Below are 57671 nucleotides of genomic sequence, written 5' to 3' on the forward strand. Positions count from 1 at the left end.
CATCCTGTTCGCGGTGATGATCCCGATTTTCCCGGTTTCGGGTGACAACACCTGGTATCACTTTGTGCTGCCCGCGATTGTTCTGGGGGCATCGTCGGTGCCTGCGGTGATGCGTCTGACCCGCACCGGCCTGATCGAGGTCATGGGCGCCGATTACATCCGCACCGCCCGCGCAAAGGGATTTCGCGGCAATGCCCTGTTGCGGCGCCATGCGCTGCGCAACGCCATCCTGCCGGTGATCTCTGTCCTCGCGGTGCAGCTGGGCCAGAAATTCGGCGGCTCTGTCATCACAGAAAGTATCTTTGCCATCAACGGGTTGGGCCGTCTGGCGCTGGAATCCATTCTTGGGGCCGACATTCCCACGGTCCAGATGCTGATTTTCGTCTTTGCCATCGTTTTTGTGGCAATGAACCTTTTGGCCGACATCCTGAACGCGGCCCTCGACCCAAGGATTAGAATTGGATGACCGACGTTCAAATCACACAGACCACCGCCGCGCCGCAGGCCGAAACCGAAGGCCTGTCACCGGGGCAGGAGCTGCGCCAGCGGATGCTGGGCCACACCGGGTTTCTGATCGGGGCGGGTCTGATCACGCTTGTTGTGTTGATCGCGATCTTTGCCCCGTTGCTGGCCCCACATGACCCTTATGCGCAAAGTCTGGCCAACCGGATGCTGCCCCCGATCTGGCAGGAGGGCGGTTCGGCGGATTATTTGCTGGGCACGGATCAAAACGGCCGCGACTACCTGAGCAGGCTGATCTATGGCACACGGATTTCCGTCACCATCGGTATCGGCGCGGCCACCATTGGCCTGTTGATTGGCGTCACCTTTGGCGTGCTGGCGGGCTATTTTGGCGGCTGGGTGGATCATGTCATCAGCTTCCTGCTGACGGCCCAGCTTGCGCTGCCGGGGCTGTTGCTGGCGATGGCGCTGGTATTCATCATCGGCCCGTCGATCTGGGTTGTGATCGGCATCGTTGGCGTGTTGCACTGGACCTATTACCTTGTGGTAACACGTTCGGCCACACAACGCCTGCGCAGTCTTGATTTTGTGGCGGCCTCTGCGGCCTCTGGTGCCAGCGCGCCACAGATCATCCTGCATGAGATCCTGCCAAACCTGATCCCGCAGATCATCGTGATTTTCACCTTTGAATTGGGCATCTCGATCCTTGCGGAATCGAGCCTGTCGTTTCTGGGTGTCGGGATTCAGCCGCCAACCCCGTCCTGGGGGTTGATGATCGCCGAAGGCAAACAGGCGATGTTCTTTCGGCCCTGGTTGGTGATCCTCCCCGGTATTTGCCTGTTTTTGCTGGTGATCGGCGCCAATCTGATGGGCGACGGGCTTCGTGACATCACATCCCCGGAGGGCCGCAACGGATGAGCGCGCTTTTGAACATTTCCAATCTCAACGTCAGTATCAAACTGCCGCATGGCACCCTGAGTGCGGTCCGCGACACGACAATCACGCTGCAAAAGGGCCGGTCTCTGGGCATCGTTGGCGAAAGCGGATCGGGCAAGTCGATGACGGCGCTGTCGCTGATGCGGCTGTTGCCCCGCAGCGGGGATTTTACCGCCGACGCCATCGAATTTGACGGCACCAATCTGCTGGCGCTGGATGACCGCCGCTTTGCCGAAACGATATCCGGCCCCGGGATCGGTATGATCTTTCAAGAGCCGATGACATCGCTCAATCCGGTCTACACAATTGGCCGCCAAATGACCGAAGCGGCGGTCTGGCGTGGCATGATGTCGGCCCCGGCCGCCCGGACCAAGGCCATCGCCCTGCTGGACCGGGTTGGCATTCCCGACCCCGAAGGGCGGATGTCGCAATATCCGCACCAGATGTCAGGCGGACAGCGCCAGCGGGTGATGATCGCCATGACGCTGATGCTTGATCCCAAGCTGCTGATTGCGGATGAACCGACCACCGCGCTGGATGTCACCGTGCAGGCGCAGATCCTTGATCTGCTCGACGATTTGCGGCGCGAGCGTGATATGGGCATGATCCTGATCTCGCATGATTTGGCCGTCGTGGCGCAACGCACCGATGCGGTGGCGGTGATGTATGGCGGCGAAATGATTGAACAGGGCCCGGCCGAGGCGGTGCTGCGCCGGCCTGCGCATCCCTATACCCAGTCGCTGCTCAATGCGATTCCGCAAATCTCCGGCGCGCCGGGGCGTCTTGGGGCCATTCCGGGGCTGGTGCCGTCGATCATGCAGGCCACCAACACCTGTATCTTTGCGCCCCGTTGCGCCCATGCCCATGCGGTCTGTACCGCGCAACGCCCCCCGTCGCGTGCCCAGGGGGGCGGGCATATGTGCCGCTGTGTTCTGGACACACCTCCAACGATTGTCACCTCGGTCACGCCCTTGCGGGCGTCCGCGCCGCAACCAGACACAGAGCCGGTGTTGTCTGCCCGCGATGTCACCCGCGTTTACACGTCGCGGCGGGGCATGTTCGGCCCGAAACGCGACATCAGGGCGCTAGACGGTGTGTCGCTTGACCTTCGCAAGGGGGAAACCCTGGCCCTGATCGGTGAAAGCGGCTCTGGCAAATCGACGCTGGCGCGCATCCTGTTGGGTCTGGATCACCCGACATCGGGCGCGGTGTTCATGGGCGGCCGTCCGGTGGCGGAGGTCGCGGTCAAGGACCGGGCGCATTTTGTCCAGCCGGTGTTTCAGGACCCCTATTCCTCGCTCAACCCGCGCCGGCGGCTGGCGGAAATCATTGCCCGGCCGCTGGAACTTTCCGGGCATGGCACTGCTGCGGAAAACGACGCGCTTGTGCGCAGCACGCTGGAATTGGTGCGCCTGCCGTTGCGGCTGTTGCATGCCTATCCTTCACAGCTGTCCGGGGGGCAACGCCAACGGGTGGCCATTGCCCGCGCGCTGGTCACCAAACCACAGGTGCTGGTCTGTGACGAACCCACTTCGGCTCTGGATGTGTCGATCCAGGCGCAGATCCTCAACCTTCTGGATGATCTGAAAGCCGAAATGGGGCTGACCTGTCTGTTCATCACCCATGACATGGCGGTGGTGCATCAAATCGCCGACCGGGTGGTGGTGATGTTGAAGGGTCAGGTGGTCGAAGAAGGTGCCGCGCGTCAGGTGCTGCGCCAGCCGAAAAATGACTATACGCGTCGGCTGGTCGCTGCTGCGCCGCGCTTTGAGGCCAAGACCGAAGAAATGGAGATCGTGCAGTGAACAGGTCAATGAATACCAAAGAAGGCGCGCTTGCCTGGACCGGTGGCGCGCTGACGCCGCAGACCCTGTTCAGCCGTGAATCCAAATGGCAATCCTGGTTGGATGTCGAGGCGGCCCTGGCCGAGGTTCAGGGCGAAATGGGCATCATTCCCGACTGGGCGGCCAAGGCGATCCGTCAGGCCGCCAAGCTTGAAAATATTGGTGCCGAAACAATGGCGGCCCATGCGCGCATGACCATGGCGCCGGTCCTGTCGCTGACCCGGTTGCTGGCCGAAGCAGCGGGCAAGGCGGGCGATTATGTGCATTGGGGCGCCACAACCCAGAACATCACCCAGACCGGGCGCATTCTGTTGATGCGCGAGGCCGACAAAGCCATTCGCATCAATCTGGAGGCCACGTTGCAGCATCTTGCGCTGCTGGCAGAGAACCATTCCGCCACGCTGATGGCGGGCCGGACCAACCGGCAACATGCCCTGCCGATCACCTTTGGCTTCAAGGTTGCCGGCTGGATCGAAGAGCTGGGCCGCGCCGTCCAGCGGCTGGATGGCGGAATACAGCGGCTGTCGTCGCTGCCCTTTGGCGGCGCGGTGGGGGCCTTTCATGCCTTTGGGGCTGAGGGAAAGGATCTTCAGCATCGTCTTGCGGCGCGCTTTGGTTTGCAGGACATGCTTGTGCCCGGCCGCGCCATCAATGACATCTTTGCCGATTATGTGGTGCAGCTCTGTCTGTTGGCGATGACGGTGGATCGGATTGCCAGCGAGATCTACGGTCTCATGACCCAGGAGATTGGCGAGCTGGCCGAGCGGCTTGACCAGGGCACAATCGGATCGTCGACCATGCCGCACAAGATCAATCCGAAATTCGTGGTTCAGGTGCTGGCCGAGGCATCGCAGCTGCGCAATCTGTCGGGCATGGCGCTGGAAACCGGGCGCACAAGCCACGAAGGCGACGCCGCCGTGAACCAATTGCTCAGCGCGTTGCTGGACGATGCGGTGCCATTGGCCTGGCGGATGACGGACAGTTTCAAAACGCTCTTGGAGCGGCTTTCGGTTGATGTCGACCGGATGGAAAGCAACGTGCACCTTACCGGCGGGGCCATTGCCACCGAACATCTGATGATGAAACTGGCCCCCAAGATCGGGCGCGCCCAGGCCCATGATGTGGTGCACCACGCGCTGGATGCACGCCCCTCGCCCACGTCAACCGTGGCCGAGATCATGCAGAACGACCCAGAGGTGTCGACCCATCTGACGGTTGATGAAATCCGACAAGCGCTTGATCCCGCAGAATATTGTGGCGACAGCGAACGTATCGCAACCGAGGCCGCAGCCATGGCCCGGTCGCTGGCCCGCCAGCTTGCGACGCCTAGATAAGGGTCATCAAATCGGCGACCTGAGCATGCGCCGCCCTTTGTTGTTCGACATGCGCGCCAAGCGCATTCAGGAACGGCTCTGTCAGGGCGGCGCGTGACCCTTTGGCAAAAACGGCGGCATAGGTGATCCAGGTGTTGCCCTCGATCGGGCGCAACACCTCGGTTTTCTGCGACACATCCGGCGCAAAGACAATATCGGCCAGGGTGATGCCGATGCCGTTGCGCACCATTTCCATGGTGACCAGCGACGACCCGGTTTGAAAGGCGATGTCGGGGCGATGCCCGGCCTTGCCCATCACCTCATCCAGTCGCAAGCGCCAGCGCTGACTGGCTGTCAGGGTCACGAATTTCTCACCCGCCAAACGATCGACCGGCACCTCGTCCAAAGAGGCAAAGGGATGGTCGGCAGGCGTCAACACACACAGCCGCGTGCGCAACAACGGCAGCACATCCAGCGGCACGATTTCGTTTTCCACCGGCAAGGAGATCAGGCCAATGTCATAGCCGCCGCCGCCAACCTTGCTTTCGATATCAAAGCGGCTTTCCACATGGATATTGACGTCATAACTGATGCCCTCGCCGTCCAGCCGCGCCAGTGGCGGCACGACAAGCCCGTTTGCAATCGGGGCGGCGGCCACAATTGACAGGGTGCGGTTGCTTCTGTTGGCCACCTCACGCGCGATATTGGGAATCTGCGTCAACCCGTCCAGCGTGTTCGAGATCTGGTGGTAAAAAAGGATGCCATGTTCGGTCAATTCCAACGCCCGCCGCGTGCGCGAAAAAAGCGTCAGCCCCAGCTGATATTCAAGCTGTGTCAGCAGCCGACTGGCAGCGGAATTTGACATATTGGCCCGGCTCGCGGCCTCGGCCAGGGTGCCGGTGACAACGATGTCCCGAAAGAGTTGCAAGCCGCGCAGATACATTGGTCCAACAGTTGTGATTTTTGCAACATAAGACAGCAAAACCGGGTTTCGGTCAAATGTTCAACCGGGGTCTGCCCCCCTTCATCGCGTGATGCGTTTTGCCCCGGCCGCCCGATTGTGATCGGTTCCTGAAATCCGATCTAATCACATGAATTTTGGTCCCAAATCACAGGATTGGCGCGCCCGCCACGGCACGCCGCCGCATCGCACGCGGCCAGTTTCACGCGCACCAGCCGCAGCCGCAGCCGACCGGGGGTCTGACCCCAAAGCCGGCCGCAAGATCACGGGCGTGAGGTCAATATCCGGTGCCGGGCTGATCCTGTGCCCCCGCCGCATCTTCTTCGTCAGACAATGCGGCAACCGCCGCCGCCACGCTGCGCGTCAGATGGGCAAAGTCATTGCCCGGTGTCACCAGCGCACAGCCCTGATCGCGGCGGGCGCGGGCGTCTTTGGCGTCCGAACAGAAGATGCCCACCGGGGTGCCATGCCGTTTTGCACTGGCCACGATCTTGGTTATCGCCGCCTCTGATTTCGGGCGCGGAAACCCCACATGGCCATCAACCGCAAAGGCCAGGTCATTGGGCCCAATATAGACCATGTCGACGCCCTCAACCGCGAGGATATCGTCAATCCGGTCAACGGCTTCGGCGGTTTCGATCATCGGGATGACCATCACGGTATCGTTGGCCTCAGCGACATAATCCTTGCCACCATAGAGCAAACCGCGCGACGGTCCGAAACTGCGGGTGCCAAAAGGCGGATAACGGCAGGCCGACACCAGCGCCTCGGCCTCTTCCGGGGTCGAGATCATCGGGCAGATGATGCCATAAGCGCCTGCGTCAAGCAGATGCATGATCTGGGCCGGATCCAGATCCGGCACCCGCACCAGCGGAATGGCCGGGGTAGAGGACAGCGCCTGCAACATGTGCAGCGCCTCCTGAAAGCTCAACATACCGTGTTGCAGATCGACGGTGACGGAATCGACGCCGGAATGGCCGACACCTTCGGCGGAATAGGTTGACCCGATGGAAAGCCACCCGTTCACCACGGTCTCACCTGCGGCCAACCGCGTCTTGATTGTATTGCTGCGCATTATCCTGCTCTCCTGTAATCTGGTAAAAGGGCCGCATTGGCCACATATCCGCCGGCGTCAAGCGCAAGACCCCCGGCACGCGCGGCCGCAATTATGTCGTCCGCAAAAACCGGGTGCTTGCGATGATCGCCAGACACAACAACCAACACCTCGGCCGGGGTGTCGCCAATTGCCATGATCGTGCGAACCGCATCCGCCGGAATGGAATAGGTGTCGCGCGCCGCCAGATCAACCGTCACATCGGCCTCTTCATTCAAGGTCAGCCGGATTTGACCGGAGCGAACGATGAGCACCATCTTTTCCGACAGGGTGAACGGGCTGACCTGTGCGCCCGTCGCAAGCCGCAGCCATTCCACCGAAAAGCCGTGCGGATTGGTGACCGGGGCGGCGTGATCGCGGTTCTGCGTCAGACCAAATCCGATCACCGGCGCGATCTCGGCCCCGCATCCGGGCAGCTGGGCGTCAACAAAGGCAGGCCGGAAATCCCGGTCGCCTTCGGTCACGACGCGGCGGCGCATCTCTTGGGGTGAAACGACCCGCAGTTGGGCAACGTCCTCGTCGGGCATGGGCGCAATGCGCGCGTCTTCGCCCGGCACCTTGTCACCGCGAGAGGTATCAATCAGCGTGTTGTCGTTCGAGATATAAAGCCCGTAAAACGCCGCCTCGTGGATAATGTCGGGGTGGAAAATCACGCCGCCGGTGTTGTCACCGCCCAAAGCGGTAAACAGCCAGCCGTCATCCGGCCCGGTGTTGGTAAAGCCACGAAAGATCCAGGTCGGCACCGAAAGAATGTCGCCCTCGCGGCCAATGAATTCATTCTCGCCTTGCGCGCCCCAACGGAAGGTCCATTCACCCTTTTGCACGATGAACACCTCGGCGGTGAAGTGCACATGCAGATTGTTGGTGATGCCGTTGGGCATGGCCGCCGCACCGATGTTGAACCCATGCGGTTCGGGCAGGTTGATCACCTGTTCGTCGGACGAGGTCACGCCGGGGCCGATGATGGAATAGTTTTCCTTCAGATGCGAGCCGGGCTTCTTGCAGTCGATGAAGGCGACCGTGCAGGAGACATAATCGTCACGTTTGACGTGGCGGGCGTCGGCCTCGGCCTGGGAAAGTCTGGGCATTTCAGTGTCCTTCTGGTTCGGTCACGCGTCGAGACGCTGGCCGGTTTGTTTGTCAAACAGGTGGATGCGCGCACCGGGCTTGGGGGCCAGGGTGCAGGGCGCGTCGATCGGGGCTTCGAAATCCGCCGGGGCGCGGGTACAGACCGATGTCCGGCCATTGCGCAGGGTGACCAAGGTGGAATCGCCGGTCAGCTCCAGCGCATAAAGATTGCCCGAAATCGGCGCCGCGCCGGGATCGGTCAGCTGCAGATCCTCGGGGCGAATGCCCAACACGACATCGCCGCGATCAGCCCCCGCCACCGGCAATGACACGCCGGGTGCCTCAAAACGGCCACCGGTGATCCGGCCTTCGACAAGATTCATCGAAGGCGAGCCGATAAAGCCCGCAACAAACAGGTCGGCGGGTTCGGAATAGATCTTCTTGGGCGTATCCAGCTGCACGATCCGGCCTTCGCGCATGATGGCGACGCGGGATGCCAGCGTCATCGCCTCCATCTGGTCGTGGGTGACATAGACGGTGGTGACCCCCAATTCATGATGCAGGTGCTTCAGCTCGGCCCGCATGGTCACCCGCAATTTGGCATCAAGGTTCGACAGCGGCTCGTCCATCAAAAAGATCTTGGGCGTGCGCACGATGGCCCGGGCCAGCGCAACCCGCTGGCGCTGGCCACCGGACAATTCCGAAGGGCGGCGTTTCAGCAAGGCTTGCAGCTCGACCTTCTCGGCGGTTTCCTGCACCCGCGCCTCACGCGCCTTGCGGTCCATGCCGCGCAGCTTCAGCGGATAGCCGATGTTTTCGGCCACGGTCATATGCGGATAAAGCCCGTAGTTCTGGAACACCATGGCGATGTCGCGGTCCTTGGGCGGTTTGTCGTTGGCACGTTCGCCCGCAATCATCAGATCGCCCGCGGTAATATCCTCCAGCCCGGCAATCATCCGCATGGTTGTGGTCTTGCCACAACCCGATGGACCCAGCAGAACAAGGAATTCACCTTCTTCGATGGTCAGGCTCTGTTTTGGCACAGCGAGGAAGGAACCATAGCGTTTTTCCACGTCGACGAGTTGTACTTCGGCCATATCCCGGGCCCCCTATTTGACTGCGCCAGCGGTCATGCCGCGCGTGAAATGTTTCTGGATAAGGAGCGCCATGATGAAGATCGGCACCGTGATCATGACCCCGGCGGCGCTCATCAGCTCCCACAGGTCGCCGCGTTCGGTGCGGAAACTGACCAGCCCCACCGGCAGCGTGACAGCATCGCGGCGCGTCAGGATCAGCGCAAAGAGGAACTCGTTCCAGGTCAGGATGAAACAGAAGATCGACGAGGTGAGGATGCCCGGCGCCGCCATTGGCAGCACGATGTCCTTGATCACCCTGAGGCGCGAGGCCCCGTCGATCATCGCCGCTTCCTCACTGTCGGTCGGGATCGCGTCGATGAACCCCTTGATCATCCAGATCACGAAGGGCGTCACAATGGCCAGGTTGACCACGATCAGCGCAAGTCGCGTATCAAGCAAGCCCAGCGACCGGAACATCAGGAAGAAGGGCAGCACGATCACCACCGCCGGAATGAACTGGGTCGACAGGATCAGAAAGAACAGGAACTTGCGCCCCCGCACCCGGAACCGCGAAAACGAATAAGCCGCGAGCGCGGCACAGGGCACCGCGATCAGCACCGTCACCGATGCCACAATCACCGAATTCAACACCATATCGCCGAGGTTCCAGGGATCGGAGAACACGGTGACAAAGTTCGACAGCGTCGGGCTGAAATCCAACGACAGGGAATAGGCATCGCGCGGCCGTTTGAACGCGGTCAGGAACATCCAGGCGATGGGGAAGAGGACGATGGTGGAAATCAGCAGCAGCAATCCGCGCTCGACCCACCAGAAAACGGATTTTCTCATGCCGTGGCCATCTTTCTTTCGCTGAGCAGCATCCGGACATACCAGACAGAGATCAGCATCATGATTGCGGTGAGGATCCAGGCCAATGCCGAGGCATAGCCCATGTCGTACCATTTGAAGCCGACGTTGAAGATGAAGAAGGCCAGCGTCTCGGTCGAGGTGCCGGGGCCGCCGCCGGTCAAGGTCACCACCTGATCGAACATTTTCAGCGCAAAGATCGTCTTCAGCACCGCCACCACCAGCAACACACCCTTCATCTGCGGCAGCACGATGCCGAATATGATCCGCAGGTTGGAGGCCCCGTCGATCCGGGCGGCCTCTTCTGTCTCTCGCGGGACCGAAGCCAACCCGCCAAGGCACATGAAGGTCATGTAAGGCGCCCAATGCCAGACATCGGTCAGCACCAGAATGGCCATCGCAAGGTCAGGACTGGCCAGCCAGGGCACGCCGTCCAGCGCCGGAAAGACCGCGCCGAGGCCCTTGGCGATGACGCCGAATTCCGGGTTGAACATGAAACGATAGCTGACCCCGATCAGCGCCGGGCTCATCGCAAACGGCAGGATCAGGATCACCCGAGTAAAGGTATGCATCCGCCCCTTGCGCCGCAAGAGCAGCGCCAGCGACATGGCGATCACCAGGGTCAGGATCACACTTGAGATCACAAAGATCGAGGTCACCCAGAGCGAGTTCTGAAAACCCGGTTCGGAAAAGGCGTATCCGAAATTATCGACCCCGACGAAATCACCGGGGCGGCGTTGCTTGGTCAGATCCCATTCGCGAAAGGCCGTGACCAGCGAATAGGCAAGCGGATAAAGCGTTGTCGCCAGCACGATCAGGAATGCCGGGACCAGCAGTAGGTAAGACAGGGACCTGTCCTGCATGGCGCACCTCTGTTGATAGGGAAACGTGGCGCGCCCCGCGATACGGGGCGCACCGAACACCGGGGATCAGCGAATGCGCCGGATTTCCTCGGCCGCGTGGTTCAGCGCCGTGGCGGTGTCGGTCTCTTCGCCGCTGGCAAGGCTGGAAATCGCGGTTTCGATGATTTCGGAAATCCGCGGCCAGTTGTCACCGAAATCCATACCCGCCGCCGTGGCCAGAGCATCGGCAGCGGCGGAATGCATCCCGCCCCAACGCGCGTTGACCTCTTCGTCGCGCAGGTTGGAAAAATGCACCGCGACAACCTCGCTCAGGTTTTCGTCAAGCAGAACCTCGCGTTCCAGCGCCGGATCTGTCAGCCAGCCAAGGTATTCCGCCGCGGCATCCTTGCTGTCGGCACCTTGGGTCACAGCAAAGATCCAAGTGTTGGTAAAGGTTGTCTTGTCCGCATCCCCCACCGACGGCAGCGAGGTAAACCCGATCTGATCGGCGGTCAGCTTGGATTGCTCGGGGTCGGAAAGCTGCGAGCGCACCCACCACCACACGGGCAGCATGGCTGAATTGCCCTGTTTGAAGCTGTTGACCGCATCCTGTTCGACAAAGGTGGCCGATCCCGCCGGGGCAATCTTTTCGTCCCGCAGCAGGCTGACATATTGCTCCGTCGCGGCGATACCCGCATCAGAGATGAAAGCCGGGTCGCCGTTTTCATCAAACAGATCGCCACCGTGACCCCAAAGCAGGTTGATCCAGACCATCAGATTCTGGCCGTTCAACTTGCCATAGGGCAACGCGATCCCGGAGGCGTCGGTCGCCCCCTGCACCGCTTTGGCGGCACTCACTACATCGTCCCATGTCGAGGGCGCTTCGACCCCGGCCTGTGCCAGCAGATCCTTGCGATAGAACAGCAGCTGCACGTGGCCGCGCACCGGCAGACCCACCAGCGCGCCGTTCACCCGTCCATGACGCAAATGCGCGGCGGGAAAATCCCCAAGGTCAACACCCTGCGCCGCGATCTCATCTTCGATTGGCTGCACCAGCATCTGCAACGAAGGCACCCATTGGTCCATGATCGACACCACGTCGTAATCACCACCGGCAACCATCTCTGTGGTCAGCGCCTCTTTCATGTTGGGAAAGGGCACATAGTCATAGACCACATCAATTCCGGTCGCCTCTTCAAAGGCGGCGAGCCGCGCTTCATGCGCTTCGAACTGGCTGGACTTCACCGCCAACACATGAACCGTTTTGCCGTCATGGGGTTTGCCTGGGCTGGCCTCCCAGGCGCTGGCGCCTGATGCAAGTAGCGCCGCGGCGATGGCAATCGCGCTGGTAAATCGTTTCATGTGAACCTCCCGAGTTGAAACAAATGTGACCATACAAATGGGTAATAATTTGGTCAATAAGATTATCAATAAGATTATTGTTGATGAAAATTGCCACACAGCCTAGGATCGTGCGGACCATTACGAGGCCAGATACAATGCCGACATCCCTTCAGGCGGACTTGGAAAACGATATTATCTTTGGGGTTTACCCCCCCGGAACGCGGATCACCGAAGACAGCGTCATGGAACATTACGACGCCAAACGGCATGCCGTGCGTCACGCCTTTGCCGAGCTGGAAAATCAGGGCCTGCTCGTGCACCGCCCCCGCCGTGGGGTCGAGGTTGTCGACTTTACACCGGATGAGGTGGACACGCTTTATGATCTGCGGATCGCGCTGGAATGCGCGGCGGCGCGGCGCACGCCCCTGCCCGCCCCGCCCGAGGTCACAAGCCAGCTTGACGACCTTACACAGCGGCACAGTGCAGCGGTGGAGCGCGGCGCATTCCGCGAGGTTTATGACCTGAACCAGCAGTTCCACGAGCTTCAATACAGCTGCTGCACAAACCCGAGACTGGCGGAACTGATCGCAAAACACGCCCGCATGGCCCAGCCGATCCGGGTGGTGAAATACGATGACAAACAGCATATGCGGGTCATCGTGGAGCAGCATCTCGCCATCATCGAGGCGCTGCGCGGCACATCCTCGGACATCTACGAAGCCAGCGTTCGGGCGCATCTTCCGGCCTCGGCCGAAGCCTATCGCAGCCTGTATGAACGCCGCTTTGCCGGCCGCAGAGTCAACGACGGGCAAAGCTGAAAACACGAATCCCGCATCGCGCGCGCCGCGCCCGGATCAGAAACCCGGTTCAGACCACCGGAATCAGAACGCCGGGCTCAAAAAACTGCGGCCCCGTTAACCGGGGGCAAGAATATCAAGCATCACGCGCATGGCATGGGTCCGATGGCGATCGGGATGGGTCAGAACCGCAAAAGGCCGGCTGGGATGCGGCACCGGGCGGGTTATGATCCAGCCCGCCGCCTCTGATGCGACCACGGCGCGCTGTGACAACACGCTGAAATACCGCCCCGACGCAACAGCGGCGATCACGGCCTCATTAGACGGCAGTTCCAATGCGATCGACAAATTCTGCACCCCAAGCGCATGCGCCTCCAGCACCGCTTCGAACTCTGATCGCGTGCCGGAGCCTTGTTCGCGCAAGATCCAGTCTTCGGTCATGTATTCTGCCGGATCGAGCGTCGCCTGTTTCGCCCGCGGATGATCCGGCGCCATGATCAGACAGAGCGAATCCCTGACCACGACCTGACGACGCAAGGCCATATGCGTGACCTCGCCTTCGATCAACCCAAGGTCGGCGCGCCCATCCTGGACCGCATCCGCCACCTGCGCCGTGTTGCCAATCGACATCTCCACCGCGATCTTGGGGTATTTGTCGTGCAACGCCACAAGCCGTGATGGCAGCCAATAACTCGCCACGGTCTGGCTGGCATGAATGCGCAACCGCCCGCGCGGGGTGGAGGAAAAATCCTCGAGCATCAATTCGGCGGTTTCCGCCTGGGCCAGCACCGCCTGCGCTTCGCGCAGGAAGGCATTGCCGACCTCTGTCAGCACGATACGCCGCCCCACCCGGTCAAACAATTGCACCGCATGGCGCGTCTCAAGCGCCGCGATGGCGGCGCTCACGGCGGATTGGCTCAGGCCCAACCGCTTGGCCGCGCGGGTAACATGCTGCCCTTCGGCGACGGCCAGAAAAATCCGAAGTTGTTCAAGTGTCATGCGATCAATCTATTTTGTCGATGAATACAATCAATATAATTCGATGGAATGGTCAAGCGGAACATGGAACCCTGAAGGAAATTACTGAACCTGGACGTCCCCCGCACATGACTGACACGATTTCCCACACGAAAATTGCCATTCGCCCGCGTTTCAGCGGCCTGTTGCCCGCAGCATTTGCCATTCTGCCCGGATTGGCGCTGTGCATAGGGATCGCGCTTGCGGCCATGGCCGTGCAGGGGCTGACCGGCCTCAAGGCGCTCAGCCCGCTTATGTTGGCCATGGTGTTTGGCATTGCGATCCGGAACAGCCTGGGGATGAACGTCCGGCTCGTTGATGGCGTCAAATTCTCGCTGCGCCGCATCCTGCGCTGCGCGATTGTGCTGCTTGGCTTTCAACTTTCACTCGATCAGCTTGCCGCCATCGGGCTTACCGGGTTCGGGGCGGTTGCGGTGACGCTGATTGCGTCCTTTGTCGCGATCAAACTGGTGGGCCGGCTGCTTGGGGTCGACGACGGGCTGACGGCATTGATTGCGGTCGGGACCTCTGTTTGTGGGGCTTCTGCTGTTGTGGCCGCGAATACCGTTGTGCGCGGAACCGATGAAGATGCGGCCTATGCCATTGCCTGTGTGACGGTGTTCGGATCGCTTTCAATGGTGCTGTTTCCCCATCTGGCGCAATGGCTTGCGATGAGTGACGCACATTACGGGCTCTGGGTTGGGGCCTCGGTTCACGAGGTTGCCCAGGTGACCGGCGCCGCGTTTCAAAACGGGCAAGAGTCCGGCCAGCTCGGAACCGTGGCCAAACTCACACGGGTTGCCCTGCTGGCGCCGCTGATCCTGGTGCTTGGTGCGCTTGCTGCGCGCCACGGTGGCCAAGACGAAAAAGCCGCAGCACCCCTTCCCTGGTTTGTCTTTGGATTTATCGCCGTGATTGTGATCAACACCTTTGCGCCCCTGCCCGCACCGATCCGTGAGGTGACGGTTTCCGGCACAACAATCATGCTCACAATCGCGTTGGCCGCTATGGGCCTGGAGACAGATTTCCGTAAACTGAAGGAAAAGGGCCTCCGCCCGCTTCTCCTCGGCGCGTTTGGCTGGCTGTTTATTTCGGTTTTGGCTTGGGTTCTTTTGACTTGATGGGAAATGAGTTGCCTTAATTATTAAAGAGCATCTCTCAATTTAATTTTCTGGTCCATTAATTATTATTGCAACTTCATCGAATTAATTTGCCGACCGTCAATTTCATGACCGACAGCAGGCTCAGTCCCAATTGGAGACAAGGCCATATCAAATAACTTCATCCAGACATTAATAACTGCCCACCGACATAACGCGCGTGACTTTTGCCTCTCCGCATAGGACAGCCTTTAAATAGATCAACATGTCTTTCCAGGCACAGGTCAGATGTGGCGCCGCACGCCTCATCCCCATTTATAAATCAAAATTACTAATTACGCAGACCCGCTCAGGTGAGCCGGCGGGGCACTTGCACGACTTCCAGGCCACTCCCGGAACGCTACGCGACCTGTCGCGGGCCATGGCGACCCCGCCGCAACTGGCAATTACGACCCCCCCATACAGCCAAATTTTGATCTGTTAGCGTATAAAACGGCGCTGAGCGCCCATCTTTGGGGGAACAGCGGGCGAAAATGTGATTCGAATCACAGGTTTCCGCACAAATCGCTTTGCCGAATACAATTTATGGTTGCCGGACAAACCATCAGAGATTGCAGCGCAATGACAGACGAGCGTCAAAAAGATCGGCGTTTCCATCTTTTTCCGCCTAATTTGTAACCATTTCATGAAAATGCACCTATCTTCCAATTCATTCTTCTGCGGCGCAGCGGGCTAATGTTTTAAAGTCTAATTGTCATACTTTGTATCTGAACAGGCCAATTACAGGCCACGTCAGGCATAAAGACTTTTGCACTCTCTATTGCCACACCGACAAAGGAAACGAAAAATGGACAAGGCGGTTCTCGTCCCCACAGAAGGATTAAGTGCCCCGCTGGGGCTCACCTTGATGATAGGCACCGGCTTGGTGTTTCTCGCAATTGCGTATTTCATCAAGACATATCTTGTACGCAACACCAATGACTACATCATTGCCAACCGGCAGATCGGTTTGGGCTTCGGCATCGGCTCGGTCGTGTCGGTCTGGACCTGGGCGATGGCCGTGATGATGAGCTCTGCCATGACCTATCAATGGGGATTGTCGGGGCTGTTCTGGTTCGTCGTTCCCAACGGGTTGGCGGTGCTGGCGATGGTGCCCCTCGCCAAGACCCTCAAGAAGCGGATGCCAGAGGGCTTCACCATCTCCGAATTCATCTTCAAACGATTTTCGGAGTCGAAAATTGCCGCCGGCGTGGTCACGACAACCATGATCTTCGGCATCCTGCTGGAAATTCTCATCAACCTGAAAGGCACATCTGTCGTCATGTCGATCGTCTTTCCGATTGATTGGAAGGTCGCGACGCTTCTGACCGTGGCTGTTGTGCTGGGCTACTCCTACTTTGGGGGCCTCTGGACCAGCGTCATGACCGGCACGATCAACACCTGGATGATCACTGTGCCTTCGGCCATCGTGGTGGTCGCGGTGTTCGGCATGATCGACGGCGGTGCCGACAGCGTCTTTTCCGCCATCGAAGCCAACAATGCAGCCGATCTGTCAATTTTTGAACCCGGTGCCGCAGCAGGGTTCGGGATCACGCTGGCCTTTGGTCTTTTGGCGGCCACGGTCGCGGACCAGACGTTCTGGCAAAAGGTCTGGGCGATCCGCCCGAACCAGGTCGGACGCACGTTCATGTGGTCCGGGCTGTTGTTCTACCCGATCCCGATCTGCCTTGGCATGCTGGGTCTGGTTGCGCTGGCCTATGGCGTCGTGCCCGAGGATTTCGGCGGCGACATCATCGCGGTCGGCCCCTACATCGTCAGCCACATCGGTCTGCCCATGGTCCTGATCATTGCCTATGTGCTGGCCATTCTGGCGGCATGTTACTCCACCGTTGATGGTGCCAGCTCGGCCTTGTCATCGATCGTCGCGGTCGACATCATCCGCCGGTTCCGCCCGCAAACCACCGAGAAGGTGCTGTTCTACATCACCAAGCTGTCCATGCTGTCGGGCGGGCTCATTGCGGCGATGATCGTGTTGTCCGGGGTTGATTTCACCTCGCTGGTGCTGACGACCTATGCGCTCAAGACCTCGATCCTGTTGCCGCTGGTGCTGGCGATCCTGTGGAAACCGACCAACACCGTCGGGTTTGTCGGCGGCATCGTTCTGGCCATCGCAATCGGCATGCCGCTGCGCTCTGTCTATGGCGAGCTTGTCGGAACCTTGTCCATCCTGGCGGTCAGCGGCGGTGTTGTCCTGCTTGCCGGTGTCCTGCTGGGACGCTCCGGCGAAGAGACCCCCGATATCGAGCTGAACCAAGCCTGAGAAATGCACCATCGGCCGCCCGCGACGGATCGGGCGGCCGCCCCACCCACATCACCCGAATGCCCAACAAGGAGCCCATTCCATGTCCAGCCTACTGATATTCTTCATTGTTTGCGGGATCGTCGCGACGGTCCTGTTTGTGGCCGGCTACACGCGCGGTGTGCGCGGCGCGCTCAAGACCTTTGATGATGACACAATCGACACCGAAACATCCGGCGACCTGAATGCAAAATGGTGGATGTTCGGCATTGCCGTTGTCGCCGCCAGCGTGGTCATCGCGCTGATCGGCGTGGCGCCGGTCTTTATCTACCTTGGGCCGCTTCTGGCCATCGGCAGTGCCGCGGCCAATGGCGTGGCATTTTTCCTCGACACCCCGATGCGCGAGGCCCAATGACACCCGCATCCCATCAAAACCCGGTCAGGCGCGGAACATCCGCGCCTGACACGGCCCCCGGCACGGCCCCGGACTCTGCGGCCCCGCAGATCGGGATATGGCTGCCGGTCTATGGCGGGTGGCTGCGCACGTTGGATATTTCGCCGACGGCCAGCATGTCCGCCTGTCTGCAAACCGCGCGGCTGGCGGACTCCTGTGGCTACGACTTTCTTTATTGCTCTGAAAACCTGCTGAACCCGGTGCACGGCGCAAACGCCCCGGTCATTGACGCCTGGACCCTGCTGTCGGCCATCGCCGCCACCACGACCCGCATTGACCTGTGCGGCGCGGTCAAACCGGGGTTCCGATCCCCGATACAGGTCGCGCGGATGGTCGATACCGTCTCGGCGCTGGCCAAACGACCCATTGCGCTCAGCATTGTCTGCGGCTGGTGGCAATCCGAATTTGAACGTGCCGGTGTGGACTGGCTTGACCATACTGGGCGTTACGACCGGGCCGAGGCCTTTTTGACCGCGCTTCACACCCTGTTCGACAGCGGCGCGTGCGGGCTTGACCCGGCGCACCGACCCGAGGCCTGGATTGCGGGCCATTCGACCCGCGCCGTTCAATTGGCGGCTGAGGCCGGGGAATGTCTGTTCCTCAATGGCATGGATGACGCCGCCCTGGCACATCAGATCGCAACCCTGCGCAAGGCCGAGGCTGCCACCGGGCGCAAGGCGACCATCGCCATCAATGCCCATGTGATCGCCGAACCGACCAACAGCGCGGCACAGGCGCGGGTGGAGCGCCTGATCGCGCGCCGCGATACCCGGTCCATCGCAGAGTTCCGCACCATCATGCAGCAATCCGGCGCGACAAGCTGGGCCAACCTCAGCGATGCCGAAATGGTCGATTCCAATGCCGGTTTCGCCGCCGGTCTGGTGGGCGATTACGCAACGCTACAGGCGCGGCTGCGCCAGCTTCGATCCCTGGGCGTGGATCGTGTGCTGTGCCAGTTCGACAACCCCGCCGCCGATATCCCTGTTTTCATGTCCCGGGTCGTCGACCCAATCCGCGACACATCGCCGGAACCCGTCGCCGCCCTTCCCTGACCCTCTTCGATGCAACCCAACGGTCCGGCCCCCGCCGGGCCCCAACACTCCAAGAATGAAAGAGACTACCTTGTCCAAGAAAAAAGCTCACCTCCTCGGTTTCGTGCAACATGGTGTCAACAGCCACGCCACCGGCATGTGGCGCAACCCGACCGACAAGATCGGCTATCACTTCTCGCGCCCGGATTATTGGCAACAGATGGGCCGCACGATGGAGCGCGGCCTGTTTGACGCCATGTTCATTGCCGACGAACTGGCGCCTTATAACACCTATGATGGCAGCTCTGATGCGACCATCAAATATGCGGTGCAATGCCCGACACATGAACCTTCGACCATCGTGCCAATTGTTGCCGCTGCGACCAAGAATCTGGGCATTGGCGTGACCCTGTCGACCATGTTCACCCATCCCTATGCGATGTGCCGCCTGCTTTCGAGCCTCGACCACCTGTCTGCCGGGCGCGTCGCGTGGAACATCGTCAGCTCTTATTCCAAAAGCGAATGGGACGCCTACGGGCATGAGGACATGACCCCGCGCAACGAACGTTATGACCGGATGGACGAATACGTGAAGCTCTGCTGCGAGCTGTGGGATTCCTGGGAACCGGATGCGGTGATCGCGGACAAGGAAAGCGGGGTTTATGCCGACCCGGACAAGGTCAAGGTGATCGACCACGACGGCAAATACTTCAAATGCAAGGGCCGCCATTTCTGCTCGCCCTCACCGCAGGGCCGCCCGGTGTTCTGGCAGGCCGGCTCGTCACCGCGCGGGCGCGATTTTGCCGCTGAAACCGCCGAGGCCGTCTTTGCCGTGCATCCCAGCGTCGAGCGCATGCGCGAATATGCCGACGATCTTCAGGCACGCGCCCGCAAGTTCAACCGCCCCGACGGCAGCATGAAGCTGATCTATGGGGTCCAGACGGTTGTGGCCGCCACCCGCGAAGAGGCACAGGCGAAATATGAACGCATCGTGTCCTGCATCCCGCTGGAGGGCGCGCTGGCCTGGATGTCGGGGCACTTCGGGCTCGATTTTTCAAAAATGGATCTGGATGAAAACGTGCGGAATCTGGAGGTTCCGGGAATTCAGGGTCTGTTTGAATCGATCATCTACGCCAAGGATCCCAAGGGCGAACTGCCGGTCACCGTGCGCGAAGCCGCGCTGATCTATGCCCAGGGCATGGGCATGCCGGTGCTGATCGGTACGGCGTCCGACATCGCCGACCAGATGGAAATCTACATGGACGAAGGCGGCGCCGACGGCTTCATGCTGGCTGCGACCTATACCCCGGGTTGTTTCGAAGAATTCGTGGATCACGTGGTGCCCGAACTGCAACGCCGTGGGCGCTATCGGACGTCCTATGCCGGGCCGACCCTGCGCGAAAACCTGTTACAGGACTAATGCCAATGGCCATTTCAATGACAAAACAGAAAATAGACACATTCCCCGCGGTCACCAAGGATCAGTTTCGCGCGGGCATGGCCCGATTTGCCGGCGCGGTCAATGTCATCACCACCGATGGCAGCGCCGGGCGCGCGGGGTTCACGGCAACGGCGGTGTGCAGCGTCTGCGACACACCACCGACGCTTCTGGTCTGTGTCAACAACACCAGCTCGGTTGGTCAATCCTTTCGTGAAAACGGGCGACTCTGCGTCAATACGCTGGGGCCGCGCCATGAAGATCTGGCCATGCTCTTTGGCGGCAAGACCCCGACGGAAGAGCGGTTCGCCGCTGCGGATTGGTCGGTTGGTGTGACCGGCGCCCCCATGCTTGTGGATGCGCTGGTGGCCTTTGATTGCGATGTCGTCGACACCAAGGTCGTCGGCTCGCACAGCATCCTGCTTGGCGTGATCCGGCAAATTTCCATGTCAGAAGATGACAAGGCGAGCATCTATGCCGCCCGTCAATTCCATCAAATCGAGATCAACACATGCCTGTGACATCGCTTTTGCCAGACCGGTTCCCGTCGACCTATGTCGCCGGGCCGAATGCCACCCTGCTGCCGCATCTGAAATCCGGGGGGCTGGCCATTTTCCTTGATCCAGCCACGGATCAGGCTCTGATGTTCTGTGCGGCCCGCAATGTCAGTGCAAGCGCCATCAACGATATGGCCACGCACGCCAGAGGCCTTGTCAGCCTTGTGCTCAGCGCAGAGGCGATTGATCGTCTGGGCATTCCCATGCAGCCGGTGCGCCACCGAAATATCGGCTGGGGTCAGGCGGTTTCTATCGAGGCGCGGGACGGGATCACAACCGGCATTTCCGCAGCCGAGCGGGCCCACACAATCCGCACCGCGACCGCACCAAACGCGGGGCCGGACGACATCGTATCACCGGGGCATATCTTTCCGATTGCCATCGGGGCCGATGATGACACCGCGCGTTCATCAAACAACGTGTTGTCGCATCTTGGATCTGTTCTGCAACTTGTTCGGATTGCGGGCGGTGGCGGCGCTGTCATCTCGCAAATTCTGGGCGCAGGCGGCGAGGTCGCCACAGTCGAAGAAGCCATGGCCCTGGCCGCAAGAACCAGCCTGCCAACGATCGACGAAATCGGCATGCGCAAATGCACCAAATTGCACTGTGTAACGCCGGCGCGCGACATCTGAACCCGGAATTACGGGTGATTGACGTCACATGTTCCCGCGCAGGGGTCTGACACGGCACGATGATCACAACGACACCAAAGGGCGCGGCCAATGATTGGCGCGCCCTTGATTGACGCCGCCATGCGACAATGACGGTGCGGGCGGGGCTGGTTGCGAAAAGGTTCCGGCAATAGGCAAAATTAACACTAAAATCCCCGCAGGTTCTGTCGCAAGACGGGCCTGAGGTTAGACTTTATTTAGCGAATGTCCTGCATCCCTGCATGAGTATTTTGTCTGGGAGTAGTGAAATATGGTGAGTGAACACGACAATACATTTGTTGGTACGACTAACAACGATGCAATTACAGACGGGTTTTCGAACGGCGGTTCCAATTCCCTTTCAGAAAACCTGGCAGAGGTCGACAGGGCCAACGGCCATGCCGGTGACGACACGATCAGCACCGGGCAAGGCAACGATCTGGCCGCCGGGGACATGGTCGGCAATGAATGGAACTATGTGAACGGGGAATGGGTCTATAACCCGGATGCGGTGGTTGTCAGCGACCTTGGCGACATCCGGTCGTTCAACGACCTGATCAGGACCGGGGCCGGCAACGATGTGCTGCTTGGGAACGGCGGTGAAGACACCCTGCTTGCCGGGGCAGGAGACGACACTGTCAACGCAGGCCGGGGGAACGATCGCGCCTTTGGTGACGATGGTCACGACCTTCTGAACCTTGAACGCGGCGACGATTATGCCGAAGGGGGTCAGGGCAATGATACGGTAAACGCCGGAGGCGGCGATGACGTCATTTTTGGCGACGCAGCGGGCAACAATCTGCTTGGCGGCGCGCTCGACGGTCTGCAGACCATGTCGCAATTGGCCGAAAAGGGCGGATGGACCATGACCGACGACGTCGATGGCACGTCGGCGATCTCTCAGTCAGCGGGAACAGAGGCGGGTCAGGAATACACGGTTTCCTTTGAGGTCGCGGCCAACCTTGCCGCTGGTCACACAACCGGCGAGATCGAGGTGCTGTGGAACGGCGAGGTCGTCGATACCGTTTCGGTCGACTCCGGCGTCTATCAAACCCATGAGGTCCAGGTGACCGGCACGGGCGAAAACGGTGAATTGACCTTCCGCACGGTCGACCCGGAGCCTGCGGAAAATCCGGGTACGATCCTCAGCTATGACAAGGAAATGATCATTGGCGGCGAACCTGTTGCGGTGGATGCCTTTGTTGCCGGTCAGGCCAAACTGTATCAGGTGGTCGATGGTCAGCTAAAGGTTTTTGACACCGCCGCCAGCGAATATACCAATGTCGGCGACGATCCCGGGTTCAAGATCAATTCCATCGGTTTCAATCAGGAAGACGACCTGATCTATGGCGTCGCCAAGAGCGGCGGCACGGATGCCTTGGGCAACGCGGTCAGTGCCCAGGATCTGGTGATGATCGATGCCTCTGGGTCGACCTATCGCATCGGCGAGGCCGGAACCGGCAGCTATACCGGCGATTTCGACGACAGCGGCAACCTCTGGGCCTTCAACGCAAGCCTGAATGAGGTCAAGGTGATCGACGTCGACAATCTTGATGCCAATGGCAATCCGGTGGTCACCCATATCGACCTGCCGGATGGCATGTTTCATGGCAACATGTGCGACATTTCCTATAACGCGACTGATGGCATGTTTTATTCCGTGATGTCGCCGTCGACAAACGGCGGCGCGGGCAAGGTTTACCAGATCGACATCAGCGATGTTGCAAACGGCGGCGACCCGGTGGTGAATTCGGTCGAAATCACCGGCACGCTGTACGGCGACACGATGGAAAGCGGCATGGCCAAAGGCGCCTATGGCGCGGTTTTCCTCGATGGCGACGGTAACCTTTATTACGGGTTGAACCGTGGCGACCATGACCTTGATGCATCAACCGGAGCCCAAGGCGGCATTTACAAGGTCAATGTGGATTGGCAAACTGGTCAGGCCTATACCGAATTCATGGCCGAAGCCGAGGCAACCGGATCAAACGACGGGGCGGTCGATCCCCGGTCGATGGATGCGTTTTCAGAGGTCGATGCCAGTGCCGCGGTTTTGATCCGCAGTCCCGAACTTGCCGCGGATACCGGCGGCAACGACAAACTGCGGGGCGGCGACGGCGACGATCAGATGTTCGGCAATGCGGGCAACGATACGCTGCACGGTGGTTCCGGCGACGACGAAATGTCCGGCGACAGCGGCGATGACAAATTGAGAGGCGGCACCGGCGACGACCAGATGTCCGGCGGCATCGGCAACGACAGCCTGATAGGGCAGGACGGTGATGACGACCTGTCCGGCAACGCGGGCCGCGATTACCTAAATGCGGGCTCCGGCAATGACAAGATCGACGGCGGCGCGGGGAACGACAAGATTGTCGGCGGCATCGGGTCTGACACGATCACCGGCGGCGAAGGCAATGACCACATGTGGGGCGGCAATTGGTCGAAAGACGGGTCTTCCGACACCTTTGTCGTCTCGGGGGGCAGTGGCCGGGACATGATCCACGATTTCGAGGCCGGCCACGATCAGATCGACCTGTCGGCCTATGGGCTGGAATATTCCGACCTGGAAACCGTGATGGTGGACAAGGGCTGGGCCACCGAGATCGACCTCAGCGGGCTGAGCGGCGGCAAAGAGGGTGACACGCTTCTGATCAAATCCGTCAAGGCCGACGACCTTGACGAAAGCAACTTCATCCTGTGACCACGCAAGCGGAGACGACACAAATGCAAGGAAACGACTTTCCCCTGGTCAGCCGTGTCGTTCCGCCATTGCTGTGCCTGAGCCTGATCAGCAATCTGGCAATTCTGATCAGCCCGTTGTTCATGATGCAGCTTCTGGATCGTGTGATCCCCAGCGGCAACATGGCAACCTTGCTTCTGATCGGCGGGCTTGCGCTCGCCGCTCTTGGACTACAGGCCCTGGTCGAAGCGGCCAGGGACCTGTCGCTTGCGCGGCTGTCGCGGTGGTGCGAACAATTGGGCACTGCGCTGGTTCTCCGTCAGGACGGGAAAACGGACGGACCGGACCAGCAACAACTTGTCGAACAAACCGCAGGGTTTTCCAAATTTCTGGGCAGCCCAAGCGCCGTGGCGGCGCTCAGCCTGCCATGGTTGCCGATTTTCCTGCTGGCGCTTTGGCTGTTGCATCCTGCCTTCCTGATCTTGCTGACGGTTATGGCAACTGTCTTCATGGTCAGCACCTCTCTTGCCCAGACGCTCAGCCAGCCTTCGGAAACTCAGGCCGCGGCCTGTGCCCGAATGGAAACCAAAACCCTGAGCCGCGCCGAACAGCTTCGCGCCAGCCTGGGCATGGCGATTGTCGCCCAGAACCTGCGGCATCGGTTTGCTGAAATTCAAAAACTGCGGCACGCGCATCTGGACCGGGTCGAACTGACACGCACCTCGGGCAGCGCATTGACCGGCCTGGTGCGCAACTCTGGTCAGATTGCGGCGCTTGCGCTGGGGGCCTGGTTGGTGACGATGGAACTGATGAGCGCGGGCGGAATGATCGCCGGGTCGATCATCACCTCCAAGGCCTATATGTCGATAGAGCAAAGCCTGACGCATTTCCCCCGGATCCGGTCCGCCCTTGCGGATTATTTTGCCCTGACAAAGATCGAGGCGGGCCAAAACGCAGCCCAGACCCAACCACAGACCCCTTCCGGCGCGTTGCGGGCAGAGGGTCTGATCGTCCCGAGGGGCGGCGGCGCACGCCCCCGGCTGGACCGCGTCAGCCTGGCATTGAAACCGGGGGAATGTCTGGCGATTGTCGGCAATTCAGGGTCGGGGAAATCGACATTGTTGCGAGCGCTGGCGGGGATCGAACCGTCGCCAATCGGCTCCGTGTTTCTGGACGAAAGCGAAATTCGCGGCCTGAGCGCAGAAGCCCTGCACCAGATGGTGGGGTATCTTCCGCAATTGGGTCGCGTCACCCAAGGCACAATCGCGGAAAACATCAGCTACTTTGATGTGCACAGAGAATCCGACCGCATCATCAACGCGGCCAAGACCGCAGGCGTGCACGGCCTGATTTCCGCACTGCCGAACAGTTTCGAAACGGATCTAGAGGCCCAGCCGCATCTTCTGTCGGCGGGCCAGGCCCAGCGGGTCGCGCTTGCGCGGGCGATCTATACGGCGCCGCGATACCTGTTTCTGGATGAACCCAACGCCCTGCTGGATGCCGACGGGGAACGGGCGCTTGGCCAGACGCTGCACCGCCTGAAACAACAGGGAACGACAATCGTGATGGTCGTGCACCGATCCGGCATCCTGCAACTGGCGGACAAGATCCTGCACCTCGACAACGGTCGCATGTCCGACTTTGGCAACCGGCGCGATGTGATGCATCGGCTGGGGATCGGTGGGCGTCAGATTGATATTCCGTTGCTGGCCACATCGGCCCCCGATGCGCGCGATTGGGTCGCCTCCCATTTCACCCGCGCAACGGATCAGGAATTTTCGCAAAAAGCACAGATCCTGTGCAGCGAGCTGTTGCAGATCGGCTGTGATCACACGCCGCCGGACACGCTGCTCTATGCGAAATTTGCGTTCAGATTCATGAACGACACCAGCTGTCAGATCGTCATGACCCAACCCGTCGCAACGGATTTGGACGAAAAGGTCAAGATCCTGACCGCGGCACGGGATCGGGGGAAAACCGGCCTTTCTGCGGACATGGCGCGGATCACCAGGGTCATGGACATAAGTGACAGGGTCGAGGTTGCCTGTGATGATGCGGCCACGCGGTTTCAGGTCGTCCTGTCGGTCGAGGGGTGCGATCAGACCCCGGCAATCAAAAGAAAAGTATCATGAGCCGCTCTTCAAATGCGCTCCCGTCTACGGTTCGTCGCCCGCTGGTCATTGCAACGCTGGGTGTCGGCGGGTTTCTGATCCTGTTTGTGATCTGGGCTGTGACCGCCCCGCTCGCCACCACGATTTCCCTGCATGGGACGATCGGGTCGTCCGAGCCGACATTGGCGCTGCAGCATCCCTATGGCGGGTTGGTTGACGAAGTCTTGGTCGAACATCACGCAACGGTCGAGGCCGGTCAATTGCTTGTCCGGCTCGACACCTCGCTTGAGCAGGCAACCCATGCCACCCGCCTGTCTGAGCGCCGCCGTATTCAGGATGAGAATGCGGCCATTGACGAACTGCTCGCGCGACGCGAGGGCACACAGCCCCGCGTTGACGGGCCCAAAATGGCATCCCCCTTTGGACTTCGGAAACAACAGTTGGAGCTGAAGGCCCGCACCCAGCGGGAAACTGCCGCGATTTTGGGACGACAGATTGATACGTTGAACACCAAGGTCGCCTTGACCGAGGCCCAATTGGCCCTGATGGTCGCCCGATACGCGCGGCACACCGAATTGCGGCAAAAGGGGCTGCTTGCGCAGAACGAAAACGAGCGTTTGCAGGAACAGATCCTGATTGTCAAAGGCGAGATCGAAACCGACAAGGCCTCAATTCTCGAGCTGGAGAACAAGGCCGCCCAGACGTTGAAACAGATCGACGAAGAGGCGCTTGCCCTCGACTATGAACTTGCCGCCACCCGGCAACGCAATTTGACGCGGTTGGATGAGCTTGAGCGGGCCATTCTTGACGCGGGCGAAAGGATCAGACGATCCGAAGTGCGAGCTCCGATTTCGGGTGTGGTGTCCAGCATTCCGATCGAAGCCAAAGGCATGTTTGCCGCGCGCGGCGACACGCTTCTGACATTGTCGCGCCCGTTGAAAAACGCGCGGCTGTCGTTTGGGATACCGGTTGATTACATTGACCAGGTGCGCCCGGGAATGCAGGCCCGATTGGTCATCTCCAGCCTGCCGCAACGCAAGATGCCGCGCATTGATGTGCAAATCACCGCCATTTCACCACGGGCAAAATCCGACGACCAGGGAAACCCGGTAGAGTTCGAGGGCCTTGCCGTGGCGGCAGATCATTCGCTTGAAGACTTTGAAAAGAACTTTGGCATCGGCGCCCTGTCGGAAGACATGCCAATTGTCCTGATGGTTGCCGTGCGCGAAACCACCTTTGCCAATTACCTCGTCGCGCCGCTGGTGGATTCCTTTTCTCAGGCGCTACAGGACTGACGCCGACGCCCGGCGGGCGGGATGTGTCGGTCATTCCACGCAGGCAGCTGCCCGATCCAAGCGGTCGCAACCGCCAATCCCGACAAAACAAATGGTTTTGGCGCTTCCGCGCACATGGCTATGTTGCAACGGTCTTGCCCTCTTTGTAATGTGTTCACATTAGAGTAAAATGTTCAAGAATGAAGGGCTGATTATGGCTCCTGAGGGTTCGGGCGACGACAAGAAGACGGAATATTCCGTTCCGCCAGTGGTGCGTGCCATTGCGGTGATGCGGTATATTGCGGCTGGCAATCGCTGCCGTAACATCACCAAGGCCGCAAAATCCTTGGGGATCAACCGGACCACATTGATACGCCTTCTGGCCACGCTTGAATCCGAAGCCATGATTGAACTTGTCGACGAAGATGCCGGCTATCGGCTGGGCACGGGGTTGATTTCTTTGGCGTCAGAGGCGTTGAATGATCGATCCATCATGCAGGTGGCCAGACCGTTTTTGCGCCGATTGGTGGACGAACTTCAGCTCTCGGCCCATCTGGGCATTCTGGACGGACGCGAAATCGTCTACCTGCTGCGCGAAACCCCGAATTCGCATTTGGCCAGCAATGTCCGGGAAGGCACGCGGCTGCCCGCCCATGCCACGACAATTGGTAGAATATTGCTGGCACAGCAGCCCAGGGTGATCCTGCGGCAATTGTACGGTGGCAAGACACTGGATTCCTTTACGGAAAAAACCCAGACCACATTAGAGGCGCTTGAAGCGCAAATAGAGCGTGACCGCGACAATGGCATCGCCTGGAGCGAAGCCAATTTCGAGCCGGGTATCGGATCAGCGGCTGTGGTGGTGTATGATCACCTTGGATCTCCGGCCGGGGCGATCAATGTGACCGGCCACGCCAGCGAATTCAGCCCCGAAAGCGGCAAGCTGGACCAAATCGAAGTTGTTCTGAAATCCACGGCGCGGGATCTGTCCGAGGCGCTTGGGTATCGTGGCTGGGCGTCGGATCAGATGTAGGCCCCTGCCCCCGGTTGCGGGCAGGTTCAGCAATTTGGTGGGTGGCCCGCCGCAGAAACCGCAACGGGCCGCCGGGCGTCAGGCCGCCTGATAGACCACACCATCATCTTCGGCTGTGCCCATCACATGCCAGACCGTCGCTGGCGCGGCGGAATTGTTGCGAATCCAATGGGCTGTACCGGCCGGGGTCTTGACCAGATCGCGCGGGCCAAGTTCGACTTCGCTGGTTTCGCCGTCCTTTTCCCAACCCACGATCAGCGATCCTTCCAGCACCATAAAGGCATCTTCGACGCTGCGCGAAAATGGCTTCAACGCCACGCCCGATGGCACGCCCCACATCTCTTTGCGGCATGTGTCGTGATTGATACCGCCTTCGCCGACATAGACCTTGCGGGTGAACCCGGCATCTTCCCAGATCGTCGGCAATTCGGTGTGGCGCACGACATATTGCGCCATCAGTTTTTGCAGCGGGTGATCGCCCTCTGGATCAAATTTCAGCGTCTTGCCCGGCGCGGCACCAAAACTACGGGCCAGTTCGGGCGCATGTTCCTTGGGGTGATAGTGATAGACCGGCGGCAGCGGTTTGCCCACATCGACCGAGATCGACATCATCACCGGCTCTACCCCATCGACACGAAAACCATGCCCGATTTCACGGGCGTTCAGGATCATGTCCTTGGGGCCTAGGTTGACCTCCACCACTTCACCATCTTTTTCCCAACCCACAATCAATGCGCCATCAATGATCAGGAAGCTTTCCTCGATCTCATGGCTATGACAGGCGGCGTATTTGCCGGGTTCCTTGTAGATCAGCGAAACCGTGAAATTGTCGGGTTTCAGCGTCGAGGTATCGCCAGCCTTGGGTGACCCGCCAGAACCGATATAGCGCATCTGGGCACGGGCCAGATCGGCAAAACCACGGTTGGAGGGGAAGGCATCCCAATCAAACGTCTTGTCGGTAAAGCGGCCAGTATACGACTTGAGCTCTTCGGCCAGGGTTGCGGTTTTGGTCGGTGTGGGGGGCGTTTGTACGTTCATGTTGTCCTCATGCGGCTGAAAGTGATGCCACGAAACTAGCAAACCGGGGGCATCCGCAGTATTGATCGTTTTACTGGCAAAACGCTGTGCGGGGCATCATGGCCGAATCGGATGACAGATATCTTGTTCCGGGTCTGATCCGGGGGTTGGATGTGTTGCAGGCATTTACACCTGAACAGCCAAGCCTGTCGCTGTCGGATATTGCCCGCCATCTGGGGGTCAGCCGATCCGCCGCTTTTCGGTCGGTCTATACCCTGGCCAGTCTTGGATTTCTGCTTCAGGACCAGCGGGAAGAGCGTTACGCCCTTGGCCCGGCGGTCTTGCGGCTGGGTCACGGGTATCTGGCCACCCGCGAATTGGTCGAAATCGCCCTGCCGGTTTTGGAAAAGCTGCGCGACGACAGTGGCTGGTCCGCGCATCTGGCGGTGCGCGAAGGCAGCAGCGTGCTGTATATGCTGCGCCTGCCGGCGTTAAGCGGATTGAACAGTATCGTGCATGTCGGCAGCCGGTTGCCCGCGGCGGCAACAACCATGGGCCGTGCCCTGTTGGCGGATCTGAGCGAGGAGGCTTTGATCAAACTCTACCGAGACGAAGATTTCAGCCGCGCGCCGGGGCGCAGCCCGCGCAGTCAGGCGGCCTTGCTGAAACAATGGCAGGGCGATCGCGGCCGCGACACCATCATTCAGGTCGGCGAGTTCGAGGCCGGCATGGCCTCGATCGCGGCACCGGTCCGCGATATGACAAACGCGGTGGTTGCCGCCATCAACCTGACCCGAATGACGTCCGCCCCGCCCTCAACCCAGGTATCTGACGCCCTTCGGACCGAGGTGGTGCAAGCCGCCGAGCGCCTGTCGCATTTGCTGGGGTGGCGGGACGGGTAATGGCGGTTATGCGGCTGCGGCTTTCACCGCTCCCCACGCATCATACCCATAGACCCAATCGGCATTGCCACCTTTTTTGAGCCAGTCATTGGCAAGCGAGCCTTCCTGAACCCGCGTTGTGCGGGGCCGTCGGATGTCGGCAAATCGTTCCAGCGCGGCGGGCAATCCGGCAGGGTCCACACCGTCCAACGCGCAGCCCAGAACCACGGCATCCTCTGATGCCATACATGCGCCTTGCGCCATGAACGGCACCATCGGATGTGCCGCATCCCCAAGCAGAACCACCCGCCCCTCGGACCAGCGCGGCATCGGCGCCCGCACATGCAGGGCGGATCGGGTCACGTCGCGACAGGCCATCAGCAGGGCGCGGGCCTCTGGGTGGAAATCCTTGTAAATGTCGCGCAGCGCGTCGATGTCGCCCGGCAGGGTCCAACCCTCTTCTGTCCAATCCTTTTGACCTGTGGTGGCAAAAACAAAGATCTCCTTGCCGCGATTGAGCGGGAAGGTCACGATCTGCAAATCCGATGTCGGTCCCCACCATTTGGTAAAACTGTCGAGATTGGGCAGATCCGGCGCATCCTCGCGCGCGAAGACCCCGCGATACGACACAAGGCCAGTGAATTGCGGATCATCCGCACCGTATAACGCATAGCGGATTGCCGAATGGATGCCGTCCGCCCCGATGACAAGATCGAAATCTTCGCGGCTGTCATCGGCAAAGATCAGCGTCGCACCATCGTCAGACTGGCAAACATCCGCGACGCGGCGGCCAAAGATCAAGGTATCCGGCAAAAGCGCGCTTTCCAGCGCAGCCAGAAGATCGGCGCGATGAATGGTCAATTGCGGCGCGCCGTATTTTTCTTCTGCGGCGGCGCTCATCGGCAGGCGCGAGGTTTCCTCGCCGCTGTCCCAGGTGCGGGAAATGCGAAATTCCGGCCGTGCGGCGGTGGCGCGCAGCCGGTCGCCAATGCCCAAGCCATCCAATGCGTGAACGGCATTGGGCGTCAGGTTGACGTCAGCACCGATTCGTCCAAAGGCCCGCGCCTGTTCGAAAACCGTGACCGCATGGCCCTGATTCTGAAGAGCAATGGCAGCCGCCATTCCCCCAACGCCGCCTCCGGCAACAGCAATTTTCAACGGCATCTCAGACTCTCCTATGTGTTCATAAATGAACTTCATGTTCAAAATCTATTCTGATGAGCCGGTTGCGCCCTGTCAAGTCCGGCGCCCGCCACGCCCGAGCGATCAAAAGATGGGCGTTCAAACGCCCGTGAATTCCGCTCTCGGCGATACGGCTTGACAGCTGCGGTCGCAATCGGCAATCTATTATGTGAACACTACGTTCAATATAGAACTATTGCACGTTTGAACATTCAAACACCCCTTGGGCGACCTCGCCCGGCCCCTGATCGGCCACATGAAGGAGACCTGGCATGGCACTTGAATTTCGCAACGTCACAAAAGAGTTCGTGTCAGCGGACCGCACGCTGACCGCCATTCGTGATGTCAGCTTTCAGGTCCAGGAGGGAGAGTTCGTGTCCGTCGTCGGGCCGTCGGGCTGTGGCAAATCCACCCTGCTCAGCATGACAGCGGGCCTCTATCAACCGACCGAGGGCGAGGTGCGGGTCAGCAACCGCACCGTGACCGGCCCCAACGCCGAAGTCGGGTTCATGCTGCAAAAAGACCTGCTGCTGCCCTGGAGGTCGATCCTGGCGAACATCGAATTCGGTCTTGAGGCGCGGGGCGTTTCGCGCGCGGATCGTCGCAAACGCGCCATTCAGGAGCTGAAACATTGCCAGCTTGACGGATTTGGCGACCATTACCCCTATCAGCTGTCCGGCGGCATGCGCCAACGCGCGGCCCTGGCCCGCACGCTGGCCATCGACCCCGAAATCATCCTGCTCGACGAGCCTTTTTCGGCGCTGGATGCGCAGACCAAGCTGATCATTCAGGACAGCTTTGGCGCCACCATCAAAGAGACCGGCAAGACCACCCTGCTGATCACCCATGATCTGTCCGAAGCGGTGTTGATGTCGGATCGGGTGCTGGTGCTGTCCGAACGTCCCGGCACCATCGTCGCAGAGATCAAAGTGGATCTGCCGCATCGTGAATCGCCGCTCAAACGACGGGTCATGCCCGAAGTGGCCGATTATTCCGCCCAAATCTTCAAACATCTGAAACTGGAAAGCCAAGCCGCATGAGACGGCACAACCAACAGGAAACCCACATGAAACACGTCCTTAAAACAACCCTCACCGCCGCTGTCATCGCCGTTTCCGGCGTCGCCGCACAGGCCGCCGAAGAAATCACCTATCTCTTTCCTGCGCCCGACTTTCTGCCCGCCTTTGCCCCGTTTCAGCTGGCAAAATCCAAAGGTTATTTCGAAGATGCGGGCCTGGACGTGACATTTCGCGTCGGCAAGGGCGGTGCGGATGTGGCAACCCAGGTTGCGGTCGGCAACGCCGAATTGGGCGGCGGCATTGGGGACACGCCCATCGTCGTGCGCGCCAACGGCCTTGAAATTCGCGGCGTTGCCTTGCTTGGCGGGCGCGGTTTGACCCAGATCGCATGGCGCACGGACAGCGGTATCACCGGGCCAGAGGATCTGAAAGGCAAATCAATCGGCGTTCTGTCGTTTCAGGATACAACCTATTACAACCTGTTGGGTGTGCTGGCCTCTGTCGGGCTGAACAAATCCGACGTGGATATTCAGGCCGTCGGATCGGGTGGCATCATTCAACTGTCGATTGCCGGAAACCTGGATGCGATTTCCGGTGTGCCGGAATGGATTGCCGCCATCGAAGGCGCCGGTGTCGATATGGATCAAATGCCCGTGGACACCGTATTTCCGGCCATGGCCCAGGCGATCTTTGCCTCGGACGAAACCATCGCAGAGCGCCCGGAAATGATCGCGGGCTTTGTCGGCGCGATCTTGCAGGCGGTCAAGGACATTCAGGCCGACCCCAAAACCGCCGCCGCCGATTATGTCGCAACCATGTCGCAACACACCGGCAAGGAGGCCATGATCGAAGGCATCCTGCGGTCCTATTCCGAACTGGTCTATCCGGCGGCACCCGGCCAACCATTGGGCAGCTTTGATCCGGTCCGCATCAAGGAGGTTCAGTCGTTCTATGTCGACAACGGCATCGTGCGCACCGCCGTACCGGTCGAAGATCTCTACACCAATGACTTCGTCAAGTGACCGACAGCACACACGCAGTCGGAGGTGCCGCAGTGGCACCTCCAGGCCCCGCAACCGCAAAGCCGAGGATTTCTCCGATGCGCTCTCTCAATCCCGCGATGCTCGCGAGCTTTGCCATTCTGGCGCTGTTTCTGCTGGCATGGGAGTATCTTCCGACGGCACTTGATGTCCCGAAATTCATCATTCCGACCCTGACCGATTGTCTGATCGAAGCCAAGCGGATGTGGGCACAAGAGGGGCTGCTCCAGCATACGCTGTCGACTGCGCTCTATACGGTTTTGGGCTTTGCCATCGGCAGCGCCCTCGGGGCCGCCATCGGCTATTTGCTGGGCATGTCGGAATTCTGGGAAAAGGTTCTGTCGCCTTATATTCTGGCGTTGCAGATCGCGCCCAAGGTTGCTTTTGCGCCGCTTTTCATCATGTGGTTCGGTTATAATTCGATCCCGAAATTGCTGGTCACGGTTCTGATCGTGTTCTTCCCGGTGCTGGTCAATGTGCTTCAGGCCATGCGCACCGTGGACCGCGATCTGGTCAATCTGGCACGGGCCTACAACCTGTCGCGTTGGGGCGTGTTCATGAAGGTCGAGATGCCTTCGACACTCCCGAATTTGATGGCCGGTCTGCGCATCGCCTCGACCCTTGCCGTGATCGGCGTGACGGTTGGCGAACTGGTTGGCGGCAACACCGGGTTGGGCTTTCTGATTTCTTATGGCGGCGGACAGGCCAATGCGGCCATGGTGTTTATCTCCATCGTCCTGCTCACTGTGATCGGCTTTCTGCTCTATTCCGTTTTGGTGCGGGTCGAAAACCGGGTGCTGCACTATCTTCCAAAGGCGGAACACTGATGTTGACCGGTCGTACCATCGTCATCACCGGTGCCGCCCGCGGGCTTGGGGCCGAAATCGCAACCACGCTGGCGGCGCATGGGGCCCGTCTTATCCTTGGCGATATCCTTGCAGACGAGGGCCGCGCCACAGCCGACAGATTGCAGGCCGACTTCCTTCCGGTCGACCTGGCAGAACCGCAATCCATTGCCGACTTTGGCGCAGCGGTTCAGGATCTGGCGGGCGGCACCGTGCATGGGCTGGTCAACAACGGCGCAATCGCCACCGGGATCGGCGGCATCCCCTTTGAACAGATCGAAATTGACAGCTGGGATCTGGTGCAGCGCGTCAATGTGCGCGGCACGTGGTTGATGATCCGGGCGATGGCGCCATTGCTGCGCGCCTCCGGCTCTGGGCGGATTGTCAATCTGGCCTCGGACACCGCGATCTGGGGCGCGCCGAACCTGATGTCCTATGTCGCATCCAAAGGGGCGGTGATTTCCATGACCCGGTCGCTGGCGCGGGAGCTGGGCCCCGATCAGATCGGGGTGACCGCCGTCGCGCCCGGCATCCTGACCACGGAATCGACAGAATATGTGCCCGCGGCACGGCATGTGCTCTATGCCGATGGCAGCGCCGTTCCCGGCCCGCAAGCGCCCGGAAATGTGACCGAAACCGTGGCCTTTCTGACCAGCCCCGGCGCATTGACGCTGACCGGGCAGGTGCTGCCGGTCAACAACGGCTTTGTGTTCGCGTGATGGGCGAATTGCAGACATATCTCTCTGACGGTGTTGAATATGCCGAGCGCAGCGGTGACGGACCGGTCGTGGTACTGCTGCATGGCATCGGCTCGAACGCCGCGTCCTTTGCGCCGCTCCTGCCCCAGTTGCCCGCCGACTGGCGTGTGGTGATCTGGAATGCGCCGGGCTATGGCCGATCTGAGCCTTTGCCCGACAACTGGCCGGTTGCATCCGACTATGCCGAAGCCTTGGCAGGTCTGTTTGACCGGCTGAATTTGCAGGATGTCCTGCTTGCCGGGCATTCGCTGGGCACGCTTGTGGCTGCCGCATTTGCCACAACCTACCGCGAGCGGGTGTCGCGGCTGCTTCTGGCCTCGCCCGCACTGGGACATGGCATGGCACGCGGTGGCGCGCTCAGCCCCGCGGCACAAGCCCGGATCGACGATCTGACCACCATGGGCGCCAAGGATTTCGCAGCCGCCCGCGCCGATCGGTTGGTGTTTGAACCGGGTGCAAACCCCGATCTGGTGGCGGGTGTGCGCCGCAGCATGGAACAGGTTCAGATGCCCGGCTATGGCCAGGCAGCGCGGATGCTGGCCTCGGGTCGTTTGCTGGACGATGCCCAGCGGTTGTGCCTGCGGACCGATGTGATTGTCGGCGAAGGTGACCGCATTACCCCGCCGGACGGCGCGGCCCGCGTGCATGCGGCGCTTCGCCCGGACTGGCGCGGCCGTTACACGCAGCTGCCCGCCGCCGGGCACGCACTTTATCAACAGGATCCCAAAGGTTTTGCCACCGCAATGGCGCACCTGATCGAGGACGCCCGCAATCCGGGCAAATGGAGGCCATGAAATGACGGATACCATTCGCGTAGGCAGTTTGCGGGGCATCGTGATGCGCGGCCCCGGGCTGACCGCCACCCTGCCGTTCTATGAAGACATGTGGGGATTGACCCTTGCGCATAATTCCGATGGCGAAGCCTATCTTCGCGGCACCGGATCCGAGGCATTTTTGTATGGTCTGAAGGACGGTCCTGTCTTTGGCATCGAATATGTGCATTTTGCCATGCCCGACCGCGCCAGCATGCAGGCATTGCATGATCAGGTCGTGACCAAAGGCGCAGAGGTGGTTCGCCCGCTGGGTGAATTCGATGATTTCGCCGGCGGATACGGTTTCGAAATCCTCGACCCGGATGATCGCCGCCTGCGGTTCCGCTGCGATGCGCTGCAACAGGACGAGGCCCAGGAATGGGCCAAACCGCGCAAGGTAAGCCATGTGGTGTTGAACACACCCGATATTGATGCCCGGCAAACCTGGTACGAAGAGGTGCTTGGGTTTCGGGTGTCGGATTATTCCGCCGATCAAATGGTCTTCTTGCGCTGCAATTCCGACCATCATTCGATTGCCCTGGTGCGTGGAAATTACGCCAGCGTCAATCATGTGGCCTTTGAAATGCCGACGCTCGACGAATTCATGCGTGGCATTGGCCGGATGAAGCAAAAGGGCCATGTCGCGACCTGGGGGCCGGGACGTCACGGACCGGGCGACAATCCTTTTGCCTATTTTGTGTCGCCCTCGGGGTTCGTGATCGAATTCACCTCTGAACTGCAACAGATCGACGAAGCCACCCACGAGGCCCAGGTCTGGTCGCGCGACAACCCCGAAAACATGGATCGCTGGATGACAGCAGGCCCACCCACACCGGCGCAGCGCGCCGTAATGCAAGGCCGACCCGATCCGGGATTCCCGGAATTGCGCAGCAATGGGAAGTTGGACTGATGGATTACAAATACAACGACAGCGTGGCGGTGATCACGGGGGGGTCTTCGGGTATCGGATTGGCCACTGTGCGGACTCTGCTGAACGAGGGTGCAAAAGTTGCGCTTTGCGCCCGGACCGAAGGCCGGTTGATGGACGTGGCCGCAGTGCTGAAACGCGACTACGGCGAAGACCGGGTTCTGGCGCGGGCCCTGTCGGTTCTGGACCGCGATGCCGTCCATGATTTCGCCGCCGAGGTTCGGGATACTTTCGGGCGCTGTGATCTGCTGGTCAACAATGCGGGCCAGGGGCGTGTGTCCACCTTTGCCGATACCACCGATGAAGACTGGAAAGCGGAATACGAGCTGAAGCTGTTCAGCCAGATCCACCCGCTTCGGGCGTTTCTGCCAATGCTGAAAGAGGCGCAGGGCGCGGTTGTGGCGGTGAACTCGCTTCTCGCGCTTCAGCCCGAGCCGCATATGGTCTGCACCGCGTCGGCCCGTGCCGGGGTGCAGAACCTGCTGAAATCGCTATCAAAAGAAGTCGCCCCAGATGTGCGGGTCAATTCGATCCTTATCGGATTGGTGGAATCCGGCCAATGGACCCGGCGATTTGCAGACCGCAAGGAACAAAACCAGAGCCGCGCAGAATGGTACGGCAATCTGGCGCAATCAAAGGGCATTCCGCTTGGTCGCCTGGGCGCCCCGGAAGAAGCCGCCGCCGCAATCGCCTTTCTGGGGTCGCGTGCGGCCAGCTACATCACCGGGGCACAGCTGGAAGTCTCCGGCGGCCTGTCACGATCCATCTGAGGAAGAAGAGATGAAAATGGAACCGATTGCAAAGACCGGCACCGTCGGCGATTTTGTCGCCCGCTATTTGGCCGATATCGGCGTGACCACCATTTTTGGTGTCATCTCGATCCACAACATGCCGATCCTGGACGCCGTCGCCCGCCAGGGCCGGATCAGATTTGTTCCCGCAAGGGGCGAAGCCGGGGCCATGAACATGGCGGATGCCTATGCCCGTGTCACCGGACAGCTGGGCGTGTGCATGACCTCGACCGGGACGGCAGCGGGCAATGCCGCGGGCGCCCAGGCCGAAGCGTTGACCGCCGGATCGCCGGTGCTGCACCTGACCACCCAGGTCGACCGGGAATTTGCCGACCGCGACCGTGCGGCGATCCATGACGTGCCGCGCCAGCCAGAGATGCTGCGCGGGGTGTCCAAGGCCGTTTATCGGATGTGGGATGCCAATGGCGCCATTGGCACGCTGACGGCGGCGGTCTCGGCGGCGGTATCCGCCCCCACCGGCCCTGTCAGTCTTGAAATCCCGGTCGATGTCCAACGCTCGCCCGCGCATCCCGCCGCGCGCGTACATGCACCGCTGCCACAAACGCCACGTGCAACCGACAGCGCCGTCGAAGAGATCGCCGAATTGGTAAAACAGGCCAAACGCCCCATGCTTTGGCTGGGGGGCGGTGCGCGCGGCGCGCGTGAACAGGCCACCGAGCTGATGCGCCGGGGTTTTGGTGTTGTCACATCGACCAATGGCCGCGCTGTGGTGTCCGAAGAAGAAAGCGGCTCGCTGGGTGCTTTCAACATGACGCCCGAAGCGGCAGAGCTTTATGCCACTTGCGATCTGATGATTGTGGTGGGATCGCGGTTGCGGGGCAATGAAACCCGCAACAACAAGCTGCCCCTGCCCCGCCCGCTGATCCAGATCGACGCCGAGGCCAGCCAGGGCGGACGCAATTACGGGGTGGAAATCTTTGCCCATGGTGACGCGGCCGACACCCTGACCCGCCTTTTGGATCTGCTGCCCGCAAAACTGGACACCGATCCGGATCTGCCGTTTGACATCGCCCGCAGCAAGGCCCTGTCAGAGGGGCGGATGCGCGATCTGCTGGGCCCGTACAGCGTTGTCGCCGACGCGCTGGCCGAACGGGTCAGCCGGGATGGGCATGTCTGGGTGCGCGATGTGACAATCTCGAACTCGACCTTTGGCAACCGCTATGTGCGGATTGCCGATCCGCGCCACGGGGTGCATGCACTTGGCGGTGGCATTGGTCAGGGGGTGTCGATGGGCATCGGGGCTGCGCTGGCGTCAACCGGACCAAAGGCGATCACACTTCTCGGCGATGGCGGCACCATGCTGGGTCTGGCCGAAATGATCACCGCCGTCGATGAACGCGCGCCGCTGGTCTATGTGCTGATGAACGATCAGGCCTATGGCGTGATCCAGAACATCCAGGATGCGCAATACGACAGCCGCCGGCATTATTCGCAGGTCGCGGTGCCCGAGTTCGAAACATTCTGCCGATCCATCAACATGCCGCACCACAAGGTCACTGATGTCGAAGCCTTTGGCGCGGTGCTGGACACGGCACTGGCGGCGGATGGCCCACAGGTGATCGAAGTCGACATGTGCGTCATTGGCCCCTTCGCCGAGGCCTTTTCCGGCCCGCCCGCCGGTGCCGCCGGGAACAAGGACTGAACCATGAGACTGGCGCTGATCGGATTTGGCAATATTGCCACCACCCTGCTGACGCAGCTGGCGGCAGAACTGGACGCCCCGCTGGACGCGATAAGCGTTCTGGTTCTGCCTGAAAAAGCCCCGGCGGCACAGGCCAGGATGGATGACCTGTTTCGCGATCTCGCGCCGATGCGCAGAATATGCACCGATCTGCCGGCGCTGTTGCAGTGCAAGCCGGATCTGGTGGTGGAATGTGCCGGCCATGCGGCGGTGCGGGCCTTTGCGCCCGATCTGCTGCGCAATGGGATCGACGTCGTGCAGGTTTCAATCGGCGCTTTGGTCGACACTGTGCTGCATGACAGCCTGCTTGCCGCCGCCCGCGAGGGTGGTGCCCGGCTGATCCTGCCCGCGGGGGCGGTGGGCGGCATTGATCTTTTGGCGGCGCTTGGCCCTGCGGGTGAGTTGGAAGTGCACTATCGCGGCACAAAACCCCCGGCGGCCTGGGTCGGCACGCCGGCAGAAGACACGCTGGCGTTGGACACGCTCACCGAAGCGACGGTATTCTTTACCGGAACGGCGCGACAGGCGGCGACGCAATTTCCCAAGAACGCCAATGTTGCAGCGACCCTTGCCCTGGCCGGGGCCGGTTTCGAGGCCACCAAAGTGGACCTTGTTGCCGATCCAAAGGCCCCCGGCAACGTGCATGAATATCAGGTCAAATCGCCATTGGCCCAATATTCCATGCGGATCGAAAATCTGCCGTCGACCAGCAATGCCAAGACGTCGGTTTCGACTGTCTATTCCGTGCTGCGCGAAATCCGCAACCGGATCGGGCCGATGGCAATCTAAGGAAAAGAACCGATGTATGATGCAAGCAATATCGCGCTGCCCGACGGCAAGCTTTTTGTAGGTGGGCAATGGGAAACCGGCACCGGGGCCGAGATCACATCGGTGTTTCCGGCCGATGGCTCGGTAAACCGTGTGTTGCGCGGCGCGTCCCGTGCCGATGGAGAACGCGCGATTGCGCGGGCCAAGGCCGCCCAGGCCGATCCGGCATGGCGCGGGTTGAAACCGCATGAACGGGCCCGCCATCTCTATGCCATTGCCGATGGGATCGAGGCGAACATCGAACGGATCGCCGTGATCCAAAGCCGCGACACCGGCAAATCCCTGAACGAAACCCGCGCCTTGGCCGGGTCCGCCGCCGGCACATTCCGTTACTTCGGTGCCGTGCTTGAAACCACGGATGAGGATCTGACCGCGCAGCGCGGCACTGCGCTCACCCTATCGGTTTATGAGCCGCTGGGGCTGGTTGCGGCAATCACGCCCTGGAATTCGCCCATTGCATCGGATGCGCAAAAGATCGCCCCGGCGTTGGCGGCGGGCAATGCTGTGCTGTTGAAACCCGCGTCCTGGTCGCCGCTGGTCAGCCTGGAACTGGCCCGGATCATCGAAGAGGCCGGTCTGCCCAAAGGGTTGTTTTCGGTCCTGCCCGGCGCGGGCCGTGAAATCGGCAACCTGTTGGTCGAACATCCCGATATCGCACGGGTCAGCTTTACCGGCGGCACATCCACCGGGCGCATGCTGGCCCGGCAGGCGGCAGAAAAGTTGATGCCGGTGTCGCTGGAACTGGGCGGGAAATCCCCGACCATCGTATTTGACGACGCCGATATTGATCAGGCCATTGCGGGTGTGATGTTCGGCGTGTTTTCTTCGACCGGGCAAAGCTGTATCGCGGGCGCGCGGTTGTTTGTGCAACGCAGGATCCACGATGAATTTGTCACCCGTCTTGTGGCCGCAACCAAACGGTTGAAGGTCGGCCACCCCTTTGATCCCACGACCCAGGTGGCCCCGATGGTCCATGCCGATCATCGCGACAGCGTGGCGCAATATGTGGAAATGGCACGTGCGGACGGGGCCGAGGTTCTGTGCGGCGGCACAGCCCCCGAAGGGCCCGACTACGAAAACGGCGCTTATTTTTTTCCGACCATCCTTGCCGGGGTCGACAACACCGCCCGGATTTGCCGCGAAGAGGTGTTTGGCCCGGTTCTGGTCGTGCTGCCGTTTGAGGACGAGGCCGACGTCATCGCGCAATCCAATGACAATGATTATGGGTTGGCGTCCGGGATCTGGACCCGCGATTTCCCCAAGGCTTGGCGTGTGGGCCGCGCGATCAGCACCGGCACCGTCTGGGTCAATACCTACAAGCAATTTTCGATTTCGACCCCGTTTGGCGGTGAAAAAGACAGCGGCATGGGCCGCGAAAAAGGCCGCGAAGGCATGCGCGCCTATATGGCGCAAAAATCCTTTTACGTAGATCTGAGTGGCGCACCCCACCCCTGGGCCGGTGCCGCATTGGAGGTCTCATGACCGGACAGATTGCCATCATCGGAACCGGTCCTTCGGGCTGCTATCTGGCGCAGGCGCTGTTAAAGGCCCAGCCCGATCTACAGGTCGATCTGATTGATCAATTGCCCGTGCCATACGGGCTGGTGCGCTATGGTGTGGCGCCGGATCATCAAGGCACCAAAGGCGTCATTCGCCAATTCGCCCGGCTGTTCGAACGCCAGGGGGCCAGGTTCTTTGGCAACCTGACCGTGAACGATCAGCTGTCGCTGGACGATCTGCGCGCGGCTTATGACGTGGTTGTTTTGGCGGCGGGTCTTTCGGGGGATCGCCGTTTGGGTGTCCCGGGCGAGGATCTGAGCGGGGTTTTTGGCGCCGGTCGTCTGGTCTGGGCGATCAACGACCACCCGGATGCCATGGCCCTGCCCGATCTGGGGGCCCATCCGGTGATCATGGGCAATGGCAATGTGGCGATTGATCTGTTGCGGCTCTTGGCCAAGACCCCATCAGAGCTGGACGGTTCCGACGTCAGCGCATCGGTTGGTGACTGGCTGGCCAACAGCAGCATCGAAAGTCTGGAAATCATTGGCAGATCTTCGGCGGAACAGGCAAAGTTCGACCCGGTGATGGTCAAGGAATTGGCCAAGTTGACGGGCGTGTCGATAGGGGTGATCGGGGCCGCCGCAACGTCGGACGACCCGGACGCCGCCCGCAAACTGGCCGCATTGGCCGAAATCAACGGCCATGGTAGCGGTCCGCGCCGCATCACCTTTCGCTTTGGGCTGACGCCCGTGGCGATCAAGGGCGACGACCGGGCAAACGCGGTGCACTTCCGCACCGAAACCGGCGATGATCAGATCATTCCCTGTTCCGCCTTTGTGACTGCGATCGGTTTTCAGGATCAGGGGCGGCTTGACCGGGAAACCCTGCTGGCACAGGCCGAGGATATTCAGGCCGGCAAACTGGCGGCGGGTCTTTATGCCACCGGATGGTTTCGCCGTGGCCCGCAAGGGACCATTCCCGAAAACCGCGGCGATGCACAGGCCCTGGCCAAACGCATTCTGGCCGATCTTGCCCCCATGTCCGGCAAACAAGGTGCTGCCCTGTTTGCGTCACACCCCGATCTGGTGACCTATGCGGATTGGCAAATCATGGATGCACATGAAATATCGGCGCCCCCATCCGGGCGGTGTCGCCACAAGATCAAAACCCGTGCCGAGATGCTGGCACTTGGCAAGGCAAGCAAGGAGTCACTCTGATGAAGATCACCCTTTTGTACGGAACTGAAACCGGCAACGCCGAAATGCTGGCCGATGACATTCAGGCCGAATTGGAAGAGGCGCATGAAGTCGCCTGCGAAAACCTTGAGGATTTTGCGCCAGCCGATTTTGAGCCGGGATGTTTCTATCTGCTGGTCTGTTCCACCTATGGCGATGGCGACCTGCCGGCCTCTGCCCAGCCGTTTGCGGCGGCGATGGCCGCTGAAACCCCGGATCTGAACGGCATTCATTTCGCCATCTTTGGGCTGGGGGACCGTGAATACGAAACCTTTGCGCAGGGCAGCGAGAAACTCGCCGCCTTGCTGGCATCACATGGCGCAACCCAATTGGGGGATCGGGTGGTGCATGATGCATCCGGCGATGACCTGGCCGAGGATCTGGCGTTTCCCTGGGCGCAGGCCATGGTCGAACTGGCCGAGGAAAAACTGAGCCAGGCCGCATGATCACCGGCGGATCAACGCCGCAACAGTTTCAACACCCATTCCCCCAGACAAGGAGGACGCCATGCAAGACCCCGCACTGCGCACCCAATCCAAAGGCCGCCCGCTGAGCGAAGCGGAAACCACCTTTGCGACCGATCTTGAACGTATCTACGAAACCGGCTGCCATGATTTCACGCTGGTTGTCGAACAGCTGAATGCCAGGGGCATCGCGCGCCCATCGGGGCAAACCGGCGATTGGACGATCGAAATTTTCGCGGATGAATTGAAACAGATCAACGCATCACATGATGCGGCCCATGCCGAACACGGCGTCGGGGCCTGAAGGGGGAACAAGCCAATGCAAGCCAATGACGCAAACCGCCACAATCGCAACCGGGTCGAGGATTACGTGACCCAGGGCCTGCGCGGCTTCTGGATGCCGGTCGCAACCTCGGTCCAGCTCAAGGTCGGCAAGCCGCTGGCGCGCAAGATCGCCGGTGAAAACCTGGTGATGTGGCGTGACGGGGCCGGCAAGGTGCGGTGTATCGAGGATTTCTGCCCGCATCGCGGCGCGAAATTGTCGCTTGGCCATTTGCATGGCGACAACATCGCCTGCTGGTATCATGGGGTGACCGTTGATGGCACCGGCACGGTGGTGCGCGTCCCTGCGATGCCGGATTGCGCGCTGGAAGGGCGCAAGGCGCTGACCTCTTATGCCGCCGAAGAAGCCGGCGGTGCGGTGTTCATCTATATGCCATCGGCGGATCAGCCCGAAGCCCCGGAATTCGTTCCACCTGTCGAGTTCACCTCTGACGCCTGGCAGGTGTTCCCCTGCATGACCCACTGGGATTGCAACTACCGTCTCAGCCTCGACAATGCGGCCGATCCGATGCACGCAAGCTATTTGCACGCCGACAGCTTCACGCTGGCCTATGGGTCCAAGCAGGACACAATGAAGCTGGAAAAGCGTGAAAAGGGCTTTCAGATCGAACGGGTCTCGCAGCAGGGCGTGAATTTTGACTATACCGAGGTGGTGATGGACGAGGGCACGATGTTCTTTCGTCTGGACATTCCCTATCCCGATGGTGCCGGGCCGGGCGGGCCGTTTCGGATCATCGGGTTCGCCACGCCGATTGATGAGAACACCCATCACAGCTTTTTCTGGCGCTGCCGCGAGGTTCAGGGGCTGGCGGCGGAAAGCTGGCGGTTCCTGTATCGCGCGGTGCTGGAAGACCGCCATTGGCACGTTCTGGAGCAGGACCGCACAATGCTGGAATCGATCCCGTCCGACGCGCGCCGCCGCGAGATGCTGTATCAACATGACATCGGGGTTTCGCGTTTGCGCCAGATGATGGTGAAACGCGCCAAGGCACATTTCAAAGCGCTGGATGCGGCAGAGGCCGCAAAGGAAACCGCATGACCCCGATGGGCGCGGATGCGGTGCGTGCGGCTTTGACCGCACGTTTCGTGCCCGGCAAGGCGCTGGACCTGACCCGGCGCCACGTGACCGGGCCACTGGATTTGCGCGGATTGACGGTGAGCGGCTTTGACCTGAGCGGGTCGGTGTTCGAGGGGCCGGTCGATCTGTCCGACGCGACCTTCCTTGGGCTGACCTGGCTCAGAAACTGCCGCTTTGCCGCGGGTTTGCGTGGGATGGGCACGCTTTTTGGTCATGACCTGCGGCTTGATGGCTGTGACATCAATGGCGATCTGACCCTGACAGGTGCCGAAATGCGCGGCACCTTTGTTCTGGATGATGCCACGCTGGGCGGGGCAACGGATTTGCGCAATATTCAGGCGCTTTCCAGCCTGTCCTGTGCCCGCACGCTGTTTCGCGGTGCTCTGGATCTGAGCGGCGCGGAATGCCTTGGCGGGATTTGGGCGGACAGCGCAGGTTTCGAAAGCGGCGTGATCGCCGAACAGACCGAAGTGCACGGCCGGACATGGCTGCGCAACAGCCGTGTTGGCGGGCCGTCACCCCGGACGCTGCAAACCCAATTGGTCACCTACGGCTATCTTTGGGAATGATCGGCAGATGGGACTGGCGGGCACGGTCCTATTGCCGGGATCATCATGGGGATCTGCGGGGATCGGAACACCGGGAACCCGCGACCTAGAACATATGGGAAATACTGGCTCCGCCGTCCTGCGACACGACCTGCCCCGATACAAAGCTGGCATGGTCACAGGTCAACAGCATGGCCATGCCGGCAACCTCTTGCGGGGTGACTTTGCGTTTTGCGGGGGTCACGCTGGTCCAGTCGGAGACATGGGCCGCGTCGGGAACCATCCCCGCCGACACCGCGCCGGGGGCCAGGGCATTCACGCGAATGCCGAATTCGGACAGCTCTGTGGCCATCACCCGCGTCATGGATTCAATACCCGCCTTTGACGCGCCATAGGCCAGCCGGCCCTTGATGCCATATTTGGCGTGGATCGACGAAATGAACAAAATCCGCCCCCCCAGTGTCACCATCTTGGCGGCGACCCCTTGGGCAATGCGAAAACTTCCCATCAGATTCACATTCAAGACTTCGGAAAATTCGCTCTCGGACATGGACAGGAATTCATTGGCGCGGAAAATCCCGGCGGAATGAATTAGAACGTCAATGCCGCCAAGGATATCCTCGGCTGTGTCAATCGCCTCTGACACCGACTGACCATTGCCAAAATCGGCCTCGACCCAAGTGGCGTTGTCGCTTTTGGTCCTGTCAAGGTTCACCACATGGTCCCCCCGCGCCAACAGCGCCGAGATGATGGAAGACCCCAACGCCCCGCTGCCGCCGGTCACGATTGTGCGCAGTGGCGGCTTAGTCAATTTCGACATCCGTTTGCAGCTGAAATCTTTCCGGATCAAAGGTGGCCACCGAAATCTCCATCAGAATTGCGTTTTTGTCATAAAGCTGGGCAACGATGCGCAGCGCGGGGGCATCGACATCAACCCCGATGATACCGGCGATTTCAGCCGGGCATTTGATCGCCTTGGCCGTCTGGCTGACCCGGCCCACCGTGATGCCGAACCGCTCTTCTATGGTGCGAAAGACCGAAGGACCGCTTTGCTCCAGGATATGTTCAATCGCGGCATAGCGGGCGGGCACATAGATCTGGGTGTTGTTGAATGGCACCGTTTCCCCCGGCAATGTCCGGGTGCCGCTGATTTCCAGCCATTGATCGGTTTCGCTTTCATAGCCCTGCAAATGCGCGATTGTGTCGGTGGGAACGGTCCGGGTTCCGGTCAGACGCAATTCAGTATCCCGGCCAAGGCTGAGCAGCTCATGCAATCCGGTTGTGCTCATGTTGAAGCGGGATTGCGGGCGGTCGGAAATGATCGTTGTGCCTGCCCGTTTCTTGCGTTGCAGAACGCCCACCCGCTCCAGCTCTGTATAGGCAAGCCGCAAGGTCGAGCGGCTGACCCCAAGTTCCACGGCATAATCGGCCTCTGGTGGCAGCTTTTCACCAACCTGCAATTGCCCTGCCTGTATCTTCTGTAAAATGGAGTCAGACAATTGTTGGTGTAATGCGGTCATTGCAAAGTCCTTGGAAGCCAAAGTGCCAGATCGGGGAACACCGCAAGCAATATCGCAAAGCCAAGCAGGATGCCAAAGAATGGCAAAGCCGCGCGGGCAATTGCCCCGATACTTTCGCCGGTTTGGGATTGAATGACGAACAGGTTGAACCCGATGGGCGGTGTGATCTGGCTGATTTCAACCGCGACAACCACAAAGATCCCGAACCAGATCGGATCAAACCCCGCCGCCGTGATCAATGGCAACGTGATCGGCAGGGTCATGACAATGATGGATGTCCCGTCCAGGAACATGCCCAGAGCGGCATAAAACACCAGAAGGACGATGATCAGCGCCATGGGCGACAGGCCAAAGCTGGCGATTTGCGCCGCAATCGCCTTGGGTATGCCCAAGAAGCCGAAAGCCGAATTCAACAACGCCGCGCCAATCACGATCAGCCCGATCATCGCAGAGGTGCGCACCGCCCGCCGCCCCGCCGCCAGCATCGCACGCCAGCTGAACCGGCCCATCGCGACCGAGATCAGAACCGCCCCAAGAACCCCCAGGGCGGCAAGCTCGCTCACGCTGGCAAACCCAAGGTAAAGCGCGCCCATGATCGTGCCAATCAACAGCGCAATCGGCCCGATGTCGCGCAACCCAGCCAAAAGCTCTCGGCCGGTTGGGCGTTCCACATGCGGCTGCGTGCGGGTGATGGTCTGATGTATCGCGATATAGAGCATGTAAAAGGCTGCAAGCGTCAGACCGGGAATGACCCCTGCGATAAACAGTTCAAGAATGGATTGCTCGGCCACCACGCCGTAAATGATCATGATGATCGACGGCGGGATCAAAAAGCCCAAGGTCCCCGCCCCGGCCAACGATCCCATCGCCAACTGCCGGTCATAGCCGCGCGCCTCAAGCTGGGGCAGGCTGACATTGCCGACAATCGCCGTTGTCGCCGCCGATGACCCGGACACAGCGGCAAACAGCGTCGAGCCAACCACATTCACATGCAACAACCCGCCCGGCAAACGGCCAACCCATGGCGCAAGACCGGAAAACAATGACCGGCCAAGACCGGCGCTGACCAGCACCTCGCTCATCAGGATGAACAATGGCAGCGACAGCAAAGGCGTGGGGATCAACGAGCCCCAGATCACGCCGCTGCTGAAAATATCCATTGGAATATTGGGCTTGAAGATCGACAGCATCAGATAGCCGGTCGCGAACAACGACAGGCCAATCCAGACCGATCCGGCCAAAAGGCCTACAAACACAAGACAGGCGACAACCGCGATTTCAAACATCAGCTTGTTCCTTGTCCGCGCCGCGCCATTCGAATTCGCGATTGGTGATGCGCCGTATCATCCGCGCAAGAAGATCGAGCCACAGCTGTGCAAACCCCCACAGGACAACCGCCTGCGGTATCCAGAGCGGGGTCTTGGACACCGAGGTCGCCAGAACATTGCGGTCAAAAGAGGTCGAAACCTTTGTCCACATGGCGCCCACGATCGCGGCAACAATGACAAGAGCGACCAGATTGGCCAGCACATCCATCCACTTTGCCACGCCCGAGGGCAGTTTTTCGGTCAGCAGCGTAATGCGCACATGCACCGCCGTTCGGATCGCGGGGCCAGAGGCCAGCGCGAAAACCGACGCCATCGCATATTGGCTGTATTCCCAGGTAAAGGAAAAGCTGCTGGCCTGCGCGCGGGCGACAACTTCGACCAGCATCAGGATGCAATAGCCGAAGATCAGCGCAACAGCGGCCAATTCGGCCAGCCGCGACAGACGGTCTATGAGGGTGAGAAATCGGGTCATGACAGATCACGATACCAAGGGGCGGGCGCACCCGCCCCCAAGCATCTGCTTACTTGCCGGTCTGTTCGGCATAGGCCTCGACGACGGCCTGTGCTTCGGGAACATTGGCAAAGAAATCCGCCCACATCGCCTTGCCCGCTTCGGCCATTTTGGCGGTCAGGCTGTCATCGGCGGCAGAGATTGTCATGCCGTTTTCGACCAGAATGGCGGTTTTGGCCGCATCTTCGGCAGCAGAGGCCGCCCAGAAATCGGCCTCCATCTCGTCAGCCAGACCCTGGATCGTTTCGCGTTCCGCATCGGTCAACGCATTCCAGGCATCAAGGTTCACCGTCACCGCATCCGGCGACATCGACCAATTCAGCGGATTGAAATTGTCGGTGAACTGATACAGCTTTGAATTCGCCCCGGTCGAGGTCGAGGTCGCCGCGCCATCAACCGTTCCGGCGGCAACGGCTGTTGCCAGTTCCTCAAAAGGCAATTCAACCGGCGCTGCGCCCATCTTTTCCAAGAAGGTAAACGACGTCGCGTTGAACGAACGGATGCGCAGGCCGCTCATGTCATCCGCGCTGACAACCGGGTCTTTGGTGTAGACGCCGGGCGACGGCCACGGCACGTAATACAGAACCTTTTGATTGTGACGTTCAAAGATCGCGTCATAGGTCGGGCCAGCCACGTCAAGCCAGACCTTCATCTCGTCCTGACCCTGGATCAGATAGGGCAAGGTATCGACGCCCAAGAATGGCTCTTCGCCCGCCTGAAGGAACAAAAGCATATCGGCCATCTGAACGATGCCGACCTCAACCGCCGAGAGTTTCTCGGTGATCTTCACGCCAGTCTCACCCGACAGATGCACGGTGATATCGACCGATCCATCGGTTGCGCTGCGCACGGCATCGGCAAAGGCAATCGCGCTTTGAGCGTGAAAGTTATTGGCGCCCCAAGCGGTTGTCAGATCCCATTTGGTCTCTGCCATGGACGCAGTGCCGACAAGGGTCAGCGCGGTTGTGGCAGCAAAAAGCCTGGTCATCATAGTCATTCGTAGGTCCTCCTGTTGAGTGGAACGTTCTTGTTTACTTTGGTTTATAGATTTCCCGGGCAGAGTTTTGCGACACCAACCCGTCAGCGACATCCCGGTCCAGGGCGGTTTGATCACGCGCTGCTGGGGCGCCATATCCACCGCCGCCCGGCGTTTGCAGGATGACGCGTTCACCGGCCGGAATACGATACATGCCTTTGTCGGTCACCTCTGTGCCGTCGGTGATCGACACTTTGCCATTTGCACCGCGCTTGCCGTTCTGACGGCCCTCTGGGCCGGATGTCAGACGTTCGAAGGCGGCGGCGGACATGAACATGTCCTCATTGATGCGCGAACCGATTTCGATCCTTTGCCCCAAACCGCCACGATACTGCCCGGCCCCGCCGCTGTCGCAAATGAACTCCTTGGCGTGGTAGATGACCGGCGCGGCCACTTCGGCGGCCTCAACCGGAACCGACCCGACACCAGAGGGAAATGCGGTCGTCGACAGCCCATCGGTTTCGGGCCGCGCGCCCATGCCACCAAGAGCGACATTCAGCGAGGTAAACGGTGTTTTTCCCGCACCGGACAAGGACAACGTCCAAAGCGCACCTGCGCTTTCGGCCAGAACTTCGCCGGGCAAGGCCTGTTCAAGACAGCCCAGCATCAAGTCGGGCAAGGCCTGGCCGATGACATGGCGGGCGGAAACCGGGCTTGGCCGTTCGGCACTGACCACAAGGCCGGGTTCAGCGGTGATCGTGATCGCATCAAGCGAGGCCTGGTTGTTGGGAATATCCGGCGTCAGCAAGGCGCGGATGCCAAAAGACGCATATGCCGCACTATAATTCAGCGGACAATTGATGCCGCGCCCAACCGCAGGCGACGACCCGGACAGATCCACCGCAATTGCCCCGTCGGATATGGTCATCCGCGCCCGAAGCTCGATCGGCGCATCATAGCCGTCCAGCATCATGGTATTTTCGTAAATCCCCTGAGCGGCACGGGCCAAAGCCTTTTTCGTGCCAATCGCAGAGCGTTCAAAGATGAATTCCGCGACGGTCACCAAATCCGCCAGACCGTATTCACCCATCAGATCCAACAGACGCGCCACACCGGTATCATTGCACGACAACAGCGACAGGATATCACCGCGCGCTTCATGCGGGACGCGGGAATTGGCGGTCACAATCGCCAGAAGGTCTTCGTTCAACGCCTTGCCACGGCGCAGATGCATCACCGGAAAGGTCACGCCCTCTTCATGGACCGAGGCCGCCTCGGCCGACCAACCACGCCCGCCAATATCAACAATATGGCTGGTAGAGGCGAGGTAGCCAACAATGTCACCATCCAGAAAGGCAGGCGTGACAACAACAAAATCAAACACATGCCCCGCGCCCAGCCACGGGTCGTTTGTCACCAGCACATCGCCGGGTTTCAGGCTGTCTGCCGGCACAAACGCCAACATTGCCCGCACAGAGGCCGCCATCGTGTTCACATGCCCCGGCGTGCCCGTGACCGCCTGCGCCAGCATATCGCCATTCGCGTCAAAGACACCGGCAGACAGATCGCCCGCCTCGCGCACAATCGCACCAAAGGCCGCGCGCATCAGCGCATTTGCCTGTTCCTCGCAGACCGACACCAACCGGTTCCACAGCACATTCTGCGCCACGATATCCAATGTATGGCTCATGCCTCGCTCCGATCCAGAATAAGGTGGCCCTGGTCCGAGGTATGCACAGACCAACCGGGGCGCACCAATGTGGTGGTCTGATCTTCGGTCACAACCGCCGGACCCTGGGTCAGTGTCGGGCCAAGCGAGGACCGTTTCAGGGTTTGATAGGTCAGTCTTTTTTGTGATGCCAGATCAAACACTTGCCGCGTGGCAACCGGGTCATTGGCATTTTGTAGGGTGAAATCCTGGGTGTCCAGCCCGCGTTTTTCGCGCGCCGTGACACTGACCGACACCAATTCCACCGGAATATTTTTCAGGGTAAAGCCCACCAGATTTTCATAGCGGCGGAAAAACTCGGCCTCCAGCTTGGCGGCATCAATCACAAAGCTGTCGGCGGGATAGTCCAGCGCCACTTCCAACCCCTGCCCCTGATAGCGCAGTTCAAATTTGACCGTGGCGTCGATGTGATCGGCTGGCACCGCCTCTCCGACAATTGCGCGCACATGCGCCAGTTGGTCAACAACCCGCTGCGTCAACTCTGGCGCATCAACCTCTGCCAACACCGCCATCACCGAGAGCGCGCTTTCAAAGGCAACGGGCGAGCGCAGGAACCCGACCGCCGAACCGACACCGGCATTTTGCGGCACGATAATGCGCCGGATTCCCAGTTTCTCGGCGATCCGTGCGGCGTGAAGCGCGCCACCGCCGCCAGAAACCAGAAGATCAAAGCTCGCGATGTCATGACCCAGCTCAATGCCGTGCACACGCGCCGCATTTGCCATGGTTTCATCGGCCAACTCGATAATGCCTGCCGCTGCGGTGTCCACATCGGCAATTCCCATCGGCCCCTGCACATGTTGCGCAATAACCTTGGGCGCGTTTTCCGGCGTGAGCGAAATCATCCCACCGGCAAAGCCTTCGGCGGCGATATTGCCGACCGTCAAATGCGCATCCGTGATCGTGGCATCGCCACCGCCCCGGCCATAGGCCGCAGGCCCCGGATCAGATCCCGCACTGCGCGGCCCGACCTTCAACCGCCCAAGCGTATCAACCCCGGCGATGGACCCGCCACCGGCGCCGATCTCGACCAGTTCAACCGTCGGCACACGCACCGGCAGACCGCTGCCTTTGACGTCACGCCAGGCGCGGGCGACCTCGAACCGGCGGGTGGTGTGCGGATTGCCATCACAGATAAAGCAGATCTTGGCTGTGGTGCCGCCGATATCCAGCGACAATGTCTTGTTCGAACCAACCTCGCGGGCCACATGCGCGGCCAGCGCCACACCACCGGCGGGTCCGCTTTCGACCAAACGGATCGGAAACCGCATCGCCTGATCAAGCGTTGTCAAACCACCGCCGGACAGCATCATCAGGAACGATCCGTCAAAACCCAATCGGTTCAACTCGGCCTTCAACGCGCCGAGATATTTCGACATCAGCGGCCGCACATAGGCATTGGCACAGACCGTCGAGAACCGTTCATATTCCCGGATTTCGCAAGCCACATCAGCGCTTTGGCAAATGGTGACCGTATCGCCCAGCGTTTTCTGCAACCGGTCCGCAACATAGGTTTCATGCGCCGGATTGCGATAGGAATGCAGGAAACCGATTGCAACGGCCTCTACCTTTTCGCGAAGAAGCGTGGCCGCCAGCGCATCAATCTCGTCGTCTTGCGGCGCCTGATAGACAGACCCATCTGCAAGGATACGTTCCTTGATGCCCAGCCGCAGGGGCCGCGCGACCAGCGATTGGGGCATTTCGATGTTCAGATCATACTGCTCGAAACGTTTTTCATACCGCATGTCCAGCACGTCGCGGAATCCCGCCGTGGTGACAAATGCCGTCCTGGCCCCGCGCCGTTCGATCAATGCATTCGTGGCAAGGGTCGTGCCGTGGATCACCGCGGAAATGTCGGCATAGGTCTTGCCAAGATTGGCCAACAACCGCCCCATCCCATCAAGCGCACCCCGGTCAGGTGACGCTGGCGTGGTCAAAACCTTGACCGAGGTCAGCCCGGTTTCGGTTTCCGCGACGACGTCCGTGAACGTGCCGCCAATATCTATCGAGAACTTTATCATCCATCCATTAAGTCCGTACTTATTAATTAGGTCAACTTATTTACGATGGACCGTCGAAATATTTTTCGGCGCGCCCAAAAATTAATCAAAAGCGCAAGGTCGGGGCAGGAATCCGTGGCAAATCCCGGGGCACGCGCCAAGACAGCATGCGCCAGACGGCAAGCCGCGCCCGGCGCGAATGCCGCCGGCGATCAATCCGACATCGGAAAATCTCTGACAACAGGGGCGATTTGGTCGCGATAAGTAATACCGAAACCAACTTATTCAGATACGAAAGATATATTGGATGTACATATCGCTTGGGGATTAACATCAACACAACAAATGCCGCAGGCCCGTCGGGGACGTTTCGCGCCGCAATGGCGGTGCCAAATACGGCGCGGGCGGGCAGAGACCGCGGCATCATCGGGAGGACATCTAGAATGGAAAGACACGCACGCACGCGTGCCGACTTGTGGCAGTGCGAAGGCATGAAGGACTTGCAGACAGCGATTGTCCTGCTTGCGGTTGCTGTGGCCGGATTCGTATTCATCAACCCAAACGGATCATCGGTCTATCCCGGTGATGGGGGCCTGACATGGCGCACCCTGCCCTTTGGATATGCGGGTTTTCTGGGGCTGCTGGCCTGTGTCTATATCGCGCAATCCATCCGCAAGATCCGCATCGAAATGGGCCAGGACCGGCCGACCCCGCCGACGCCAGAGCAAGCAGCCGAGGACAGGGTTGTCTTTATCCGCCGGGCGATCAGCATCGCGCTGCTTCTGGCCTTTGCATCGCTGCTCAAGGTGTTTGGTTTCGCCCTTATGGTACCGATCTTTTTGTTTTGCCTGTTCCGATTGTACCAACGCGGGCCCTGGACCGGCGATCTTGGCCTGTCGGTCGGCGGTGGTCTGGCGCTGTGGGTGCTTTTTGTGCCGGTGCTCAAGATGAACCTGAAGGGCGATATTTTTGACCCCCTTACCCCATTTCTTTTGACGATCACCAAAATGGCGGGCCTTTGATATGTTAGCTGGATTGTTTCAGGGCTTTGCCGAGATGGGCAGCCTCACCAACCTGTTGTTGCTCTTTGCGGGCACGGCGCTTGGCATCCTTGTGGGTGCGTTGCCGGGGTTGTCGTCGCCGATGGCGATCATCGTGCTCTTGCCCATCACCTTTACCATGGAAACGATGCCCGCCTTTGCGCTGATGATCGGCATCTATGTGGGCACCAAGCTGGGCGGGTCGTTTTCGGCCATCCTGTTGCGCACGCCGGGCACACCGGCCTCGGCCTGTACGGCGCTTGACGGTTATCCGATGGCGATGCGCGGCGAGGCCGGGCTGGCGCTGGGATATGCCACGATGTCATCAACCGTGGGCGGCATTCTGGGCTGGATCGGAGCGGTGGTTGCCATTCCGTTGATTGCCGGGATCGCGCTTTATTCCGCGCCGCCGGACATTGCGCTGATTGGTATTGCCGGGCTGATCATGGTGGCGGCCTTTGCACGGGGTTCCATCGTCAAGGGGCTGTCCGGGGTACTGCTGGGGCTGCTGGTTTCTTCGGTCGGGATCGACGGGCAGGACGCGGTCATGCGCTATACCTTTGGCCTGACCTCGCTGGAAAGCGGCATTCCCTTTGCGGCCGTGCTGGTGGGGATCTTCGGCTTTGCCGTGGTCTTTGCCGACATTTCCCTGACCGTAAAGGGCAGCCAGTTGCTGACCAAGGATGTCACGCTGCGGGTGCCGCGCCCCGCCGACCTGTTCCGCCGCTGGCGGGCATGGTCCATCGGCAGCCTGTATGGGCTGGTCATCGGCGCCATCCCCGGTGTCGGGGCTGATGGCTCCACCTGGCTCAGCTATGCCACGGTCAAGAATTCCTCGAAAAATCCCCCACCCGAGGCGTTTGGCACCGGAGTCCCCGAGGGCATCATCACGCCCGAAGCGTCGAACAACGCCACAACCGGCGGCGCGCTGGTGCCGATGCTGACACTGGGCATTCCCGGCGACGGATCGACCGCGATCATGCTGGGCGCGATGATCATGCACGGGCTGACCCCGGGCGTCAGCCTGATGCGCGACGATCCCGATATCGTTTACGGGCTGCTGGCGGCGCTGCTGATCGCGACGATCTTCATGTTCTTTATCGCCATGGGCGCGATCCGGGCCTTTGTCTTTGTGCTGCAACGCGACCGCAATGTGCTGTTTCCCTTCATCCTGGTCTTTGCCTCTATCGGTGCCTATTCCAGCGCGAATTCGGTCTTTCCGGTCTATGTCGCCATCATCTTTGGCATCATCGGCTTTCTGTTGGAAAAACGCGGCTTTCCGGTGGTGACCATTGTGCTGGGCGCCATCCTGGGGCCGATCATCGAATACAACGTCCGGCTGGGGCTGGCACTTTCGGGCGGCGACTGGATGACCTTTGTCAACACCTGGCCGCGTATCTGCCTGGTCGCGGTGATCGCCCTGCTGCTGGCCAAGGAAATCCGCACCGCCCTGCGCCTGCGACCCGACACATCGGCGCGGTCCGCCATGACCGCCGCCAAATCTGCCGACTAATACCAACCCATCCAAAGGAGGAGCCATGAAACTCTCAACCCTGACCCGCACCCTTGCGGCGACCACCCTTGGTCTGACCCTGTCCCTCGGGGCGGCAACAGCCCAGGACTATCCCAGCGACACGATCCGGTTGATCGTGCCCTACAAACCCGGCGGCGGCAGCGACAGTATCGGCCGCGCCTTTGCCGCCGCGCTGGAGGAAGTCTCTGGCCAGCCTGTGGTGGTCGAAAACGTCCCCGGCTCGGCCGGCATCAACGGCATGCTTGCGTTGAAAAAGGCCGCGCCCGATGGCTATACGCTGGCGATCAACGGCACGACCGACGTGACCGCGCCAATCGCGTTCCGGGAAAACCCACCATACGAGCTGGCGGATTTTTCATGCGCCGGGGCGGTGTTCAACACGCCGGTCTGGATGCTGGCGCATAGCGACAACGGATACAGCGATCTGGGCGATTTCCTGGCAGAGGCCAAGGCCAACCCCGGCACATTGACCCTTGGCATCACGGGCAAGATCTCGGCCACCGACTTTGTCGCCTCGACCGTGCGCGGCGTGAATGAGGCGGATTTCCGCATTGTGTCCTTTGGCGGCGGCGGTCCGTTGAAAAAGGCGATCCTGGCCAATCAGGTCGACGCTGGCGTCATCATCTCGCCTGTTCTGCTGAACGAAGTGGCGGCAGGCGATCTGACCGTGCTGGCGGCGGCGGGCGACATGCAGGGCATCACCTATCCCCCCGCACGCGAGACGCCACATATTCGCAATTGGGGCGCCGAGATCGACGTGGCCCTGGTGCGCGGCATTCTCTTGCCCGCGGGCGTCCCGGCCGATGTACAGACCAAACTGGAAGGCCTGGTCACCGAGGCGCTGGAAAGCGACACCTTTGGTGATTTCGCCCAGACCTTTGGCTTTGCGCCCTATCAGGAAAGCGCCAAAGCCTTCTGTGGCCGCATGCCGCAAGAAGTCACCGACCTGAAAACCGTGCTGAGCGAACACCTCGAAAAGTGATCCGTTCAACCGGTGGTTCGGACTAGGTGCCGCCCGCGTTGGGCGGCACCTAGTCCGGATGTGTTGATGACCGCGCACCATCAAAAGGGGGGATATCAAAAGAGGGGAACGTCGGTTTCGAGCCCACTTTACTAGTTTTCTGCATCGCAGCGAGTGTCTGCTATGGTGATAGAGGCAAAAATCGTCAACAATAAGTTAGGTTTTTTAAGGCGTTTGTGGCAGCGGTAAACGAAACGATTTGTGACCGCTCAAAAACGAGCGTTTTAGAACGGTTCTGGATGGTCGCGCCTACACAGATAGCGTACATTACATGAATGACGCTCTCTTAAGGGGTTTTAGTTTCATCGCTATAGGGTTTTCGCATGTCTTCAAATGATAGGTTCAAGTCTGCGCACCTCAAGATTTGTAGGGGCTTAGAGTTCATCAATGAAATTGACAAAGATCTCTCAGAAAAACGACCCTTCCGATACATCCTTGAGACAAATGCAAAGGCTGGGCAGAGAACTACCTACGCTGAACGCGACGAAGCCTTATTGGACGCTCTTTCTCTCAAATGCGGGGACGCTGTTCAGAATTTGTGCGCCGGTATCGACCACGCATATACCGCTGTCGTGAAGCCCTTTGCAAAAACTGATAAAGAAGCGCGTAACATCCAGTTTCCATTTTCTGCAACTTCTGACAGGCTTAAGGAAGCCTGTCACAATAGACTCGCCCACCGAGTAAGCACGGAGTTTCGAGATGCTATTATGGCGCTCAAACCCCACGGTGAGGCAGAAGGGAACAAAACCCTTTATTTCATGAGCGCACTAA

Annotated in this window: 53 protein-coding genes (2 of these 53 cut by a window edge); 36 read left to right on the plus strand and 17 right to left on the minus strand. The window is 60.2% G+C overall.

Annotated features, from left to right (window positions below; genetic code table 11):
- The 4 genes in view from Q4577_RS03140 to Q4577_RS03155 are tightly spaced (at most 8 nt apart) and all read left to right on the plus strand, a layout consistent with a single transcriptional unit that may run on beyond the window.
- Positions 1-466 carry the 3' portion of an ABC transporter permease gene (locus tag Q4577_RS03140; RefSeq protein WP_303468770.1) on the plus strand. 452 nt of this gene lie to the left of the window's left edge, so 466 of the gene's 918 nt are visible here — the last part of the coding sequence; its start codon lies off the left edge, out of view; its stop codon occupies positions 464-466.
- A complete protein-coding gene (locus Q4577_RS03145; protein ID WP_303468769.1) occupies positions 463-1380 on the plus strand; it encodes an ABC transporter permease in 918 nt (305 codons plus the stop codon). Before Q4577_RS03140 ends, Q4577_RS03145 begins: the two co-directional genes overlap by 4 nt.
- Entirely contained in the window at positions 1377-3203 is a 1827-nt protein-coding gene (locus tag Q4577_RS03150; protein WP_303468768.1) for an ABC transporter ATP-binding protein, read from the plus strand. Before Q4577_RS03145 ends, Q4577_RS03150 begins: the two co-directional genes overlap by 4 nt.
- 8 nt (positions 3204-3211) lie before the next feature.
- Positions 3212-4576 (plus strand): lyase family protein, encoded by a 1365-nt coding sequence (locus Q4577_RS03155; RefSeq protein ID WP_303468767.1) that lies wholly within the window; start codon positions 3212-3214, stop codon positions 4574-4576.
- Here Q4577_RS03155 and Q4577_RS03160 read toward each other — a convergent pair.
- The 7 genes from Q4577_RS03160 to Q4577_RS03190 all read right to left on the minus strand — a co-directional run bounded on the left by Q4577_RS03160 (position 4569) and on the right by Q4577_RS03190 (position 11845).
- A complete protein-coding gene (locus Q4577_RS03160) occupies positions 4569-5498 on the minus strand; it encodes a LysR family transcriptional regulator (RefSeq protein ID WP_303468766.1) in 930 nt (309 codons plus the stop codon). The genes Q4577_RS03155 and Q4577_RS03160 overlap by 8 nt on opposite strands.
- Before the next feature lie 295 nt (positions 5499-5793).
- Complete coding sequence (locus Q4577_RS03165; protein WP_303468765.1) at positions 5794-6591, minus strand: HpcH/HpaI aldolase/citrate lyase family protein; 798 nt, start codon at positions 6589-6591, stop codon at positions 5794-5796.
- Positions 6591-7718 (minus strand): hypothetical protein, encoded by a 1128-nt coding sequence (locus Q4577_RS03170; protein ID WP_303468764.1) that lies wholly within the window; start codon positions 7716-7718, stop codon positions 6591-6593. Before Q4577_RS03170 ends, Q4577_RS03165 begins: the two co-directional genes overlap by 1 nt.
- A gap of 21 nt (positions 7719-7739) precedes the next feature.
- On the minus strand, positions 7740-8795 hold the full coding sequence (locus Q4577_RS03175) for an ABC transporter ATP-binding protein (protein WP_303468762.1): 1056 nt from the start codon (positions 8793-8795) through the stop codon (positions 7740-7742).
- A 12-nt stretch (positions 8796-8807) separates the two neighbouring features.
- Entirely contained in the window at positions 8808-9623 is an 816-nt protein-coding gene (locus Q4577_RS03180) for a carbohydrate ABC transporter permease (RefSeq protein WP_303468761.1), read from the minus strand.
- Positions 9620-10504, minus strand: coding sequence for a carbohydrate ABC transporter permease (locus tag Q4577_RS03185; protein WP_303468759.1), 885 nt, complete (start codon positions 10502-10504; stop codon positions 9620-9622). The genes Q4577_RS03180 and Q4577_RS03185 overlap by 4 nt, the downstream gene beginning before the upstream one ends.
- A 66-nt stretch (positions 10505-10570) precedes the next feature.
- Positions 10571-11845: an ABC transporter substrate-binding protein gene (locus Q4577_RS03190; protein WP_303468758.1), complete on the minus strand. Its 1275-nt coding sequence runs from the start codon at positions 11843-11845 to the stop codon at positions 10571-10573.
- A gap of 137 nt (positions 11846-11982) precedes the next feature.
- Between Q4577_RS03190 and Q4577_RS03195 the strand changes: the two genes are divergently transcribed.
- A complete protein-coding gene (locus Q4577_RS03195) occupies positions 11983-12645 on the plus strand; it encodes a GntR family transcriptional regulator (protein WP_303468756.1) in 663 nt (220 codons plus the stop codon).
- A 96-nt stretch (positions 12646-12741) separates the two neighbouring features.
- Here the strand turns inward: Q4577_RS03195 and Q4577_RS03200 are convergent, their stop codons facing one another.
- The gene (locus tag Q4577_RS03200; protein WP_303468754.1) at positions 12742-13623 is read right to left on the minus strand and encodes a LysR family transcriptional regulator; all 882 of its coding nucleotides are present in this window, start codon (positions 13621-13623) and stop codon (positions 12742-12744) included.
- 107 nt (positions 13624-13730) lie between these two features.
- Here Q4577_RS03200 and Q4577_RS03205 point away from each other — a divergent pair, with 107 nt between their 5' ends.
- From Q4577_RS03205 to Q4577_RS03255, 11 genes are all read left to right on the plus strand, one after another.
- The gene (locus Q4577_RS03205; RefSeq protein WP_303468753.1) at positions 13731-14762 is read left to right on the plus strand and encodes a YeiH family protein; all 1032 of its coding nucleotides are present in this window, start codon (positions 13731-13733) and stop codon (positions 14760-14762) included.
- 826 nt (positions 14763-15588) lie between these two features.
- On the plus strand, positions 15589-17061 hold the full coding sequence (locus tag Q4577_RS03210) for a hypothetical protein (RefSeq protein WP_303468751.1): 1473 nt from the start codon (positions 15589-15591) through the stop codon (positions 17059-17061).
- 82 nt (positions 17062-17143) lie between these two features.
- Positions 17144-17455 carry a hypothetical protein gene (locus tag Q4577_RS03215; RefSeq protein WP_244689606.1) on the plus strand — a complete coding sequence of 104 codons (312 nt, stop codon included), beginning with the start codon at positions 17144-17146 and terminating at the stop codon, positions 17453-17455.
- On the plus strand, positions 17452-18546 hold the full coding sequence (locus Q4577_RS03220; RefSeq protein WP_303468749.1) for an LLM class flavin-dependent oxidoreductase: 1095 nt from the start codon (positions 17452-17454) through the stop codon (positions 18544-18546). The genes Q4577_RS03215 and Q4577_RS03220 overlap by 4 nt, the downstream gene beginning before the upstream one ends.
- Before the next feature lie 70 nt (positions 18547-18616).
- Entirely contained in the window at positions 18617-19945 is a 1329-nt protein-coding gene (locus tag Q4577_RS03225) for an LLM class flavin-dependent oxidoreductase (protein WP_303468748.1), read from the plus strand.
- 17 nt (positions 19946-19962) lie between these two features.
- Positions 19963-20484 (plus strand): flavin reductase, encoded by a 522-nt coding sequence (locus tag Q4577_RS03230; protein ID WP_244689600.1) that lies wholly within the window; start codon positions 19963-19965, stop codon positions 20482-20484.
- Positions 20475-21152, plus strand: coding sequence for a 3,4-dihydroxy-2-butanone-4-phosphate synthase (locus tag Q4577_RS03235; protein ID WP_303468747.1), 678 nt, complete (start codon positions 20475-20477; stop codon positions 21150-21152). The genes Q4577_RS03230 and Q4577_RS03235 overlap by 10 nt, the downstream gene beginning before the upstream one ends.
- A 289-nt stretch (positions 21153-21441) precedes the next feature.
- Complete coding sequence (locus Q4577_RS03240; protein WP_303468745.1) at positions 21442-23874, plus strand: calcium-binding protein; 2433 nt, start codon at positions 21442-21444, stop codon at positions 23872-23874.
- Between the two features lie 23 nt (positions 23875-23897).
- Positions 23898-25985, plus strand: a complete 2088-nt coding sequence (locus tag Q4577_RS03245; protein WP_303468744.1) for an ATP-binding cassette domain-containing protein — start codon at positions 23898-23900, stop codon at positions 25983-25985.
- Positions 25982-27259 (plus strand): HlyD family efflux transporter periplasmic adaptor subunit, encoded by a 1278-nt coding sequence (locus Q4577_RS03250; RefSeq protein WP_303468743.1) that lies wholly within the window; start codon positions 25982-25984, stop codon positions 27257-27259. Before Q4577_RS03245 ends, Q4577_RS03250 begins: the two co-directional genes overlap by 4 nt.
- 193 nt (positions 27260-27452) lie before the next feature.
- Positions 27453-28271 carry an IclR family transcriptional regulator gene (locus Q4577_RS03255; protein ID WP_303468741.1) on the plus strand — a complete coding sequence of 273 codons (819 nt, stop codon included), beginning with the start codon at positions 27453-27455 and terminating at the stop codon, positions 28269-28271.
- A gap of 78 nt (positions 28272-28349) precedes the next feature.
- Here the strand turns inward: Q4577_RS03255 and Q4577_RS03260 are convergent, their stop codons facing one another.
- Positions 28350-29309 (minus strand): cupin domain-containing protein, encoded by a 960-nt coding sequence (locus Q4577_RS03260; protein WP_303468739.1) that lies wholly within the window; start codon positions 29307-29309, stop codon positions 28350-28352.
- A gap of 98 nt (positions 29310-29407) precedes the next feature.
- On the opposite strand from Q4577_RS03260, the gene Q4577_RS03265 reads away from it, so the two are divergent.
- Positions 29408-30190, plus strand: a complete 783-nt coding sequence (locus Q4577_RS03265; protein ID WP_303468738.1) for an IclR family transcriptional regulator — start codon at positions 29408-29410, stop codon at positions 30188-30190.
- Between the two features lie 6 nt (positions 30191-30196).
- Here Q4577_RS03265 and Q4577_RS03270 read toward each other — a convergent pair whose 3' ends face one another.
- On the minus strand, positions 30197-31333 hold the full coding sequence (locus Q4577_RS03270) for an FAD-dependent monooxygenase (protein ID WP_303468737.1): 1137 nt from the start codon (positions 31331-31333) through the stop codon (positions 30197-30199).
- Between the two features lie 290 nt (positions 31334-31623).
- On the opposite strand from Q4577_RS03270, the gene Q4577_RS03275 reads away from it, so the two are divergent.
- The 15 genes from Q4577_RS03275 (at position 31624) to Q4577_RS03345 (ending at position 45262) form a co-directional block, all read left to right on the plus strand.
- Complete coding sequence (locus Q4577_RS03275) at positions 31624-32391, plus strand: ABC transporter ATP-binding protein (RefSeq protein ID WP_303468736.1); 768 nt, start codon at positions 31624-31626, stop codon at positions 32389-32391.
- 26 nt (positions 32392-32417) lie between these two features.
- A complete protein-coding gene (locus Q4577_RS03280) occupies positions 32418-33392 on the plus strand; it encodes an ABC transporter substrate-binding protein (protein WP_303468734.1) in 975 nt (324 codons plus the stop codon).
- 77 nt (positions 33393-33469) lie between these two features.
- The gene (locus Q4577_RS03285; RefSeq protein ID WP_244689576.1) at positions 33470-34237 is read left to right on the plus strand and encodes an ABC transporter permease; all 768 of its coding nucleotides are present in this window, start codon (positions 33470-33472) and stop codon (positions 34235-34237) included.
- The gene (locus Q4577_RS03290; protein WP_303468732.1) at positions 34237-34974 is read left to right on the plus strand and encodes an SDR family oxidoreductase; all 738 of its coding nucleotides are present in this window, start codon (positions 34237-34239) and stop codon (positions 34972-34974) included. Before Q4577_RS03285 ends, Q4577_RS03290 begins: the two co-directional genes overlap by 1 nt.
- Before the next feature lie 8 nt (positions 34975-34982).
- The gene (locus Q4577_RS03295; RefSeq protein WP_303468730.1) at positions 34983-35807 is read left to right on the plus strand and encodes an alpha/beta fold hydrolase; all 825 of its coding nucleotides are present in this window, start codon (positions 34983-34985) and stop codon (positions 35805-35807) included.
- A gap of 1 nt (position 35808) precedes the next feature.
- Positions 35809-36735, plus strand: a complete 927-nt coding sequence (locus Q4577_RS03300) for a VOC family protein (RefSeq protein WP_303468728.1) — start codon at positions 35809-35811, stop codon at positions 36733-36735.
- Complete coding sequence (locus tag Q4577_RS03305; protein ID WP_244689568.1) at positions 36735-37523, plus strand: SDR family oxidoreductase; 789 nt, start codon at positions 36735-36737, stop codon at positions 37521-37523. The genes Q4577_RS03300 and Q4577_RS03305 overlap by 1 nt, the downstream gene beginning before the upstream one ends.
- 16 nt (positions 37524-37539) lie before the next feature.
- A complete protein-coding gene (locus Q4577_RS03310) occupies positions 37540-39207 on the plus strand; it encodes a thiamine pyrophosphate-binding protein (protein ID WP_303468726.1) in 1668 nt (555 codons plus the stop codon).
- 3 nt (positions 39208-39210) lie between these two features.
- Positions 39211-40035: an aspartate dehydrogenase gene (locus Q4577_RS03315; RefSeq protein WP_303468724.1), complete on the plus strand. Its 825-nt coding sequence runs from the start codon at positions 39211-39213 to the stop codon at positions 40033-40035.
- Between the two features lie 12 nt (positions 40036-40047).
- The gene (locus Q4577_RS03320; RefSeq protein ID WP_303468722.1) at positions 40048-41556 is read left to right on the plus strand and encodes an aldehyde dehydrogenase; all 1509 of its coding nucleotides are present in this window, start codon (positions 40048-40050) and stop codon (positions 41554-41556) included.
- Complete coding sequence (locus Q4577_RS03325; protein ID WP_303468720.1) at positions 41553-42791, plus strand: FAD-dependent oxidoreductase; 1239 nt, start codon at positions 41553-41555, stop codon at positions 42789-42791. Before Q4577_RS03320 ends, Q4577_RS03325 begins: the two co-directional genes overlap by 4 nt.
- A complete protein-coding gene (locus Q4577_RS03330; protein ID WP_303468719.1) occupies positions 42791-43255 on the plus strand; it encodes a flavodoxin domain-containing protein in 465 nt (154 codons plus the stop codon). The genes Q4577_RS03325 and Q4577_RS03330 overlap by 1 nt, the downstream gene beginning before the upstream one ends.
- A 61-nt stretch (positions 43256-43316) precedes the next feature.
- Positions 43317-43577, plus strand: a complete 261-nt coding sequence (locus Q4577_RS03335) for a recombinase-like helix-turn-helix domain-containing protein (RefSeq protein ID WP_244689554.1) — start codon at positions 43317-43319, stop codon at positions 43575-43577.
- A gap of 15 nt (positions 43578-43592) precedes the next feature.
- Positions 43593-44654, plus strand: a complete 1062-nt coding sequence (locus tag Q4577_RS03340) for an aromatic ring-hydroxylating dioxygenase subunit alpha (protein WP_303468718.1) — start codon at positions 43593-43595, stop codon at positions 44652-44654.
- Positions 44651-45262 carry a pentapeptide repeat-containing protein gene (locus tag Q4577_RS03345; RefSeq protein WP_303468717.1) on the plus strand — a complete coding sequence of 204 codons (612 nt, stop codon included), beginning with the start codon at positions 44651-44653 and terminating at the stop codon, positions 45260-45262. Before Q4577_RS03340 ends, Q4577_RS03345 begins: the two co-directional genes overlap by 4 nt.
- Before the next feature lie 85 nt (positions 45263-45347).
- Here the strand turns inward: Q4577_RS03345 and Q4577_RS03350 are convergent, their stop codons facing one another.
- The 7 genes from Q4577_RS03350 to Q4577_RS03380 are packed head-to-tail and all read right to left on the minus strand — an operon-like array spanning position 45348 to position 53326.
- Positions 45348-46052: an SDR family NAD(P)-dependent oxidoreductase gene (locus tag Q4577_RS03350; RefSeq protein ID WP_244689548.1), complete on the minus strand. Its 705-nt coding sequence runs from the start codon at positions 46050-46052 to the stop codon at positions 45348-45350.
- Positions 46045-46761, minus strand: a complete 717-nt coding sequence (locus Q4577_RS03355; RefSeq protein ID WP_244689546.1) for a GntR family transcriptional regulator — start codon at positions 46759-46761, stop codon at positions 46045-46047. The genes Q4577_RS03350 and Q4577_RS03355 overlap by 8 nt, the downstream gene beginning before the upstream one ends.
- On the minus strand, positions 46758-48047 hold the full coding sequence (locus tag Q4577_RS03360; RefSeq protein ID WP_303468715.1) for a TRAP transporter large permease: 1290 nt from the start codon (positions 48045-48047) through the stop codon (positions 46758-46760). Before Q4577_RS03360 ends, Q4577_RS03355 begins: the two co-directional genes overlap by 4 nt.
- Entirely contained in the window at positions 48040-48561 is a 522-nt protein-coding gene (locus Q4577_RS03365; RefSeq protein WP_303468713.1) for a TRAP transporter small permease subunit, read from the minus strand. The genes Q4577_RS03360 and Q4577_RS03365 overlap by 8 nt, the downstream gene beginning before the upstream one ends.
- 49 nt (positions 48562-48610) lie before the next feature.
- Positions 48611-49597 carry a TRAP transporter substrate-binding protein gene (locus Q4577_RS03370; protein WP_303468712.1) on the minus strand — a complete coding sequence of 329 codons (987 nt, stop codon included), beginning with the start codon at positions 49595-49597 and terminating at the stop codon, positions 48611-48613.
- Positions 49598-49631: 34 nt separating this feature from the next.
- Positions 49632-51266, minus strand: coding sequence for a hydantoinase B/oxoprolinase family protein (locus Q4577_RS03375; protein WP_303468710.1), 1635 nt, complete (start codon positions 51264-51266; stop codon positions 49632-49634).
- Positions 51263-53326, minus strand: coding sequence for a hydantoinase/oxoprolinase family protein (locus Q4577_RS03380; protein WP_303468708.1), 2064 nt, complete (start codon positions 53324-53326; stop codon positions 51263-51265). The genes Q4577_RS03375 and Q4577_RS03380 overlap by 4 nt, the downstream gene beginning before the upstream one ends.
- A 422-nt stretch (positions 53327-53748) precedes the next feature.
- Between Q4577_RS03380 and Q4577_RS03385 the strand changes: the two genes are divergently transcribed.
- The 4 genes from Q4577_RS03385 to Q4577_RS03400 all read left to right on the plus strand — a co-directional run.
- Entirely contained in the window at positions 53749-54327 is a 579-nt protein-coding gene (locus tag Q4577_RS03385) for a tripartite tricarboxylate transporter TctB family protein (protein WP_303468706.1), read from the plus strand.
- A 1-nt stretch (position 54328) separates the two neighbouring features.
- Positions 54329-55858 (plus strand): tripartite tricarboxylate transporter permease, encoded by a 1530-nt coding sequence (locus tag Q4577_RS03390; RefSeq protein WP_303468705.1) that lies wholly within the window; start codon positions 54329-54331, stop codon positions 55856-55858.
- A 25-nt stretch (positions 55859-55883) separates the two neighbouring features.
- On the plus strand, positions 55884-56861 hold the full coding sequence (locus Q4577_RS03395) for a tripartite tricarboxylate transporter substrate binding protein (RefSeq protein WP_303468703.1): 978 nt from the start codon (positions 55884-55886) through the stop codon (positions 56859-56861).
- Between the two features lie 362 nt (positions 56862-57223).
- On the plus strand, positions 57224-57671 hold the 5' portion of the coding sequence (locus Q4577_RS03400; RefSeq protein WP_303468702.1) for a hypothetical protein. The gene runs 353 nt beyond the window's last position; only the first 448 of its 801 coding nucleotides appear in the window; the start codon lies at positions 57224-57226; its stop codon lies beyond the right edge, outside the window.

The organism is Marinovum sp. 2_MG-2023, from assembly GCF_030548265.1.
GTDB lineage: Bacteria > Pseudomonadota > Alphaproteobacteria > Rhodobacterales > Rhodobacteraceae > Marinovum.

Excerpts from the sequence above, each read along its gene's own strand:
- Q4577_RS03215 (WP_244689606.1), top strand. The coding sequence starts at position 17,144 with ATGTCCAGCCTACTGATATTCTTCATTGTTTGCGGGATCGTCGCGACG.
- Q4577_RS03380 (WP_303468708.1), bottom strand. The coding sequence starts at position 53,326 with ATGATAAAGTTCTCGATAGATATTGGCGGCACGTTCACGGACGTCGTC.
- Q4577_RS03335 (WP_244689554.1), top strand. The coding sequence starts at position 43,317 with ATGCAAGACCCCGCACTGCGCACCCAATCCAAAGGCCGCCCGCTGAGC.
- Q4577_RS03270 (WP_303468737.1), bottom strand. The coding sequence starts at position 31,333 with ATGCCGTTGAAAATTGCTGTTGCCGGAGGCGGCGTTGGGGGAATGGCG.
- Q4577_RS03285 (WP_244689576.1), top strand. The coding sequence starts at position 33,470 with ATGCGCTCTCTCAATCCCGCGATGCTCGCGAGCTTTGCCATTCTGGCG.
- Q4577_RS03360 (WP_303468715.1), bottom strand. The coding sequence starts at position 48,047 with ATGTTTGAAATCGCGGTTGTCGCCTGTCTTGTGTTTGTAGGCCTTTTG.
- Q4577_RS03150 (WP_303468768.1), top strand. The coding sequence starts at position 1,377 with ATGAGCGCGCTTTTGAACATTTCCAATCTCAACGTCAGTATCAAACTG.
- Q4577_RS03220 (WP_303468749.1), top strand. The coding sequence starts at position 17,452 with ATGACACCCGCATCCCATCAAAACCCGGTCAGGCGCGGAACATCCGCG.
- Q4577_RS03170 (WP_303468764.1), bottom strand. The coding sequence starts at position 7,718 with ATGCCCAGACTTTCCCAGGCCGAGGCCGACGCCCGCCACGTCAAACGT.
- Q4577_RS03200 (WP_303468754.1), bottom strand. The coding sequence starts at position 13,623 with ATGACACTTGAACAACTTCGGATTTTTCTGGCCGTCGCCGAAGGGCAG.
- Q4577_RS03315 (WP_303468724.1), top strand. The coding sequence starts at position 39,211 with ATGAGACTGGCGCTGATCGGATTTGGCAATATTGCCACCACCCTGCTG.
- Q4577_RS03205 (WP_303468753.1), top strand. The coding sequence starts at position 13,731 with ATGACTGACACGATTTCCCACACGAAAATTGCCATTCGCCCGCGTTTC.
- Q4577_RS03265 (WP_303468738.1), top strand. The coding sequence starts at position 29,408 with ATGGCCGAATCGGATGACAGATATCTTGTTCCGGGTCTGATCCGGGGG.
- Q4577_RS03195 (WP_303468756.1), top strand. The coding sequence starts at position 11,983 with ATGCCGACATCCCTTCAGGCGGACTTGGAAAACGATATTATCTTTGGG.
- Q4577_RS03300 (WP_303468728.1), top strand. The coding sequence starts at position 35,809 with ATGACGGATACCATTCGCGTAGGCAGTTTGCGGGGCATCGTGATGCGC.
- Q4577_RS03365 (WP_303468713.1), bottom strand. The coding sequence starts at position 48,561 with ATGACCCGATTTCTCACCCTCATAGACCGTCTGTCGCGGCTGGCCGAA.
- Q4577_RS03290 (WP_303468732.1), top strand. The coding sequence starts at position 34,237 with ATGTTGACCGGTCGTACCATCGTCATCACCGGTGCCGCCCGCGGGCTT.
- Q4577_RS03145 (WP_303468769.1), top strand. The coding sequence starts at position 463 with ATGACCGACGTTCAAATCACACAGACCACCGCCGCGCCGCAGGCCGAA.
- Q4577_RS03165 (WP_303468765.1), bottom strand. The coding sequence starts at position 6,591 with ATGCGCAGCAATACAATCAAGACGCGGTTGGCCGCAGGTGAGACCGTG.
- Q4577_RS03245 (WP_303468744.1), top strand. The coding sequence starts at position 23,898 with ATGCAAGGAAACGACTTTCCCCTGGTCAGCCGTGTCGTTCCGCCATTG.
- Q4577_RS03230 (WP_244689600.1), top strand. The coding sequence starts at position 19,963 with ATGACAAAACAGAAAATAGACACATTCCCCGCGGTCACCAAGGATCAG.
- Q4577_RS03250 (WP_303468743.1), top strand. The coding sequence starts at position 25,982 with ATGAGCCGCTCTTCAAATGCGCTCCCGTCTACGGTTCGTCGCCCGCTG.
- Q4577_RS03235 (WP_303468747.1), top strand. The coding sequence starts at position 20,475 with ATGCCTGTGACATCGCTTTTGCCAGACCGGTTCCCGTCGACCTATGTC.
- Q4577_RS03210 (WP_303468751.1), top strand. The coding sequence starts at position 15,589 with ATGGACAAGGCGGTTCTCGTCCCCACAGAAGGATTAAGTGCCCCGCTG.
- Q4577_RS03355 (WP_244689546.1), bottom strand. The coding sequence starts at position 46,761 with ATGACCGCATTACACCAACAATTGTCTGACTCCATTTTACAGAAGATA.
- Q4577_RS03260 (WP_303468739.1), bottom strand. The coding sequence starts at position 29,309 with ATGAACGTACAAACGCCCCCCACACCGACCAAAACCGCAACCCTGGCC.
- Q4577_RS03280 (WP_303468734.1), top strand. The coding sequence starts at position 32,418 with ATGAAACACGTCCTTAAAACAACCCTCACCGCCGCTGTCATCGCCGTT.
- Q4577_RS03185 (WP_303468759.1), bottom strand. The coding sequence starts at position 10,504 with ATGCAGGACAGGTCCCTGTCTTACCTACTGCTGGTCCCGGCATTCCTG.
- Q4577_RS03180 (WP_303468761.1), bottom strand. The coding sequence starts at position 9,623 with ATGAGAAAATCCGTTTTCTGGTGGGTCGAGCGCGGATTGCTGCTGCTG.
- Q4577_RS03395 (WP_303468703.1), top strand. The coding sequence starts at position 55,884 with ATGAAACTCTCAACCCTGACCCGCACCCTTGCGGCGACCACCCTTGGT.
- Q4577_RS03255 (WP_303468741.1), top strand. The coding sequence starts at position 27,453 with ATGGCTCCTGAGGGTTCGGGCGACGACAAGAAGACGGAATATTCCGTT.
- Q4577_RS03385 (WP_303468706.1), top strand. The coding sequence starts at position 53,749 with ATGGAAAGACACGCACGCACGCGTGCCGACTTGTGGCAGTGCGAAGGC.
- Q4577_RS03305 (WP_244689568.1), top strand. The coding sequence starts at position 36,735 with ATGGATTACAAATACAACGACAGCGTGGCGGTGATCACGGGGGGGTCT.
- Q4577_RS03175 (WP_303468762.1), bottom strand. The coding sequence starts at position 8,795 with ATGGCCGAAGTACAACTCGTCGACGTGGAAAAACGCTATGGTTCCTTC.
- Q4577_RS03190 (WP_303468758.1), bottom strand. The coding sequence starts at position 11,845 with ATGAAACGATTTACCAGCGCGATTGCCATCGCCGCGGCGCTACTTGCA.
- Q4577_RS03370 (WP_303468712.1), bottom strand. The coding sequence starts at position 49,597 with ATGACTATGATGACCAGGCTTTTTGCTGCCACAACCGCGCTGACCCTT.
- Q4577_RS03310 (WP_303468726.1), top strand. The coding sequence starts at position 37,540 with ATGGAACCGATTGCAAAGACCGGCACCGTCGGCGATTTTGTCGCCCGC.
- Q4577_RS03340 (WP_303468718.1), top strand. The coding sequence starts at position 43,593 with ATGCAAGCCAATGACGCAAACCGCCACAATCGCAACCGGGTCGAGGAT.
- Q4577_RS03160 (WP_303468766.1), bottom strand. The coding sequence starts at position 5,498 with ATGTATCTGCGCGGCTTGCAACTCTTTCGGGACATCGTTGTCACCGGC.
- Q4577_RS03240 (WP_303468745.1), top strand. The coding sequence starts at position 21,442 with ATGGTGAGTGAACACGACAATACATTTGTTGGTACGACTAACAACGAT.
- Q4577_RS03375 (WP_303468710.1), bottom strand. The coding sequence starts at position 51,266 with ATGAGCCATACATTGGATATCGTGGCGCAGAATGTGCTGTGGAACCGG.
- Q4577_RS03275 (WP_303468736.1), top strand. The coding sequence starts at position 31,624 with ATGGCACTTGAATTTCGCAACGTCACAAAAGAGTTCGTGTCAGCGGAC.
- Q4577_RS03325 (WP_303468720.1), top strand. The coding sequence starts at position 41,553 with ATGACCGGACAGATTGCCATCATCGGAACCGGTCCTTCGGGCTGCTAT.
- Q4577_RS03390 (WP_303468705.1), top strand. The coding sequence starts at position 54,329 with ATGTTAGCTGGATTGTTTCAGGGCTTTGCCGAGATGGGCAGCCTCACC.
- Q4577_RS03155 (WP_303468767.1), top strand. The coding sequence starts at position 3,212 with ATGAATACCAAAGAAGGCGCGCTTGCCTGGACCGGTGGCGCGCTGACG.
- Q4577_RS03320 (WP_303468722.1), top strand. The coding sequence starts at position 40,048 with ATGTATGATGCAAGCAATATCGCGCTGCCCGACGGCAAGCTTTTTGTA.
- Q4577_RS03345 (WP_303468717.1), top strand. The coding sequence starts at position 44,651 with ATGACCCCGATGGGCGCGGATGCGGTGCGTGCGGCTTTGACCGCACGT.
- Q4577_RS03330 (WP_303468719.1), top strand. The coding sequence starts at position 42,791 with ATGAAGATCACCCTTTTGTACGGAACTGAAACCGGCAACGCCGAAATG.